This window comes from Defluviicoccus vanus (assembly GCF_014672695.1).
GTDB classification, from domain to species: domain Bacteria; phylum Pseudomonadota; class Alphaproteobacteria; order Rhodospirillales; family Defluviicoccaceae; genus Defluviicoccus; species Defluviicoccus vanus.
The window spans coordinates 2,704,974-2,762,644 of record NZ_CP053923.1; the positions used below are offsets into that span (position 1 = coordinate 2,704,974).

The following is a 57,671-nucleotide window of genomic DNA, read 5'->3' on the forward strand; positions in this document are numbered from 1 at the left end:
GGGCGATTCCAGGCCGGTAAAATGGAACTGCTCCTCTCCGGGACCGGGCCGCATGCCGATATAGACGCCTGACAGCAGCGTCGATAGGCCGGAAACCCCCGCGGCGGAAATGCGGGCGCTCTCGACCCAGAACTGCGTGCCGCTGCGCAACTCGCTGCGGACGCTCTTCTCCATCCGCGCGGTGACAATGACCTTCGTCAGATCATCGCTCAGCGACAGCGATTCCACTGTTCCCAGTTCGACCGAGCGATATTTGATCTTCGTCTTGCCGGCCTCGATACCGGAGGCGGTGGGGAAGGTAATGGTGATCAGCGGGCCGCGGTTGCTGAAGGTGGTGTAGACGAGCCATACGCCGGCGATGGCGGCGATGATGGGGATCAGCCAGACGATGGAGATCCGCCGCCGCTGCTGGAGGCGGGCTTCCGGGACNNCGTCGCAGCACTGCCGGGCAGAGGTGACTTATCGGCGCTCATGGTTGGCTCCTGCGGCGTCCCAGAGGAGGCGGGGATCAAAAGTTAAAGCTGCGGTCATGGTCAGCATCACCACCATGGCGAACGCGACGATGCCAGCACCTGGCACGATGTTGGCGAGCGAGCCCAACTGCACCAAGGCGGCGAGCAGGGTGACGACAAAGACGTCGACCATCGACCATCGGCCAACCAGTTCGTTGAGCCTGTAGATGACGGTCCGATCGCGCAGATGCCAGCGCGAGCCGAAGCGCACGGAGAGGACAAGATAGGTCATGCTGATGAGTTTTAGCATCGGCACCAGGATGCTCGCCACAAAGACGATCAGGGCCAGCGGCCACATCCCGGCCCCGATCAACTCCTCGACGCCGGCAAGGATCGTCGATGGTTCACCGGAGCCGAGAGAAACGAAGGTCATCACCGGATACACGTTTGCCGGAATGTAAAGGAGCACCGCGGTTAACAGCAGCGCCCCGGTTCGGTTGAGGCTGTCATGCTTGCGCCGATGCAGGGACGAGCCGCAACGGGGGCAGCTGGCTTTCGCGTGCGCTGACTCCGCCGGCAGGTGGCAAAGCAACTGGCAGGTATGGCAGCCCACCCACTGCTCCGCCTCTTCGGCAGGCGGCAATGCCTTCGCCCGCGATGGCTGGAGCCGCTCCCAGACGTCGTGGGTGTCGATGGCGGAATCGGCAGCGAGCATCGTCAGAATAAGCGCCATAAATGCGTAGAGTGACGGCCCGATTTCAACCGTGGCCAGGTTGATGATCTTGGTATAGGAGACGAGAACGCCGAGAAAAAAGATCTCGGTCATCGCCCACGGATGTAGTCGCTCGTACAGGCGGTAGAGGGCGTTGGCGCCGACGATCCTGCGGCCAAAGGCTAGGGGGCCGACAACGGCGAGGCCGATGAGGATCTTCGCGAGCGGAAAGCCGATGACGAACAGCACCACGGCGATTCCCACCTCCGGCATGCCGTCGCGAGCGATGTCGATCGCTCCCGACAGCAGGTGCGATGGCTGAACCATCCCTTGCGCTTTGAGCGTGAGGAAGGGAAAGGCGTTGGCAATGATGAGGAAAATCAGCGCGGCGAGATAAAGGATAAAGGCGCGCTCCATGCCGTCCGGCTTATAGGCAAACAGCGTTCCCCGCAGCGAGAACACACGGCAGTGGCACCAGATGGCAACGGCGGCACCGCCTGCAGTTGATCGCATTCGTGGCAGCGGACGACCCACCCCACGGACTCGCGCTCGGCCAGCTTTGTTGCAGCGGCATGCAGTGAAAACACGAACGCAAAAGCCCCTATCCAGTGCGTGGGTACTGGCGCAGCACTAAACCCTGCGAATACGAACACGTGTAATTGGCACTCATGCGGCTGTCTAGACGTTTACGCAGAACAGGCAGGGCTCCGGGACGTTTAATGTCAAACGAACCAGCCGACCATTTCGCGCCAGCGGCGATAGCCGTGCGCTCGCCCACTCANAACCCGAAACGTGTGCCAAATTCCCTTCGACCACATCAGTTCGCTCAATCGCTGATTATCGGAGCGGAACGGGTCATGCTCACCGATGACAATCTTGATGTCGAGGCGGCGGATCGCATCGAGCAAGTTGCCGTCGTGCAGATTGCACAGATAATGATTGGGCATATTGAAATAGACGTTTTCGTCGTAATAGCCGTCGAACAGGTTGCGGAATCCATCGGGGTTGANTGTCAGGTCGTAGCGGCCACTGAAGGCAACAACCCGGTTGAAGCGCTGCGGGTGGCGCAACGCAACATTGACAGCATGATAAGCTCCGAAACTGCATCCAAAGACGATAGAGTATTTATTGCTGTTCATTTGCTGACTTAACGGCATAACTTCGTGCAGGATGTAATCCTCGTACTGCATATGACGTTGAATGCGACTGCGTGGATCGCACCAATTACAATAAAATGTTTCCTGGTCGATGCTGTCGACACAGACCATCTGCAGCCAGCCTTGCTCGAGATGCGGTCGTAGCGAGTCGACGATCCCCATGTTTTCGAAGTCGTAGAACCGGCCGCAGCGGGTAGGGAAGGCCAGGATACGTGCGCCGGCGTGGCCGAAGACTAGAAGCTCCATATCCCGACCAAGGCGCGAAGAATACCAGCGATGATGTTCACGTTTCATTAGAGCAACACACGAGCCAGCGAAATGTTACGAAATAATGACACATGTTGCGGCGCAGCATCGCGCCAACACATAGCTCGTAGCACAAGAATTATCCGTTGAAAAGCCTCTGATAGTATTATTGGCGTGCGCGCTGATAGGATGGTTGTGAATCAGACTTTGCGTTTCGCCTTGATGTGGCGACGGTCTGTGCTTTTTATTGTGAGTAATTGGTCTTCGCATCTGATCGGTGCTGCCGCCCGCCACGCCGCAGCGGCAGCTAAAAGGAAGTGCCATGACGGGAAATGAGACGCGCTGATGCCTTCCTGCTTTGATGCGGAAGTGGACGCGCTGAGATTGCGCTCGGATGCTGCTGCCGAACGAGAAAGCCTCGTTTTATTTTGCGGCAGCTCGTCGTTCACCCTGTGGACGGACATTGAGCGTTATTTCCCGGAGATCGCGGTACTCAACCACGGTTTTGGGGGCTCGACGCTTGAAGATTGCCTGGAATACTTTGATAGGCTGGTCGCGGCGTTCTCACCTCGGGCGATCGTTCTTTATGCCGGTGATAACGATTTGGCCAACGGGGCGACACCCGAGAGGGTGCTTCGGCATCTTGAAGATTTTATTACGCGCAAGCGGCAGACAATTGGCGCGGTGCCGCTCGCTTACGTGTCGATTAAGGTCAGCCCGGCTCGCTTCAACCTCATGCACCGGATCGGCTATACCAACTTGATCATCGAACGCCGGCTGCGGGGCGAAGCCGACCTTGCCTTCGTCGACCTNTACCCGCCGGATGACCGCTCGCGGCTTGCATGCTTTTTACGCTATTACTCCACCGATCCGCTGCACATGAACCGCGAGGGATATCGCCTGCTTGGCAGGTGCATCAGCGAGTATCTGGACACGCTTGCCGCCTCCGGTACTCAGTTCAGCCGTGCGAAAGCATGCACCGTTCCTGCCTGGGCAGAGGAGGATGGCGATCGTTGCGCTATTTCCACTTCGGATGACTGAGATGTCCACTCAGACATAAAACGCTAACCGGTCGGTTACCATCCCGGTTATAGAAAAGGGTGTCGCAGCGAGGCTCGCTTTGTGCCAGGAGATGATCAAGGCTCGCAGCCGCAGATGGGCGAGTGTCGCGCTGCAATCGATCGAACCGGACCTGCAGGGGGGGAACTCTGCCAGGACCGCCGCCGCGAACGCCGACGAAGGTGACGTATGCAAGGACGCTGGCGAAAGTGCTGCTGGGTACCGGTCCTGGGTGCGCTACTGCTCTTCAGTCCTTTGTCACTCCAGGCCGCGCCGCTGGCACTTCCGTCCGACCCTTATCGCCTGTGCGCGGATGCGATTGCCCGGCAGGATCGGACCGGACAGACGCCACGCCACCTCCTGTCGGCGATCGCGCTCGCCGAATCCGGCCGCCGTCACCCGGTGACGGGCGCCGCCGTCGCCTGGCCGTGGGCGGTGATGTCCGAGGGTCGGGGACGTTATCTGGCGACCAAGGCCGATGCCATCGCCGAGGTGCAAGGCTTGCAGGCGCGCGGCATTCGCAACATCGATGTCGGCTGCATGCAGATTAACCTGAGCTACCATCCGGACGCCTTCGCCAGCCTGGAAGAAGCCTTCGATCCGGCGGCAAACATCGCCTACGCGGCGCAATATCTGCGTCAACTCTTCGCCGAGGAGGGCAGTTGGCCCGATGCCGCCGGCCGTTATCACTCGGCGACACCGGCCTACAAAGGTCCCTATCAAGACCGGGTGATGGCACTGTGGGGCAAGCAAGGCCAGCAGCCGCTGAATGGCAACGCCGACGATCCCATGGGTGACCCGGCCATGGCGTCGCTGTCGGCGCCGCCCAGAATCGCCATGCCGCCGCTGCGCCAGCGCCAGCCAACACCGGCGATGATCAACCAGTTCGTCCGCCAGTTGCAGATGCCGACGGCAGCGGCAAGGTCGGGTAGAGCGTTGGCGGCGTCGCGCGATCAACGCGGCCAGGTNACCGCTGATCGCCGACGGCGCACCCAATACCGGACTGCGTGACGCGGCTGCGGCCGCCCGCTTTGCCGAGCGCCGGGCGCAGTATCTGCAGGCTTGGCGCGACCAGGCGCAGGAGGAGAGCGGACCGGTGACCGTGCTGCGCGGCAACGCCCAACAGGTCTACACCTACGACATGCGCTAGCATTGCTATCGCCGAAGCGTGGCTTCGGTGGTTGCTGCCCCCCGGTTTCCAAGCGAAACAGTCCCCGTTGAGACTTTAGCCGCATGTGGCTGCGTGCGGCTTGAGCCGGCTCGCCAACCGGCTATGCTGCGTCCTCGCGGCGGTTCGCCAGGAGTGCGGTGCCATCGCTTGTGGATGACGGCGCTGCCCTCGGGCGAGGGCATGTGCCCGGCCCCCAATCATAAGGGACGTCAATGGATATTTGGCAGCTTCCAGCGGTTGTCACTGGCGCAGCATCCGGTCTGGGAGCCGAGACGGCGAGCCATCTCGCCGAAGCCGGAGCTCGGTTAACGCTCATCGACGTGGATGCCGACGGGCTCGAGCGCATCGTCGCGCGCACCGGCGGGCTGATGTTTCCGTGCGATGTGTCCGATCCGGCCGCGACCGAAGCCGCCCTGGCCAAGGCGCGGGAGGCGCACGGCGCCGCGCGGATTATCGTCCACTGCGTCGGTCACGCTCATCCGCAACGCATCATCGGCGATGACGGGCCTATGTCGATGGAGGACTTTCGCCGCCTCGTCGACGTCAATTTGCTCAGTACATTCAATGTGCTACGCCTGGGCGCCTACCATATGGCGAAGCTGCAGCCGCTCCGCGACGGTGAACGCGGCGTCATTATCTTTACCGCGTCGGTCTCCGCCTACGAGGGGCAAAGCGGCGAGGCCGCCTACGCCGCCTCGAAAGGCGGTGTCGTCAGCATGATCCTGCCCGCAGCGCGTGAACTTGGCGCCTTTGGCATCCGGGTTGTCGGTGTCGCGCCCGGCTTGTTCAGCACGCCGACCCTGTTCCAGATGGAGCGCGATCTCAACGCCCGCCTGGCGTCGACGATTCCCTTTCCGCCTCGCTTTGGCGATCCAGCGGAATTTGCCATGCTGGTGCAGCACGTGATCCAGAATGTGATGATCAACGGCACCGTATTGCGGCTTGACGGTGGATATCACCGCTAGGACGGGGGTGGTCTTGAACGAAACCGGCAGTGCCGAGGCGGACGGCCCGCGCACAATCATCATCTACCTGATCTCGCACGCCTCGGGCGAACTCGTCGAGATGCTGGCGCGGAACACGACGGCGCAGATCGATGGCGTTGAGGTCGAACGCCATCTCTGGAAAATGGTGCGCAATCTGGGGCAGGTGCCGGAGATTCTCGCCCGCATCGGCGAGCGGCGCGGCTTCGTCATTCACAGCGTCGCCGATGCCGAAGTTCGCGCGTCTTTGGAGGAGGGCTGCTACCGGCTGGGAGTTCCCTGCCTGTTCGCGCTTGAGCCCTTCGTCTCGCAGATGGCCGAGTATTTCGATGCCCCCATCCGCTACCGGGCGAGCGCGCGCGAGGTGATGGACGACGAGTATTTTCGCCGGGTCGAGGCGATGAAGTTCACTCTTGCCCATGACGACGGCCTCGCGTCCGATGACCTGGAAGACGCCGACGTGATCCTCGTCGGTGTTTCGCGGGCGACCAAGACCCCCACCTGCATGTACCTCGCCTCGCGCGGGATCAAGGCGGCGAACGTGCCGCTGGTGCCCGATGTGCCGCTGCCGGACGGGGTCTTCCAGGCAAAGGCGCCGCTGGTGGTTGGTCTCACCATCAATCCCGACTTGCTCTCCCGGGTGCGCGACAGCCGGCTGAAGCGCCTGCGCGAGGAGGGGGCATCGGATTATGCCGACATCGAAGCGGTGCGGCGCGAGGTGACCGAGGCACGGCGGCTGTTCGTCCGCCGTGGCTGGCCGCTGATCGACGTCTCGCAGCGCTCGATCGAGCAGACGGCGTCGATGATCATGCAAATGCTGAAAAAGCGCGGCGCGCTGACCGGTAGCGCGCTCGATGGCGAGCAGGCGCCTGACGCGTCCAGCGGCCGCTGATTGCCGCTGAACAGTTACGAATCGGCTCGATCGACCCTGATTAGCGCCTGTCGTGGGCGGAGAAGCGCCGCTGCCGCTGCCATCGGGGGTTTACCTCGCATCGGCTGACGGTTATAAGCCCGCCCGGGCCACGGCCCCCAACGGGCCGCGACCCATCTGCAAGGATGGGAGACACCTCAAATGGCAGAGCCGCTGCGGCCGAATGTCCGGCCCGCTACCCCCTTTTTCCTCAGGACCCTGCGCGAAGCGCCCTGGCTGGTCGATTGACGCGCTGAAGGGTGCCCTTGTCGGTCGCTCGCACCGCTCAAAGCCGGGCAAAGCGCGGCTGAAGGAGGTTCTCGACCGCTCGCGCCGTCTCCTCGGTCTACCCGACGACTACCGCATCGGTATCGTCCCCGCCTCCGACACCGGGGCGATCGAGATGGCGATGTGGTCGCTGCTTGGCCCGCGCGGCATCGACATTCTCGCTTGGGAGAGCTTCGGCAAGCAATGGGTCACCGACGTGACCAAGCAGCTGAAGCTGAAGGACGTCCGCGTCATTGAAGCCGACTATGGCCAGTTGCCCGACCTTAACCAGGTGGACTGCAACCGTGACGTAGTCTTCACCTGGAACGGAACCACCTCGGGTGTCGTCGTCCCCGATGGCGAGTGGATCGCCGCCGATCGCGAGGGATTGACGCTGTGCGACGCCACCTCGGCGGTGTTCGCCTATCCCTTGCCCTGGGACAAGCTCGATGTGGTCACCTACTCCTGGCAGAAGGTGATGGGTGGCGAGGCGCAGCACGGCATGCTGATCCTGAGCCCGCGCGCTGTCGCTCGCCTCGAAAGCTATACTCCCGCGTGGCCGATGCCGAAGCTGTTCCGGATGACCAAGGCCGGCAAGGTGACCGAAGGGCTGTTCGTCGGTGAGACGATCAACACGCCCTCGATGCTGGCGGTGGAGGATGCCCTCGACGCGCTGACCTGGGCCGAAGCGATCGGCGGACCGTTGGCGATCGTTGGGCGCTGCAAGACCAACTTCGCGGCGATCGAAGCGTGGGTGGCGGCAAGCCCGTGGGCCGATTTCCTGGCCAGCGAGGCGGCGACGCGCTCTCGCACTTCGGTTTGCCTCAAGATCGTCGATCCGTGGTTCACTGCCCTCGCGGCGGCCGATCAGGCGGCGGTGGCGAAGGAAATGGTGGCGCTGCTGGAAAAAGAGGCGGCGGCCTTCGATGCCGGTGCCTATCGCGACGCCCCTCCGGGGTTGCGGATCTGGGCCGGTGCCACCGTCGAAACCGCCGATCTCGAAGCGCTGTTTCCTTGGCTCGACTGGGCCTACGCCAGCGTCAAGGCGAAGCGCAGCGCCGCCTGACCTCCCATCNNGCCGCCACTACACTCATTGCCGGCCGGCTTAAACCAAAAAGACGAATGCCGGCCCGAGGAGGAGACGACANNAAGGATGCCCAAGGTACTTATCTCCGACAGCCTGAGTTCACAGGCGGTCGATATCTTTCGCGCACGCGGTGTCGAGGTTGACGTCAAGACCGGCCTCAAGCCGGACGAAATCAAGGCGATCATCGGTGACTACGACGGCCTCGCCATTCGCTCATCGACGAAAGTGACGGCGGATTTGCTCGCTGCCGCCACCAATCTCAAAGTTATCGGCCGCGCCGGCATCGGTGTTGATAACGTCGATGTCCCGGCGGCGACGGCGCGCGGCGTCGTCGTCATGAACACTCCCTTCGGCAATTCGATCACCACCGCCGAGCACGCGCTGGCGCTGATGATGGCACTCGCCCGGCAGATTCCGGAGGCCAACGCCTCCACCCATGCCGGCAAGTGGGAGAAGTCGAAGTTCATGGGCGTCGAACTGGCCGGCAAGACGCTGGGCATCGTCGGCTGCGGCAACATCGGCGGCATTGTCGCCGACCGGGCGCGTGGCTTGAAGATGAAGGTGATCGCCCACGATCCGTACCTGTCGCCGGAGCGCGCCGATGACCTCGGCGTCGAACGGGTCGACCTTGATACTCTTTACGCCCGCGCCGATTTCATCACCCTGCACGTCCCGGCGACGGAGCACACGCGTGGGATGATCAACGCCGGCAACCTCGCCAAGATGAAGCGCGGGGTACGGTTGATCAACTGCGCGCGCGGCGCCCTGGTGGTCGACGCCGATCTGAAGGCGGCTCTNCGACCCGGGCAGGTGGCGGCGGCGGCGCTCGACGTTTTTGCCGTCGAGCCGGCGAAGGATTCGGCCCTGTTCGGGATGCCACAGGTGGTGGCGACGCCGCACCTCGGTGCCTCAACGGTGGAGGCACAAGAAAAGGTGGCGCTGCAGGTTGCGGAGCAGATGGCCGATTTCCTCACCACCGGTGCCGTCGTCAACGCCCTCAACATGCCGTCGGTCAGCGCCGAGGAGATGCCGAAACTGAAGCCCTACATGGGCCTCGCCCGGCAGATCGGCCGCTTCATGGGTCAGATCGTCGAGAGCGCGTTGAAGTCGGTGACGATCGAGTTCGAGGGTCAGGCCGCCCAGCTCAACGCCAAGCCAATCACCGCGCTGGTGCTCGAAGGGCTGCTGTCGCCGCAGCTGGCGTCGATCAACATGGTCAATGCGCCCACCGTCGCCAAGGAGCGGGGGATCGAGGTCAGCGAGGTCAAGCGCGAGCGNTCGGGGGCACTGCAGACGCAGGTGCGGCTGACGGTGGTTACCGAGGCGCGCAGCCGGACGATCGCCGGCACGCTGTTCAATGGCGATCAACCGCGGATCGTCGAGATCACCGAGATCCCGATGGATGCCCGCCTCGGCCCCAACATGCTGTTGGTCTCCAATCACGATCGGCCGGGCCTCATCGGTGGCCTCGGTACCATTCTTGGCAACGCCGGCATCAACATCGCCACCTTCAACCTCGGCCGCAACCGGCCGGGTGGCGATTCGATCGCGCTGCTCGAGGTCGATGAGGCGCCGAGCGAGCCGGTCCTGGAGCAGATCAGCTTGCTGCCGAACGTGGTGCGGGTTAAGGCGCTGAATTTCTAGGTCGGCACAACCGCAAGGCAAAGGCGTTCCCTGCGCTGCCGCGACGGCGCAGGTGATCGCAACGGCACGGGACTGGCTATGCTTGGCACGGCACTGCGCCTTCGGGCGGTGCGGCGTACCGTCCGATATGGACTCCGTTGTTGCGCTCGTCGGAGGACACGGCAGTTGTCTACGCGCATCACGTTGATTGAGCGGGCGGGCGGATACAAAGACGTATGGGCTTCAATTGGCCTATAGTTGAAAATGTACCTACAACAGGCTCATTATATATATCTAGCTCTTTTCGCACCGTACGGATCCCGTTTCGTTGGCCTGCATGGCTTAGGGAGAACGCTTTAATGGATGGCGCACCTTGCGGCGAGCGTTGACGAGCAGCAATGCTATTGGTGACAACCGGTAAGGTTGGCGGTCTACGGTTGAGGAAGATCGATTTGGCTGAACCGATTGGCCAGCGAAGCGTTCAAGGTACGTGGTCACAAAATAGTAACCAGTCGTCCCTAAGATCGGTCCGGGAAGGTGGCCAAGTTGCCCGGCGCAAGCCAGCTGGAAGATTGAGTGGCTATGGTTGGTCCGAAGACGTTGCAAGGGAGAGGCAACTGGATGCCAGATGCTCCCCCAGGCGCTCCCGGAGCAACGCCAGCGGCTAACTCGCTCTTGCGGCATGGTCTTTGATAGAGAATAAGATGGGGTTCACAACTAAGCGTTGATTTTGTCTGTACGAAGAATGGAACCAGCTTGAGCAAAAACATGCTTGATAAAAAGAAAGTCGTCTGGCTCGCGCACGGGTACGGCCATCATGGCGACTTAATGTATTTTTCGCCACTATTACGAGGCTACATTAACAAATTTCCGAATACGCGCGTCTTTGTCGAACCGCATATGATTGAGCGTAACGATAAGGCGTTGCCACTTGACCCATGCCTCCGAGTAAAGACACTTCAGTTGCGCAAGCCATCTGAGAGTGGCGACTATGGTCGGGTCCTGGATCTGCCAAGTCCTTCTCTTTGCTATCATTTGCTAAAGAGCAGCCCCGATCTTCTCGTCCTTTTTGATTTTAGCCGGGTAACGTGGTTGGGCGCATTTACGGCTCGCCTGCTGCCGAACTGCCGGGTTTTACTGCTGGTGGAAAGCGATCCCAAGTTTCGCGGCGTGCACCATCAGGGTATCCAGCTTGCGGTGCGAAAATTGATTGCCCGCCAGGCCGATGCACTTCTGACGAACAACCATCACGGCGAAGCCTACCTGACGCAGACACTCGGTGCCGATCGGGAGCGCATCATCGCCCGTCCTTATCTCACCTCGCAGCCCGGCCGGGCATGGATGCCGGCAGACGATCGGGGATGGGAGGCGCCCACGGCCAGGCCGGTGGAATTCCTCTTTATGAACAGCATCAATCATCGCAAAGGTGTGGACTACATGATCCGCGCCATTGGCGCGCTCGACCCGGAGCGCCGCAAGGCGATGCACCTGCGGATTGTCGGCGACGGACCGCAACGCCCGGAGGTGGAGCGGCTCACCGACGAACTGAATCTTCGAGAGACGATCGAGTTCGTCGGTTCCGTGCCGTATGGCCGGATTGCCGACTATTACCGGACCGCCGATGTTTTTGTGGCACCGACCTTACGCGATTATCGCTCGTTGACCGGCTTTGAAGCGCTGAGTTTTGCGATGCCGATTCTGATGTCCTGCTACGACGGCGCGCATGAAGAAGTCGTGGACATCGAAAAGAACGGCGTCATCTTCGATCCCCGCAACACGCCTGATTTCGCGGCGAAATTTGCTTGGTTCATCGACAACCGGGCGCGGTTGCCGGAGATGCGGCGGGTTAGCATGGAAATCAACCAGAAGTTTACCGTCGAACACGCTGTTGATAACCTTGCCTTCGCGAGTGAGCAGGCGTTGAGCCGGCATCAACGGCATGTCCCGGCCTCCCGAGCCATCGACAATGCGATGTGAGCCAAGGCGTGCGACGGCCCGTCGTGGCTCGTTGCCGGTTGCTGCAGAAACGAGGGATCGATGCGGATAGCGATGATCGGCACCGGGTATGTTGGCTTGGTGTCCGGCGCATGCTTCTCCGAATTCGGGATGTCGGTGACCTGCGTCGACAGCGATGCGAGCAAGATCGAGCGGCTGAAACAGGGCGAGATCCCGATTTACGAACCCGGCCTCAATCAATTGGTGGCGGGTAACGCCAACAGTGGTCGCCTCCGCTTCGCCACCGATCTGAAGGCGGCAGTCGCTGACGCTGACGCCGTATTCCTTGCGGTCGGCACGCCGAGCCGTCGCGGTGATGGCCACGCCGACTTATCGTTCGTCTATGCCGCGGTCCAGGAGATCGCGCACGCTCTGAGCGGCTATGCGGTGGTGATCACCAAGTCGACGGTGCCGGTGGGCACCGGTGACACCATCGACCGGATGATCCGCGAGATCCGTCCCGATGCCGATTATGACGTTGCCTCAAACCCTGAATTCCTGCGCGAAGGCTCGGCAATCAACGACTTCATGCGGCCCGATCGGGTGGTGATCGGCGTCGACAGCGAGCGGGCGAAGGAGGTGATGCGGCGCATCTACCGCGTCCTCTACCTGATCGAGACGCCGATCGTCTTCACCGACCGGGTCACCGCCGAGTTGACCAAATATGCCGCGAATGCCTTTCTCGCCACCAAGATAACCTTCATCAACGAAATCGCCGACCTGTGCGAGGCCGTCGGCGCCGACGTGCACGACGTGGCGCGCGGGATCGGTCTTGATGGTCGCATTGGCCGTAAGTTTCTCCACGCCGGACCCGGTTTCGGCGGTTCGTGCTTCCCCAAGGACACGCTGGCCCTGGTGCAGACCGCCCGCGACGCGGGAGCAGCGCTGAGGATCGTTGAAACCGTCGTCGACATCAACACCGAGCGCAAGCGGCGGATGGCGGCCAAGATCATCGACGCTTGCGGTGGCGCCGTCGCCGGCAAGGCGATCGGGCTACTGGGTGTCACCTTCAAACCCAACACCGACGATATGCGCGACGCCCCCAGCCTGGAGATCGTCCCGGCGTTGCAGGCGGCGGGTGCCATCGTCAGGGCCTTCGATCCGGCCGGGATGGCCGAGGGGAAGAAACTCCTCGCCGACGTGACCTGGTGCAACGACGCCTACACCGCCATTGATGGCGCCGATGCCCTGGTCCTGCTGACCGAATGGAACGAATTTCGCGCCCTCGATCTGACTCGGACCCGGTCCTTGCTGCGCCGGCCGATATTCATCGACCTGCGCAACGTCTACAACCCGGGACAGATGGCCGCGGCCGGCTTCATCTATGAGTCGATTGGGCGGCCGGCTCTGGCGGCGGAAGAGGGATAGCCTGTCGCATGCGCTGCATACTCCTGCCGTCTCGCCGCCAAGTGCTGGTTACCGTCCTGCTCTCCAGGGGCTTGCCGCCTGCTCGCTGCCGCCAGCCGGTTCGACACCCGCTGGCTCGACGTCCGCAGTTCCGGCATCCACCGCCTATGAGGATTGCTTCAATCACCCGCCGCTCTACCGCACCGAGCACGGTTGCTACGAGGGTGATTGAAGCAGGCGTTGCGTTGAGGCCGACGGATCAGGCGGCGCGAAGGCGGTCGCGCGCGGCGGCGCTGCTACGGGCGGCTGTTACCAGACCACCGGCGCTGTCGAGCGCGCCCGGTACGAGTTCGAGGCCGAGCAAGCGCCGCCGGTCCACCGGACCCGGAAGGTCGAGGCGCCAAGTCAATGCGGCACTGAAGCCGAAACGCTGATAGTACGGTTCGTCGCCGACGAGGATCACCGAGACATAGCCAAGCTGCCGGGCGCGGCGCAGGCCGTGGTTGATCATCTGCGTACCGAGGCCGCGGCCCTGCAAGCGGCGATCGATGGCGATGGGGCCGAGGAGTAGCGCNNCCCGTTTTTGTTGGCCGAGGCAAAGCGGCCAGAAACGGAGCGTGCCGACAGGGAGGCCATCCTCCATGGCGAGAAAGGCGAGGCCTTGCGCCGGAGCGTTGCCGTCGCGCAGGCGCTGCGCCGTTTTGAGGTGGCGATGGGGGCCGAAGGCGTGATCGAGCAGGGTTTCGATTGCCTTTTCGGCTCCCGGGACTTCAGGCACGATGAGAAACATGGCTCCGGTCCTTTCATGGATCGGTTGGCAAGACGCAGCGACAGCATGCCGCAATCCTTATAGCACGTTGGATTGCGGCAGCCGGAGTGGTGGCGTTGGTTAGCTGGGCAACGCTGACCGCGGTCTCAGATGCAGTAGCAGCGCATCGGCTCGAAACCGTTGAACGCCACCGATGCATAGGTGCTGGTGTATGCGCCGGCGGAACGAATGTGCAGCTTGTCGCCGATGTTCAGGTCCAGCGGCAATCGGTATTTCGATCGCTCGTAAAGCACGTCGGCTGAATCGCAGGTGGGACCAGCGAGGATTACCCGCTCCGTCCTGCCGCGCCGCTTGCTTTTGATCGGATACTGGATCGCCTCCCCCTCGGTTTCGGCAAGGCCACCGAACCGACCGATGTCGAGGAAGACCCAGCGGCGCTCGTCGGACGCGGCCTTGCGTGAGATGAGCAGGACCTCGGTCTCGATGATGCCGGCTTCGCCCACCATCTGCCGCCCGGGCTCGACGATCAGCTGCGGCAGGCGGTTGCCGAAGTGTTTGCGGATCGAGCGGCGAATGGCAGCGCCATAGGCGCACAGCGTCGGCAGCTTGCGCCGGTAGCGGGCGGGAAAGCCGCCGCCGATATTAAGGACAGTGAGTTCGATCCCCGCCTCTTCCAGGCGACGAAACATCCCGGCGGCGGTGGCGACGGCGGCGTCCCATTGGCGCGGGTCGCGCTGCTGCGAGCCGACGTGGAAGGAAATACCGCAGGGAACGACCCCCATGCCGGCAGCCTGCTGCAGCAGCTCTTCCGCCATCTCGGGCACGCAGCCGAACTTGCGCGACAAGGGCCACTCGGCACCGGTTCCCGAGGTGAGGATGCGGCAGAAGACACGGGCGCCCGGCGCATGGGCGGCGATCTTCGCCAGCTCTTCGCGGCTGTCGAAGGCGAACAGGCTTACCCCCAGGGTAAAAGCGGCGGCAATATCCGATGCACGCTTGATCGTGTTGCCGAAGGAGATCTGCTCTGGCTTGCCGCCGGCGTCAAACACCATCTTGATTTCATTGAGACTGGCGCAATCGAACGATGAACCAAGCCCGGCGAGGAGAGAAAGTATCTCCGGTGCTGGGTTGGCCTTGACCGCGTAGTAAATCTTCGCCTCAGGGATCGCCCGTTCAAGTTTCTTGTACGCCGCAGTAACAACGTCCAGATCCACTACCAGGCAAGGAGTGCTTGGCCGGCGATCGGCGAGAAACTTCTTGATCCTTCTCGTCATCGTTCGTTTCGTCCTTCTCGATCTGCGGCGCTACAAAACGCGGAAGTTTTTGAACTGCCAGGGGCAGCTGGGATCAACGTCTTCGCTGAAGAGGACGCCGCGGTCCTGCAGCGGGGTCCAGTCGGAATAGGCACCGACCATCTCGCCCAGATACGGACGAGCGACCTGCATCACCCGGGCGTGATCCATGTCATCGGCCTCGACCAGACCGGCGCGGGGGTTCTCGATCGCCCAAACCAGACCCGCGAGCACCGCTGCGGTGACCTGCAGGCTGGTGGCGTTGTTGTGCGGCACGAGCGCTCGCGCCTCGGCGATCGATAAGCGCGAACCGTACCAGTAGGCACCCTTCTCATGGCCCATCAGCAGCACGCCAAGCTCGTCGATGCCGTCGGTGATTTCGTCCATCATCAGCCGGCGCGTGTCCTGGATGTTCCAGTTCTTGCCGGCCAGCTCATGCAGCGACAGCACCGCATCGTCGCATGGGTGATAGGCGTAGTGAACGGTCGGCCGGTATTCGACGCCGTGACCGTTGGCGACGGTGAAGTAGTCGGCGATGGAGATCGACTCGTTGTGGGTGACGAGGAAGCCGTGGAAGGAGCCTTCCAGTGGCGTCCAGGTCCGCANCCGGGTGCCGGCGCCGGGCCGGTTGAGGAAGATTGCCGCTCCGCTACCGAAGCTGTGGCGGCTGCCGTCGGCGGGGAAGTGCTGCTCGTGGCTACCCCAGCCGAGCTCCGCCGGCTGGCAACCCTCGCTGACGAAGCCTTCGATCGACCAGGTGTTGACGAACTCGCCCACCTGCTTCGCCTGCGTCGCCACTTGGGTATCGCGTTCGGCGATGTGGATGACCTTGACATCGAGCGTGCGGGCGAGGGCGCCCCATTCGGCCTGGCTCGTTGGTACGGCAACCGACATCCCGAGATCGGCGGCGATGTTGAGCAGCGCCTCCTTGACGAAGTGGGAGACAAGGCCGGGATTGGCACCATGCGTCAGCACCGCAGTGGGGCCGGCGGGAAACTCCTGGCGCATGGCCAGGGCGCCGTGGCGCAGCGCGTAGTTGGTGCGCTCGGATGCGCTCAGGGTCGGATCGGTGTAACCACCCGGCCAGGGCTCGATGCAGGTGTCGAGATAAAGGGCGCCTCGCTCTTGCGCCAAGCGCACCAACGCCACCGAGGAGACGTCCACCGACAGATTGAGCAGGAAGTCGCCGGGGCCGACCAGCGGTTCCAGCACTGCCCGATAGTTTTCACGGGTCAGCGGCGCCTTGACGAAACGGATACCGTATTCGGACGCTACCTCGCGTCCCCGGTCCTCGGCGGTGACGATGGTAATCTGCGTCGGCTTCAGGTCAACGTGCCGAAGAATCAGCGGCAGGACGCCCTGGCCGATACTACCGAAACCGACAATCACCAGACGGCCGGAAAACGCGACGTGTTTCATGCAGGGGGTCCTCCTTAGGACGAGCGGCGGAAACGAGGAGAGCGACGTGCCGTCGCCAGTGACTGATTCAGTGGCTGGTGCAGCGGCAGGTGCCCTGGTGTGGCGATGAGGGGAGGGTCGTTCACATCGACGATGCGGGCGCGATCGAAGCCGTTGAAGGCAGTGCGCAGCGCGGCGCCATAGGCGCCCAGCTGGCCGATCTCGATCCAGTCGCCCTCGCGCACGTCGACGGGCAACTCGAACGGACCATCCATCCGGTCGGCGCTGTCGCAGGTGGGGCCGAAGAAGCGATACGACTGGCACTGTGGCGACGGCAATGGGCCGCCAACCCGCACCAGGCGGACGGGAAACTGGAAGCCGGGCACCCCAGCATCGGACAGGCTACCGTAGATGCCATCGTTGACGTACAGATCGTTGCCACGACGCAGCTGGACCTGGAGCAGGACGGAGACGCCGGCGGCCACCAGTACCCGGCCAGGCTCCGCCCAGAGCCGAACCTTACCGGCGAGTCCGGCGGATTCGAGGCCACGTTCGATGGCGACGAAGTAGTCGCTGAGCGGCGTCGGCACCGTGTTGGCGTAGCTGACGGGGAAGCCACCGCCGACGTCGACGATCTCCACCGGCTCACCGGCCGCGGCGACCACCGAGCCGGTGAGCGCCAGTGCCTCGGTATAGGCTGCGGGCGAGAGGCACTGCGAGCCGACGTGGAAGGACAGGCCAAGACGCTTCGCCCAGGGGCGGGCAGCACGCAACAAGGCCACGGCCTCCGCCGCTGTTGCACCGAACTTACCGCTGAGATCGTAGGCCGCGCCCTTACCGGAGACCGCCAGGCGGACGATCAGGCCCAGCCGGGCCTTGTCGCGCCGGACGCGCGTCTCGTCGATGATCTTGGCCAACTCGTCGGCGCTGTCGATGACGAAATCCCTGACCCCATGGCGGCTGAAGGCTTCGCGGATCGCCGCGCGCGACTTCACCGGATGCATGAAGTGGATCTCGGCCTCGGCGAACATTTGCCGCACCAGTGCCACTTCTGCCGCCGACGCACAGTCGAAATGGCGGACACCGCCCGCCCATACGGCGCGCAGCACTCGCGGTTCCGGATTGCACTTGACGGCGTAGAGGACGTCGCCGGGAAACGCTTGGGTGAACAGGTGCGCCGTCGCGGCGATGGTCATCGGTCGCAGGCAGTGGACCGGCTCCTCCGGGCGTTCCACCTGGACGATCGAATCGACGTTGACCAGTGCGCGGTCGGGATCCACCCGTCGGCGCAGAGGCGAAACTGCCAGCTTGGTAGCTGTCCTTGCCATGACCCAATCCCCTCATTCGGAGGTGTTCGAGGCAAAAGCGCAGCGCTGTGCGCGCAAACAGCAACCCATACAAGCGAAAGCACTGACACTTCACTTGCCTGGATCACGCTCGAACGCGCGAACCAACACTGCCGTGGTTATATTGCCCGCGGGCGGGCAAACACGGTTATCGGACTAGGGTAATCGTGGGGGAATCGGTGTCGCACCGTGCCGCAGCAAGGCGAGCATATCCACCTCCCTTAAGATCGCCGACCCACTGTCGATCGGCTCGACCAAAAAGGACGCGTTACGTCGTTGCTTGGCCCTGACGCGGGCCGAAGGCACGTGCGAATTGCGTCTGACCCTTTATGTACGGATTTTCGGACCGGTTGCAAGGGTTTTTGGTGATGCTCGCAAAAAGGACACGATTTGAGTAGGTTGCGGGCTCGGTGCATAAGGGGCTGCCTACGCGCTGAAGGGAGAATCGACCCCACATGCCGTAGTGATGGCCTCAGCCACTTGGGTCCGGGTTTTACTTCCGCATCTGAGGTAAGCCGGTCGATGGCAAGGCGAGTTTCACCGCTGCTTCTTAAGGCATGACCCTGGCGCCCGCCACATCGACAACGGCCGGCAGGGCGAGGTATTCCCAGATGATCGTCGCTGCCGCCAGCGCGGTCACTTCCGCCACGTCGTAGGGGGCNNAGACCTCGACCACGTCCATGCCGACGAAGGTGAGGGAGCCGAGATGGCGGAGGATGAGCTGCACCTGCCAACTGGCGAGACCACCGATTTCGGNGGTGCCAGTGCCGGGGGCGAATGCCGGATCGAGCGCATCGATATCGAAGGTGAGATAGACGGGATCGCTACCGATGATGTCACAGATGCGTGCGGCGATGGCGGCCGGGCGTTCCTCGTGCACCGCCATTGCCGGAATGATCGTGACCCCCTTGCCCACCGTCCAGTCGTACACTTGGCGCTGCATCGGTGAGCGAATGCCGATCTGCACCGTCCGTCGCGGATCGATCAGTTTTTCGTTAATGGCGTGGAAGAAGGTCGAGCCGTGACCGTAGGTCTGGCCGAAGCTGTCCGGCCAGGTGTCCACATGCGCATCGAAGTGGACGAGGCCGAGGGGGCCGTGGCGGCGAGAGAGCGCCCGCAGCAGGGGGAGGGTGACCGAGTGATCGCCACCAAGACTGATCAGGTGGGGAAGATCCATCGCCTGGCGTTCGATCAGCCGCAGACTTTCGCGCAGATCGCCAAGGGCAATGCGAAAGTCGCCAATGTCGGCCAGATCCAGCTTTGCCGGTTCCGCCCAGTGGTGGTGGTGGTGGTCGCCATCCAGCAGCATGCGGCTGGCGTGGCGGATGGCCAGCGGCGCAAAGCGTGCTCCGGCCCGGTTCGAGGTTCCGAGGTCGAAGGGAATGCCGGCGATGCACAGGGCAGCGTCGGGCGCCCGATTGGGAAGCCCAAAGAAGGCCGGTGGGGTGGCGAAGGTGGGAAGCATCGGTGCCGTTCTCGGTGATGGGTTCAGGTTAGATAGCGGATGGCAATACCGCCGACGGCGGCTGCGGCGAGGGTTGTCAGCAGACCGAGGCGGAACCATAGCATGGCAATCGCCGCGGCGATGGTGAGGGCGAAGGCAAGCGGGTCGAGAGTGGTGAGATCAGGCAGGTAGAGGCGGATCGGCCCGAACCATCGCTCGCCCACCTGCGCAAACAGGACGTGCAACGCAAACCACAGCGCCAGATTGAGGATGACGCCGACAACGGCGGCGGTGATCGCACTCAGGGCACCGGTCAGCCACTGTACGTGCCGCAGCCGCTCCACGTAGGGGGCGCCGAGGAAAATCCACAGAAAGCAGGGGACGAAGGTGGTCCAAAGAGCCACGGTGCCGCCGATGATGCCGCCGGCGAGCGGGCCGAAAGGTCCTGGCGCACGGAAGCCGGCGAGAAAGGCGACAAACTGCAGCACAAGGATCAGCGGCCCGGGCGTGGTTTCCGCCAGACCGAGGCCGGTCAGCATCTCGCCCGGGCCAAGCCAGCCGTAGATCTCCACCGCCTGTTGGGCCACGTAGGCGAGGACAGCATAGGCACCGCCAAAGGTTACCACCGCCAGCTTGGCAAAGAACACACCGATGTCGGTGAAGGTGTTGCCCCAGCCGAGAAGGAGGGCAAACAGCACGATGGGGCTGCCCCAGAGGCAGATTCCCAGCAGCGCCACGCGGACTGATTCCCACAACCTCGGCGCCACGCTCGTCGTGCGGACGAGAGGGGCGGTACTGCGGGCGTTGACGTGGCGGTTGATCCATGCCCCGGCCAGGGCCGCCAGGACGATGATCACGGGAAACGGCATGGCGAGAAAAAAGATCGCGGCGAAGGAGAGCACGGCAATCACCCCGTGAACCGGGCGTTGCAGCGTCCGGCGGCTGATCCGGAGCAGCGCCTCGATAACCACCGCGACGACGGCGCAACGAATGCCATAAAACAGGCCATCCACCAGTGGGGCCTGATGGTAGACAGCATAGAAGATGCTGAGCGCCATCATCACCAGCGAGCCGGGCAGCACGAACAGGATGCCGGCGATCAGCCCGCCACGAGTCCCATGCAGCAGCCAGCCAAGATAGGTTGCCAGTTGCTGCGCTTCCGGCCCCGGCAGCAGCATGCAGAAATTGAGCGCATGCAGGAATCTCGCCTCGTCCACCCAGCGCTTTTCGTCGATGACGAGGCGGTGCATCAGTGCGATTTGACCGGCCGGGCCACCGAAGCCGAGGCAACCGATCTTCAGCCAGAGGCGGGCTGCTTCAGCAAGCGACGGAGGGGGTGGAGTGTCAGCAACGGAAGCGGACGGGTCGACAGAGTCGGATTGGTCGGCGGCGCCATCGGTTGATCCATCGACCATGCTAAACTCCATTGAGAATGGGAGCTGCAGGCATTGCGACGCGAACAGCGGATGCATCCTAGCCGGTTGGCAGCTTAGCGACCACATAGGCAATGCGGTCATAGCGGATGCTGGGCGGCGATATGCTGCTTGGCGATGGGGAGCAGGCGCGGATGCAGCGAGTGATCGTCATCGGCAGCGGCTTTGCCGGTCTGTGGGCAGCAATCAGCGCCGCCCAAACGCGACAGCAGTTGGGTCGCGATACGGATGTAGAAATTCTGCTGCTGACGCGCCAACCTTATCACGGCATCCGCGTTCGCTTTTACGAAGCCGACCTCGCTGGGGTGACGGTTCCGCTTGCGACGCTGCTGACGCCGGTGGGGGTGGTATTTCGGGTGGGCGACGTCCGCCGCATCGACGTGACCGCAAGCAGCGTCGTGTTCGCCGACACTGACGGGCAAACCGCGCTCACCTTCGATGCTCTCGTTCTCGCCAGCGGCAGCGCCTTGCCGGCGCTCTCCCTCGCCGGCAGCGTAGAGCCCTTTAATGTGGATACATTCGAGGCGGCAACGGCCTTGGCGGCACACTTGGTGACCCTGGAGAGGGCGGGCAACAGTAGTGCCGGGCAGTTCACCGCGGTGGTGATTGGCGGTGGGTTCACCGGGATAGAGGTGGCAAGCGAACTCCTCAGTCGTCTGCGGAGGCGTGCGGCGGCGCTGGGCGTAGCTGAGGCAGCGCGGGTGATCCTGGTCGACCACGGCGCGATCGGTGCAACACTCGGTATCGGTCCCCAGCCGGCGATTCAGGCGGCTCTGGCTAGCCTGGGAGTGGAGTGTCGGCCCCACACTAGCGTCGCTGCCATCGATCTCGCAGGAGTGGAACTCGGCGATGGCGAGCGTATTGCCGCCCGCACCGTTGTTGCCACCGCCGGCATGCGCGCCAGTCCGCTCGCCGCGCAGATAAGCACGCCGGTCGATCGNTTCGGTCGGCTGGAGGTCGATGGCTTTCTCCGTGTGTCCGGTGTCCCCGCCTGCTTTGCCGCTGGCGACGTCGCTCGAGCGATGGTCGATGAAAACCATGCTTCGGTCATGTCCTGTCAGCATGCGCGGCCGCAAGGACGGATCGCCGGCCACAATGTGGTTGCCGATCTTTGCGGAGCGCCGATGATTGCCTATCGGCAGGAGGCTTACGTTACCGTCCTCGATCTGGGTGACTGNGGGGCACTCTATATGGAGGGCTGGGAGCGTCGTGTGGTTGCCGAAGGCATGGCGGCGAAAGTGACCAAGCGGGAGATCAACCATCGCCGCATCTATCCGCCGCTCGACGCGGATGCTGCAGTACTTTTTGCTGCTGCGGTACCGGTTATCCAGGCGGTACCGGCAATTGGGGATATATCTGAGGCGGATAAAAAGCCGTGACACCCACTGCGGCAGTTGGGTAGGACTGGATAGGCGAATTGCTTAACAAATAAATGTCCAATCCGGATATCCAGCTGGCAGGGGATAGGGTCGACGGGTGGAACCAGTGAGGAGCCGAGGCGTTGAGTTATCCAGTCGAGGACATCGAGGGGATCGGTGCGAGCTATAGCGAGAAGCTCGCTGCCGTGGGCATCAAGCGAACCGACGACCTGTTGACCCGCTGCGGGTCTGCACGGGGTCGGGCGGAGGTGTCGGACAGGAGCGGCATTTCGGAGAAGCTCCTGCTGACATGGGCAAACATGGCGGACCTGATGCGGATCCACGGTGTTGGCAGCGAATTCTCCGAACTCCTCGAAGCGGCCGGCGTCGATACGGTTCGCGAGTTGCAGCACCGTAACGCCACCAACCTGAGCGAAAAAATGCAGCAGGTGAATGATGTCAAGCACCTGACGCGACGCGTGCCGTCACTGAAGGAGGTGGAAGCATGGATCGAGCAGGCGAAACAGTTGCAGCCGATGATTTCGCGATTAGCGTCGATCCTGGCGCGGTCTTGCAGTGCCGCAACGGGCAATGGCTATTCTGCAACCCACGGATCTCGACTCGGACCATGCGCCCTCAGATCCGGTGGCTGCGGAATGACGAAGCGGCCAAATGAACGGCAGTTCTTTGCAGCAATTGACTGGCAGGAGGAGCAGACATGGGTGTGATTGATTTCATCCGCGATGTGGGCGAGATGCTTGGCATTGGCGGAGGTAGCGGACCGAGCAGCAGTGACTTGAAGGCGTCGCTCGATAAGCTTGGCTTGCCGACCGACGGCTTAAATATCGACCTCAATGGCGACACTGTGAAAGTATCTGGGAAGACACAGTCGCAGGAGCTAAAGGAAAAAATTATCCTTGCTCTTGGCAACAACAAGGGTATTGCCAAAGTCGATGAGGCAATAGAGGTCCCGGCAGGCGAAGCGGCTGATTTCTATACCGTGCAGAAGGGCGATACGCTTTCGGCTATTGCGAAAAATCAGCTTGGGCGCNNCGGAGAATACATGGCCATATTTGAGGCCAATAAGCCGATGCTGAAGGACCCGGATCACATTTATCCGGGCCAGGTTCTCCGCATCCCCAAGTAAGGCCATTTTCCGTCGAGCGGGCGATGGAAGCAGCCGTGCACTGCATCCATCGCCGCCGGCTTGAGACTCTATACTTTACCTGTACGGTTGCACCGATGCGCCCTCTCCCTCCGGGGGCGTCTTCGTCTGGCGATCAGTTGAAAGCCCGCGCGCACAAGCGCATCTCATCGATGCAACGACGCAGGCATCATTGCTGCGGCGGATTGATGGAGGGCTTCGAGCAATCATGTCACGCGGTTTTATTGCGGCCTTGGGTGTTGTTCTCTTGTTGGTGACGGTTGGCGTCGTCGGCTGTCAGGCCCTGTTTGCCGCAACGCCACCGATGGCACCGGCTCCGCAACAGGCAATCAGCAGCGAATAGCCATGCGCAGGGCAAAACCTGCGCAGGGGCGGCGGTCCTTGCGGCTACGGTCGGTCATCCGGCGACAATCGGCCGGTTGGCTGGTGTTCGCCCTATCGATGCCTCTGCTGGTGAAGGCGATCTTTTCGCTTTGGTCAGGGGACGCGGCGCTGCTGGGCGCAACCAGCATCGGCTTCCTGCTGATGATCGTCGCCGGCCTCCTGACCCGTCGGGGAATTCACCAGGAATTGGACCTGAGCGAGCGGCGCTTCAGTGGCCGCCGCCGCTGGCCGTACAGGACGCTGGCGGGGGCCATCCTGGCTTTGGCCACCGGTTTCACCGCTTTTGCCACTGTGGGACAAAGCGCGTTTGTCGCCCTGGCATACGCCATCGGTGCGGCGGCAGGATATTGCATGCTCTACGGCTTGGATCCTGGGGTGCGTCGTCTCGCACGCCTTAATCCTGGTGACTATCCTGCGGCCGGTCATAACGACGAGGCTCGCGGCGTGCTTGCCGCGGCGTATGAGCGAGTGGACTCGCTGGAACAGACGGCGGCGGCCCTAGCGCATCGCGAATTTCGCGATCGACTGACGCGTATCGCCAGTATCGTCCACAAAATTCTGTTGACCATCGAGGAGGACCCAGCCGACCTGCGCCGGGCACGCAAGTTCCTCAATGTCTATTTGCCGGGCACGCAGCAGGTCGCCGCGCAGTACTTGCGGACGGAGCAGCACGCGCCCTCGCTGGATCGTGAGCAGAATTTTCGTACGCTTCTGGTAGACATCGAAAATACCTGTCACGAACAGCAAGAGCGACTGCTGCAACATGATGTCCTCGATCTTGATGTGCAGATTGAGGTACTGGCCGCGCGCCTCCGTCACGAAGGTGTCACTTAGCGGATGAAGTCCGCACATATCGACAAGGATCGAGGCTGATGACACGAAGAACGGTCGACTCCGACCCCGCTGTCACGCGCAGCGCCGCATCGGCGGCAACCGATGGTGCGCGCATGGACGATGAGGCTGCGGTGCGGGCAACGCGGCAGGACATTGAACGCCTGATGGCGGAAATCGATCTGACCGATGCGCACTCGATTTTGTTTTTTGGCTCGAAGGCGCAGCAGGACCTGACCGCCATCTCCGACGAAATGCTGGAGGGGGTGCGCAACAAGGAAATGGGCCCGGCGGGCAACGCTCTCGGCGAGATGCTGACGACGCTGCGCGGCTTCGACGTCAGCGAATTGGATCCCAACAAGGAGCGCGGTCTGCTTGACCGCCTGTTCAGTTCCGGTCGGCCGATCGCCAAAATCCTCCACCGTTACGAAGAGGTGAGGGGGCAGATCGATACCATTGGCGACCGGCTGGAGACGCACAAGGGCGAACTTTTGCGCGATATCACCCTGCTCGACCGGCTGTACGGACGGACGCTCGACTACTTTCACTCACTCGTGGCGTACATTGCCGCTGGGGANCGGAAGCTGGCGCAGATTGATCGTGATCTGATCCCTGCACTCGAGCAAGCGGTTGAAACAACGGGCGATATCCTTAAGGCACAGCAGTTGNNCCGCGACCTGCGGACCGTTCGCGACGATCTCGAACGCCGTGTGCATGACCTGAAGTTAACCCGGCAGGTGACGATGCAAAGCCTGCCGAGCATTCGTCTCGTACAGGAAAATGATAAGAGTCTTGTTACCAAGATCACTTCGGTGATGGCCAACACTGTGCCACTGTGGCGGCAGCAGTTGGCGCAGGCAGTCACCATTCACCGGTCGCGCGAGGCTGGTCGCACGCTTCGCGATGCGAACGATCTTACCAATGAACTGCTGCTTGCCAACGCCGAGAACCTGCGCGCGGCAAACGCCGAGGTGCGGCAGCAGGTGGAGAGGAGCGTGTTCGACATTGAGGCGGTGCAAAAAGCGAATGACCTGCTTGTCGCCACAATAGAAGACAGTCTGCGTATTGCCAGCGAAGGCAAGCAAAAGCGAGCCGCCGCCGAACGCGAGTTACAAGCGTGCGAGACGACGCTTCGTCAGACACTCGCTGCTTTACGGGCGCGACCCCTACCAGCCGATAGCGCAACGGGGGCGCATCGGGGCGCTAGGAACGGAAAAGCCTTGTCTTCCCGGTAAGGTGGGAGGTCTCAGGCGGGAGGATAACAGCCGTGCATGACGTAAAGAGCATCCTATCCCAGCACTTTCTCCTCAAGCATCTGCCGCCGGAGGACCTGGAGCGTTTGGCGCAGCTGTCGACGACGCGCAGGTTGCAGCCCGGTGAATCGGTTTTCATGAAGGGCGATCCCGGCAACTCGATGATGGCAGTGCTCGCCGGCCGGGTGCGGATTTGTGCCTATTCCGCCGGCGGTCGCGAGGTTGTGCTGAATGTCATCAACGCCGGAGAGGTCTTCGGCGAGATTGCGATGATCGATGGCGGCGAACGCACCGCCGACGCCTTTGCAATGGAAGCAACGGAACTGTTGGTGCTCAGCCGGCGGGATTTCATGCCGTTCCTCGAGCGCAATCCCAGTGTTTGCGTCAAGCTGCTCGAAGTGATGTGCCGGCGCCTGCGTTGGGCGAGTGAGCAATTGGAAGACGTCAATTTCCTTGATCTCCGCTCACGCCTGGCGAAACGCCTGCTGCATCTTGCTGACCATCAGCCTGATGGCAGCAAAAATCCCGGAGTGCGGATTTCCCAGCATATGCTGGCGAGCATGATCGGAACCTCGCGCGAGGCGGTGAACAAGCAGCTGCGTTTCTGGGAAGAAGAAGGGGTGATCGATGTCCGCCGCGGCTCGATTACCGTCCTTAGTCGCGAGCGACTGGCCGAGATCGTCGAGGATAGCGCCGCCTGACCCGCGCGCCTCGTGCGTGCACCCTTGTCGCCGTGCTCCCCTACTGCAAGGCATGGACCTCTTCATCGAGGTGCGCCGGCGTCTGCGAATGGCCGGCATGATGGTGCAGCATTTTCCACGTCTTCAGCTCACGCACGAAGATGTTGGTGGCGACGAGAATACCTCCCTGCAGGACCTCGTAGCAGAGCACATAGCCAAGCGCTTCGAAGCTGCGGGCGGTGGCATTGTGGCAGGTGATTCCCGGCGCCGCGGGATTGCCGAGAATCGCTTGCCAGCTTGCCATCACCGCCTCGCGGCCGACCACAGCGACCCAGCCGGGGTGGATGCAACTGATCGGCGCCTGCGATGACCAGATGGCCGCCATGGCATTCAGGTCGCGGGAGGCGAAGGCAGCGTAGAACGCGGCGTTGGCAAAGAGAAGGGCCTGTTGGTCGGACATGAGGCGTTTCCTGGCTGGCGTGGTTGGTAGTGAACACGATCCCGCCGGCGTGACGCAATGATGCCCTTGTTTCGACCGCAGCAAGGATTATGACAACCGGGTGAATGCTACCGCCGCCCGCCGCGCGGTCGGTTCGATGCAAGCGACGGATGCAGTCCGTGCCTGGCCGAGGAGCGTATACGCCACGTGCTGAATTATTACCCGCTGCTTTGGCCGATCCTGCAGCTGATTGATCCTGAGCGTTCGCATCGGTTGGCCATCCGTGCGCTGCAGCGGGGGCTGATCCCGGCGGCGGCCTCTACCGCCGATCCCGCCATGGTCACAACCTTATGGGGACTGCAATTCCCCCATCCGATTGGCTTGGCTGCAGGCTTCGATAAGAACGCCGAAGCGGTTGACAGCCTGCTGGGGCTGGGTTTCAGCTTCGTCGAGGTGGGAACGGTGACGTTGCGGCCACAGGCGGGCAACGCGCCGCCGCGTTTGTTTCGTCTGGCTGAAGACCATGCGGTGATCAATCGCATGGGGTTCAACAACGACGGAGCGGCTGCGGTGAGCCGGCGCTTGGCGCACCGCCGCGATGCGGGCCGTCCCGGCATCGTCGGCGCCAACGTCGGACCCAATCGTGACTGTGTGGACCCCGCGGGCGACTGTGCCGCGGTGATCCTCGCCCTCGCACCGCACGTCGATTACGTGGTGATCAACGTTTCTTCGCCCAACACTCCCGGCCTTCGCGATCTGCAGCGCAGTCGGGCGTTGAACGTTCTGCTCAGCNNCGCGCCACTGGATGCGCGGGCGCGGGCCAATCCCAAGGCGCCGCTGTTGGTTAAGATCGCGCCCGATCTCAATCAGCTGGAGGTGGAGGCGATCGCCGAGGTGGTCCTCGACCTGCAGATCGATGGCGTGATTGCCACCAACACCACCATTGCCAGAGCACCCGGTCTGCGCGGGCGACACCGCAACGAGACGGGTGGCCTGAGTGGACGGCCGCTGTTTGAGCCGTCGACGGAACTGCTTGCGGCGATGTTTCGGGCGACCGGTGGGAGCGTGCCGCTGGTCGGCGTGGGTGGCGTCGGCACGGGCAGCGATGCGTACGCCAAAGTGCGGTCCGGGGCGACGTTGGTGCAGGTGTACACGGCTCTGATCTACGAGGGCCCACAGTTGATCCGCACACTTATTCCTGAGCTGCGGCGGTGTCTGCGCCGGGACGGATTCAAGCAGGTAACTGACGCTGTCGGTGCCGGCTGCCGTGATAATGGCAGGCGGCCGATCCCGGCAGCTTCCTCCGGCAGTCCGACAGGGGCGCCCGCGCCGGGCTGAGACTTCAGAAGCTCCAGCGATCGCCGCTTGCCAGCGGCGGCCGGCCGGTGGGCTCGCCGAAACGGCTGACGCTGCGTTCGTCGTCGTCGGTCCGGCTACCTTTCCAGTCGTCCATGAAGGAATCCGGCACGACGGCAAAAAACGGCAGTGGTTCCACGTCCGATGCGTCGTACCTGGTCATTGACTGAAGCATGATTGTCTCCCTGCTGTTGGCGTCGCCGGATCGCATTAGGGTCGTGTGACCGCAATGCGATGCGGCGGGACGAGCGTCCGGTTTGCCGGACTTACACGTGCTCGTTGCCGGCGGCTTTTTCCACTGCCGGGCGCTTGGCTTTGGTTGAAGATTTGCGCTTGCGCTTGTTGGTGGGGCCGGCCTCGGTGACCGGTTCTGCAGCCGGCGCTGTGGCAATCATCCCGTCGCCAGCATTTGCCTGCGGGCTTACCGTCGCCGCTGCGGGCGGAGGGGTAGGCGGCACTGCTTCCGGCTCACGTTCTTCGACCGTGACGGTATCGATGGCAGTCTCCACCGCCACATCGGCCACGGCTTCGGGCATCGCCACCTTGTCCGCAGCGCTGTCTGCAGGCTTGTCTCCAGGCGTCGTCGTCTCCGCCGTCGGCGATTTCGGTTCCGCGGCGTTGGCTCCGCGCAATGACGCTAGTGCCTGACGCTCGGCGGCAAGCCAGAACTCCATCGCACGGCCATATTGCCGCCCGGTCGCCTCCCACATGGTGTACGCAGATATCCGAATGCGCTCCAGGTAGGCCGCTGGGGGCAGACTGCAGATCTCCTGGACCGATGCGTTGCCATGGTCGTTAGCGGTTGCCCGCACCATCGCCAGCACGTGCTTCTCGGCGGCGAGCCAGAAATCCTGCGACATTTCATATTGTCGGCCGGCGGCGTCCCACATGCACTCGGCGAGGGCGCGGATCTGGGCCACCGGCGCCCCCACCGGGTCTTCGGCGGTTGGCAACGGTGCTTCGCTCAACATTGCCGACTGCAGGCGTGTCGTTACCGACATGGCTTCCAGAACCATTTGTTCGGCCATAAGCCAGAAGTCCATCGCCATGCCGAAGGGGCGAGCGGCCGACTCCCAGAGTGGTCGGGCAAGCGCGCGAACTTGTTCCTCAAGTGTTTGATGCATCGTTTCTCCCCGCATATCCTACCTTTTCTCGAGCCTACATAAATCCAACAAAATTTTCACGGGTAAAGCGCCTGCGGGGCCGAGCAGCAATCATGAACGGGGCAAGATTAGGCTTCCAATCCTCGGAAAGGGCGCTGGCTCCGCTCATCCTCGCACTTGCGGGTCACGCAGCGTAACCGTGCTGCATGAGCTGCGGTTGATAATTAATTTCGAGCAGAGGCAAGAAATGCGCCGCGCAAATCGGACAGGCGCTCCGGTGTCAGCGTGCAGGCGAGTTGGTCGGGCCGGACGCGATCGAAGGAGAGGATGGCGAGAGGAACGGCTTGGCGGCAGAGGCAGGCGTATCAGCTGGCTTTTTGTTGGCGGTCCCGTTCCACGACTGACCGAGGCCAACGAAGCCGATCCTGACTGCCGGGCGGCTTTATCGGGGGTAAGGGGCGACGCTGTAGAGATCTGCCGGGGAAGAGACCAATTCGAACAGCACCTTGATGCCGACGACGATCACCAAAATCGCTAGCAGGATGCGGATTTGCTCGTTCGCCAATTTAGCGCCGACGCGTACGCCCAGCTGTGCGCCTACCACTCCGCCGACAAGCAGGATCATGACCAGGACGATGTCAATCGACTGGGTGGTGATCGCCTGCAGGAAGGTGACGTTGGCGGTGACGAAGACGGTTTGGAACAGCGAGGTGCCGATCACCACGTCCGTAGACATGCCGATCAGGTAGATCATCGCCGGCACCATGACGAAGCCGCCGCCAACGCCCATGACCGCGGACAAGACCCCCACCATGAAGCCGACGCCTGCCGGCAGCAGCGGACTGATGTAAAGCCGCGATTTGCGAAACCGCATCTTGAACGGCAGCGCATTCAGCCAAGTATAGCGTCGCGGGCCGCGCGAGGGGCGAGTGCGCACGCTGCGTCGCCGGCGCAGCATTGCGGCGATGCTTTCGATCAGCATCAGGATGCCGATGGTGCCCAACAGGGCGACGTAGGACAGGGAAATGACCAGATCGATATGGCCGAGCGTCTTCAGCAGCTTGAACAGCCAGACGCCGACGGAGGAGCCGACGAGACCTCCTGCCACCAGGACGAGGCCCATGCGCACATCGACGCCGCCGCGGCGCCAGTGGCCGATGGCGCCGGATATGGACGCACCCATGACCTGATTGGCCGAACTGGCAACCGCGATCGGCGCCGGGATGCCGAGAANAATCAGCAGCGGCGTCAGCAGGAAGCCACCGCCGACGCCAAAGATGCCGGAGAGCATGCCAACCAGCCCACCCACGGCAAACAGCACGAAGGCGTTCTGACTAAGTTCGGCGATCGGCAGATAAATGTTCACCGGCGACGCTGCGTGACTGTCCGGATAGCCCTCGGAAGACGTGTGGAGTTTTCTTTTAGCACGAGACGACAGGTGGGGTGGTTTGAAATCCGACCGACTCCACATTATCGGTGCGACCTCCATCGCTTCCCTCAAGCGCTTGTGGCCGTGAGAAGTAAAAAATGGCTCGCGCCCGGCGCAAGGCTTGCATACAGTCTGCGCCGGCGTGGCCATGCTGAACCAATTTCAGAATCAAGGAGTAACCGGCATTTCCGACGCGCAAGTCGGATGCTGGCAGGATGTCAATGAGCTATCTGGTGCACGGCGATACGAGGGAGTGGGAGGTCGTCATCGGCCTCGAAGTCCACGCCCAGGTCATATCCAAGGCGAAGCTGTTTTCCGGCGCGGCGACCGACTTTGGCGCCGAGCCGAACACGCAAGTTTCGCTGGTGGATGCCGCATTTCCTGGCATGCTGCCTGTGCTGAACGGCGTCTGCATCGAGCAGGCGGTTCGTACCGGCATCGGGCTCAATGGCCGGATCAACCTGGAGAGCGTCTTCGAGCGCAAGAACTACTTCTACCCCGACCTGCCGCCCGGTTATCAGATCTCCCAGTATCAGCGCCCGCTGGTGGGCGAAGGGGCGGTGAGCATCGATTTGCCGGACGGCTCGGTGAAGGACATCGGCATTGAGCGCCTGCACGTGGAGCAGGACGCCGGCAAGTCGTTGCATGACCAGCATGCGCGCTCGACACTGATCGATCTCAACCGCGCCGGCGTGGCGCTGATGGAGATCGTCTCCAAGCCGGATATCCGCAGCCCGGAGGAGGCGGGGGCCTACCTGCGCAAGCTTCGCTCGATCGTCCGTTATCTCGGCACCTGCGACGGCAATATGGAGCAGGGCTCGATGCGCTGCGACGTCAACGTTTCGGTGCGGCCGCGCGGCGAAAACCAGCTGCGCACCCGCGCCGAGGTGAAGAACGTCAATTCGGTGCGCTTCGTCATGCAGGCGATCGAGCACGAGGCGGTGCGTCAGGTGGCACTCTACGAGTCCGGCGGCAAGGTGGTGCAGGAGACGCGGCTGTTTGACTCCGCCAAGGGCGAAACCCGCTCGATGCGGGCGAAGGAGTTCGCGCACGACTATCGTTACTTTCCGGATCCGGATCTGCTGCCACTCCGACTCGACCCTGAGTGGGTGGACGCGATCCGGCGCTCGCTGCCGGAACTGCCGGACCAGCGCAAGCAGCGTTTCATCGAGACCTATGGGCTGAACGTCTACGATGCGAGCGTGCTGACGGCGGAGAAGGAAGCGTCGGAGTATTACGAGCGGGTTGCCGTTGGTCGCGACGGCAAGCAGGCGGCCAACTGGGTGATCACCAATCTCTTTGCCGTGCTGCATCGCCAGGGGAAGTCGATCACCGACTCACCGGTTTCAGCGGCGCACCTGGGCAAGCTCCTTGATTTGATGCACGACGGTACGATCTCGGGTCGGTTGGCCAAGAAAGTGTTCGAGATCATGGCCGAGACCGGCGATGATCCGGCGCACATCGTCGAAGCGCGCGGCCTGCGCCAGATCAGCGATACGGGCGCTATCGATGCCGCGGTGGCCACGGTGGTAGCGGCCAATCCGAAGCAGGTGGAGCAGTTCCGCGGCGGCAACGAGAAGGTTCTCGGCTGGCTCGTCGGCCAAGTGATGAAGGCCACCCAGGGCAAGGCGAACCCGCAGACGGTGAACGAAATTCTGCGACGCGCGCTGTCCGTAAACTAGGGCCTGTTGAGATTCAGGATTCCATCCTTGGCTTGATTGTGATTCAAGCTATGGATGGAACGTTTTGTACTGACAGACGCCCAATGGGCGAGAATGGAACCGCACTGCCTGGGCAAGCCAACGGACGCGGGTCGCAGCGGCAGAGACAATCGGCTCTTTGTCGAGGCGGTTCTGTGGGTGGTTCGCACGGGCAGTCCCTGGCGTGATTTGCCGGCCTTTTTCGGCAACTGGAACACCGTCTTCAAGCGCTACCGAGACTGGGTCAAAGCCGATGTTTTCATTCGGCTTTTCGAGGCTTGCTCGGATGATCCCGATATGGAGTACGCCATGGTCGACGCCACCATCGTCAAGGTTCACCGCCATGGCCAGGGCGCNAAAAGGGGGACTCAGAGCCAGGCCATAGGGCGCTCCAAAGGCGGCATGACGACCAAGATCCTGGCCCTGACCGATGCCCTGGGCAATCTCGTGCGCTTCGCACTCCTGCCGGGCCACCGCTTCGATACCGTCGGCGTTGCCCCGCTCATCGACGGCCTCCAATTCGACGCTTTCATCGCCGACAAAGCCTTCGACAGCAACGACATCGTCGCTGAGCTCAACGAGCGCGGCGCCAAGATCGTCATCTCCCAGCATCCGCGCCGGAGCAAGCCTCTCCCATTCGATGCCGAGATGTACAAATGGCGCCATCTCATCGAAAACTTCTTCTGTAAGCTCAAAGAGTTCAAGCGCATCGCCATGCGTGCCGACAAAACAGACCAAAGCTTCAGCGCCAATATCTATCTCGTCGCCGCCGTCATAAACTCACGGTGAATCTCAACAGGCCCTAGTCGCAGTCTGATGACGGCAGCCCGCTCGCCGCGGCGATGGCGCCTGTTCGCCAGCGCCGCCGGTCAGGCGGTGGATGTAAGAGCTTCAGCGTGAAATACGGCCTGCACCGCTTCCACATCCGCGAGCCGGGTGATCAACGCCTGGACGCAATGGCTGTCGAACTGATGGCCGCTGCCCTCGCGCAGGTAGGTGAAGGCATCGGCGTTGGACATGGGCGATCGGTAAGGGCGGTCGCCGGTCAGGGCATCGAAGACGTCGGCGACACTGATGATGCGTGCTTCAATCGGGATCGCCTCGCCGGTCATCCCATCGAGATAGCCCGTACCGTCGTAGCGCTCGTGATGAAAACGGACGATGTTCCGCAGCGTTTGCGCCAGTTGGCCGGAGCCGATGCGAAAGGCATCAATCATTGTNNTTTCGATGATGGCAACACCTTCGGAGACATGGCGCTGCATATGCCTGCGCTCGGCTGAGGTCAGGCGGCCACGCTTTAGCAGGATCTCGTCGGGGATGGCGATCTTGCCGATGTCATGCAGCGGTGCGAACAGAAAGACGCACTCGACAAAGTCTTCGCCCAGCTGACAGGCGTCGGAAATGCCATGGGCGATGATCCGGGAATACTCGGCCATCCGATCCAGATGCGCGCCGGTATATTTGTCGCGTCGCGTGCCGAAATCGCGGGCGATGGCGATGGCCGAGCGCAGAACACTCGTCTGGCGGACGAAGTCTATGACGAAAAGAGTCAGCAAATGACTGTAAAGAGCAATCCGATTGATGACGCTGGCGGAAAAGTAGTTCGGCTGCAATGAATCAAAGAAAATAAAACCGAGAAGCGAGCCATGTTCATAAAATGGCGTGGTATAGCTTGACAGATATCCCTGGTTGGCCAGCGANNCCTGCGCCAAGTGCCCGGCGTTCCCTCTGCCAGTCGTCATCGCCGANNCGAGATTGGTGATGATGCGGTCCATCTGGCGGTCCGCCAGCTCGGCCAGGGCAGGCTGGAGGCTGAGCTTGTCGACGATGCGGCCGAACGGTGGTGTCCCATCCGTGCTGTGGACGAAGGTCCGCAGCGTGTCGGTTGGATGTTCATAGAGGGCAACCGCAACGCGGGCGATGGCTGGGAACTCGCATCGCAACTGCATATGGATGGCGGCGAGCCGGTCCTGAACCGTCGATACGTTGCCGTAAAAGTCGATCACGTCCGGCTCCCAGCCACACACGCCATCCCGAGTAAACTATCGCTTCCGAAGGCTCTTCTCCAGCACTGTATTGGTAACCAGAATCACTAAAAGAAGAGGGCGGCCGCGCACTATACCCCGCATCGTTGATGCGGAGCGAGGCGAACGTCAGCTGGATCACATACGACCTCCATGGCGTCGGTGTAGCTTATAACCCGTTCGTTTGGGGCATGTGTGAAACGTCAAATGGATCAACTCGGCAGCGAATGGTTGCAGCAGATCGGTGCGTGGGCAGAAGATCACCGCTTTGCGCTGATCAATGCCGCCCTGCTGCTGGCGATCGGCTGGCTTCTCGCCCGATGGGTCGGTAAGCGAGTGCAGAGGATCAAGAGCCGCCCGGGCCGGGTTTCGCCCTATCGGATCGTCATCGCCGGTCTTGTCCGCTACACCATTGTGGCGCTGGTGCTGGTGACGGCATTGTCGGCCCTGGGCGTACCGACGGCAGGCGGGGCCGTCGTCTTCGTGGCGATCACCCTGGGGATGGCGGTGGCGGCTCAGGGTACCCTGCACAACGTCATCGCCGGTGCGCTGGTGCAGGCATTGCGGCCGCTGCGCGTGGGCGACGCCATCGAAACGGATGGCGCTGCCGGGTTGGTGACCGAAATTGGCTTGCTCACCATCAGTCTGCGCAGCGATGACGGCGTGTTTATCTCGATCCCGAACTGCCAGTTATGGTCGGGAGTGGTGCGCAATTATTCCCGCCTTGGTACCCGGCGGTTCGAAGTGACCGTCTCCATCGGCTATGATCAGGATATCGACGAGGTGGTGAGTCTTTGCCGTGAGCTGATGGCGTCGAACGGACGCGTGCTGCGCGAGCCGCCGCCTGATGTTGTCGTCGCGGCCCTGGGTGATACCGCCGTTGCGATCAGCGTCCGTGGCTGGACCTGCAGCCCTTCCTACGCCGACGTGCGCTGCCAACTCAATCGCGAGATCAAGAAGGCCTTGGACGCTGCCGGCATTCATATGGCGCCCATGGCACCGCGGTTGCCGGTACAGGTCGCCGCCGAACCGCCGACCTATCTTGCCTCGGCGTTGCGCGCCCGCGGACGCTCGCGCGCCATCGAACCGTAGCTCCCTGCGGGGTAGGGGGAAGCGTGCCTGCGTGGCCATGCTCCGCAGCATCCAGGCGTTCTTCTCGCACAGCTGCATTCGTTGGGTGAGGTGATCGGCGGGGGCCTGCTCGTTGGCCTGATCGTGGTGCACCGCGGCTGCGAAGAAAAATGTCATTCCCGTTGTCGCGGCGGATGAAGACTGGCGCTTGCCGCCGCGATCGGGCAGGGCGATATAAACGGAAACGACGATCGAATTTGTAAATGACAGTTCTGCCCACCCTGCGCCAGCTTCGCTACCTCGTCGCCGTCGCCGAAACACGCCATTTCGGCCGCGCCGCCGAGGACTGTAATGTTACCCAGTCGACGTTGAGCGCCGGCATTCAGGAGCTGGAGGCCGTCCTCGGCGTCACCCTGATCGACCGCAGCAACCGGCAGATGGCGCTCACCGTCCTCGCCGAGGATCTCGTCCTGCGCGCCCGGGCCCTGTTACAGGCGGCGGAGGAACTGGTGGAGGCGGCCAAAATCGGTAAACAGCCGCTCAGCGGCTTGCTGCGTCTGGGCGTCATCCCCACCATCGGTCCATACATGCTGCCGCCGCTGCTGCGGCCATTGCGCATTGCCTTTCCGCAGCTGCGCCTCTATCTGCGCGAGGACCAGACGGCACGGCTGCTCGACCTGCTCGGCCGCGCCAAGCTCGATGCCGCGATCATCGCTTTGCCCTATGAGACGGGTGGTCTCAGCCGCATGGTCCTTGGTGAGGATCGGTTGTTCATTGCCTGCCCGGCCGGGCATCGCTTTGCGGCGCGGGCATCGATCGACGTTGACGAACTCATTGGTGAACGCTTGCTGCTACTGGAAGACGGCCATTGTCTGCGCAATCATGCGGTGACCGCCTGCCGGCTGGTTCCCGGGAAAGCCAACGAGGATCTGCAGGGCACCAGTCTCGGCACGCTGGTGCAGATGGTGGCGAGCGGGCTTGGCCTGACTTTCCTGCCGGAGATGGCGCTGGCGGTGGAGGCGCGAGCCGAGTCGGACGTGGTTGCGGTTGCGATCGACAATGGCGAACCGCGGCGGCAGATTGCCCTGGTCTGGCGCCCCGGTAGTACCCGCGTGCGCGACATGCAATTGCTGGGAGAGGCGCTCCGCCTGCGCAAGGCGGCGACGGACGGCGGCGGCGAAGGGGGAGGCGATTTGCCTGGGGCGCGCGTTGACAGTGCGCCAAGTTTATCGATACAAGGTTAAGGCGAGACGCGGCCCCACGCTTGGGGCGGAGGATGGGTGGCCGAGTGGCTTAAGGCACTCGCCTGCTAAGCGAGTATAGGTCTAAAAGCCTATCGAGGGTTCGAATCCCTCCCCATCCGCCATTTCAGTCCCATAGTGAGCACGCGGGCGCCGATGGTGCTGCCGGATGGGCCGAACCAGCGCTGGAGCCTCGACTTCGTATCCGCCACCTTCGCCTGCTCCCGGCGCTTCCGCATCCTGTGCATAGTCGACGACTATACACGCGAGTGCTTGGCGCTGTCGGGCCTGCGGATCGCCCGGGAGTTAACACGACTGATCGGGAGCCGCGGCAAGCCGCACACGGTGGTCAGCGACAAATAACAATCAGGGGCGCACGTCACACCGTAAATAGATGGGTTGACGCAGTTTCCACGCTGGCTCTTAAATGTAGCAAAATGAAAATAAAGCATAGAACAGGGCCACGTCGGAAAGCTGACCTCCACGAGAAGCGCTTCATCCTCTGCGGCTGACAAGAGCGGCCCCTTTGCCGCTTCGTCGCCTGCTCTGTCGCTGCCATACACACGCATCACCGTCCCGATATTAACTGTCGCTACCCGCATGTCGCCAAGGCGCATTGTCTGCGCACGTGTGCGCAGCCGAATCGGAACATTGTCTTTGCTCTGACGTTGATCCACCTCTAATAGCGGTGGGATCGGTGCCGTTTGCGTTGACGTAAAGAGAGGCGGTTGCCAGCTGCTTGCGGCGCACCGCATAGCGCAGGGGACGGGAAATGGCTGATATCAGTTATCGGACGCATCTCCTTCCGACCGCCGGCATGACGCCGCGGATGGCACTGCATCAGGCCTATTTGGCAACGCGACAGACGACGGAATCGCTCGCTGCACCGCTGACGCCGGAGGATCAGACAGTGCAGGCGATGCCTGATGCCAGCCCGACCAAGTGGCACCTCGCGCATACCAGCTGGTTTTTCGAAACCTTCCTGCTGCAACCTTTTCTGCCGGGCTACACCTCCTTTAATCCCACCTATGGTTACCTGTTCAACTCCTACTATGACGCCATCGGCGAGCGCCATCCCCGGTCGCAGCGCGGGCTGTTGTCGCGACCGACGGTAGCGGAGGTGCTGTACTACCGGGCGGAGGTGGATACGGCGATGGCGGATCTGCTGGCGGCGGTGGAGGAGGATGGCAACGGCCCGGTGGCGTCGCTGCTGCGGCTCGGCATTCACCACGAACAACAACACCAGGAATTGATTCTGACAGATATTCTTAATCTGTTTGCGCGCAACCCGCTGCACCCCGCCTACCGTCCTAACCGTGAGGTCGTGGGCTCGCGCGGCGCCTCGCATAGGTCTCTGACATGGATCGGCTTTCCTGGCGGCGTTGTCCAGATCGGCCATCCGTCGCCGGCGGCGAGCAGCCAGACCAGCGCGTTCGCCTACGACAATGAGTCGCCACGGCATGATGTGTTGTTGCGGCCATTCCGGCTCGCCTCGCGGCTGGTGACCAACGGCGAATGGCAGGCGTTCATCGATGCTGGCGGCTATCGCCGCGCCGATCTCTGGCTTGCCGACGGTTGGGCAGCGGTCGACAGCGAACAATGGGAGGCGCCTCTCTATTGGCTGGGCACGAGCGACGGCGGCAGGCGGCAGATGACCCTGCATGGCCTGCAGGAACTGGAAGCCGAAGCACCGGTCTGCAATGTCAGCTTCTACGAGGCCGACGCTTTTGCCCGCTGGTCCGGCAAGCGGTTGCCGAGCGAAGCGGAATGGGAAGTGGCGGCGATGTCGGCGTCGCCGGCGGGGAACATGCTGCGCTCGGGGGCGTTGCAGCCGCTGCCGGCGCCAGAACCCGAGCCTGGACGTCCGCCGTTGATGCAAATGTTCGGCGACGTCTGGGAATGGACAGCCAGTCCCTATCTCCCGTACCCGGGCTACACGCCGGCCAGCGGCGCCGTCGGCGAATACAACGGCAAATTCATGTGCAATCAGATGGTGCTGCGTGGAGGATCATGCCTGACCCCGGATGAACATATTCGTGCCAGCTATCGCAACTTCTTTTACCCGTATCAGCGCTGGCAGATGAGCGGCGTACGCCTCGCCGAGGATGTAGAATGATGCCGGACGCGNGGGGAGAAGCTCACGGCGCAAGATCTGGCCCCGGCTGGCAGCGAATTCCTTCGCGCGGTGCTGCACGGCTTGGCACAGACACCGAAGACCTTGCCATGTACGTACTTTTACGATGCGACAGGAGCGCGCCTGTTCACCCGTATCTGTCGACTGCCCGAGTATTATCTAACCCGCAGTGAAATGGCGCTGCTGCAGCAGCATGGTGGCGAGATTGCCCGGCGGGTGCCGGCGCATGTGGGCGTGGTCGAATTCGGCAGCGGCAGCAGTCGCAAGATTGATCTGCTACTCGAACATCTCGATCGTCCCGCGGCATACGTTCCAGTAGACGTTTCGCTCAGCTGCCTGCAATCAGCGGCACGCGCGCTGCGTCGCCGTTATCCCGGGCTCCTTATCGCCCCGGTGCATGCCGATTTCACCACCCACCTCGAATTGGCGCAGCAACTGCCTGCGGGGCCGAAGCTTGGCTTTTTCCCCGGTTCGACCCTTGGTAACTTCGACCCCGCCGACGCGACGGCGCTGTTGCGGCGCTTTGCCACCACTCTCGGCGAGGGGTGTCAGTTGATTGTCGGCGTCGATACCAAGAAGGATGTCTGCCGGCTGCACGCTGCTTACAACGATGCCGCGGGGGTTACCGCTGCGTTCAACCTCAATCTGCTGCGACGGATCAACCGGGAGTTGGGTGGCACCTTCGACCTGCGACAATTCGTGCATCGGGCGCCCTATAATCGCGCCGCCGGGCGCATTGAAATGCATCTGATCAGCCTGCGAGCACAGACGGTGCGGATAGGTAACGCCCAAGTCACCTTCCGGGCCGGCGAATCAATTCACACCGAGAATTCGTATAAATATAGTCTTGCGGATTTTACTGCTATTGCCAGCAATGCTGGCCTTGCTGTGCGCGGAACCTGGATCGACCGACAGCGTTCTTTCAGTGTTTACCTGTGCGGCGGATGACCGTTCTGCGGGCGGGGTAATGACGTCGAGCCGGCTAAAGGAATGACGGATGCCGCTGGACCCTGCTGCTGACGACGACTAAATTAGTCAATGTAACTATAATCCTGGGCCAGATGGTCCATAACGATAAACGTAACTGATCAGCATTGTGGAAATCACCGCACTGCTCGAGGAGAAGTAAGCGATGAACGGCAAGGACGATACAATGACGCAGGACATCCAGGCATTGCGCAATGAGCTCGGGCAATTGCGCAACGATCTCTCGTCAATGGCGGGGTCAGTAAAGAATTTGGCCGGTAACGTTGGCTCGGATGCGTTTGACCGTGTCCGCGCCACGGCTGACAAGGTGCGCGCCCGCGCCGAGACCGCAGCCGATGACGTATCCGAGTCCATCGAGAAGCGACCGCTGCTCAGCATCGTCATCGCCTTCGTGATCGGCTTGCTGCTGGGGGCGTTATTTGGTCGGCAGCGCTAGTCGCGCGCGCCCTTGGGAGCGGACCGTGGGAGCGATAGAAGATCGGCTGTCGAAGCTGGCAGTGACAGTGGTGTGCATGATCGTGGCTGCCTTGCTCACCTTGGGCGGGGTGGCATTACTGGGGGCCGCCCTCTATCAGGCGTTGTTGCCGTTGCTCTCGCCGCCGCTTGCCGCGGTGCTCACCGGCGTCGCTGCCTTCTGTCTAGCGCTTATCGTGGTTTTGATCGGTCGGAGCGTGGCACGGCGGCCGGCGTCGCCGCCAATCGCTCGGATGAGCTCGAACCTGGGCATGCCCGGCAAGGCAGGTCTCGCCGCTTCATTCGGCCAGGAGATGGGGCTGAACGCCAACGAGCTGGTGCGCGCGCACGCAAGCAAGGTCGTCATCGCTGCCCTTGCGGCTGGCTTCGCCATGGGCGTCAGCCCACGACTGCGCCGATCGCTATGGCAGTTGCTGCAGTAGAGATCGAAGCGAAGTCCGGGCCGGCAAGTCGCTTGCCAGCGGGTTACGGCCCGGACCAGCGCGGGACCAGGTCGTGGTCAATGCCGAGCAGATCGAGGCTGCGGGCGATCGTTTGGTGGACGATATCCATCACCGTTTGCGGGCGGGTATAGAAGGCGGGCATCGGCGGTTGGACAATGGCGCCGCATTCGGTGACCTGCGTCATCAACCGCAGATGTCCCAGGTGCAGCGGTGTCTCGCGAAAGACCAGGATTAGCGGCCGGCGCTCCTTCATCGTCACGTCGGCGGCACGCAGCAGCAGGTTTTGCGAGAAGCCATTGGCGATCGCCGACAATGTCTTCACCGAGCAGGGGGCCACCACCATGCCACGACAGCGGAATGAGCCGCTGGCAATGGGTGCCGCCAAGTCACGGCAGCTGTGCACGGTGTGGGCAAGGGCGCGGACGTCCTCCAAGGCGTAGTCGGTTTCCAGTTTCAGCGTCCGTATCGCCATCTCGGTCAGGATGAGATGTGCAGGCTGCTGCAGCTGCTGCAGTGCCCGTAGCAGCTCGACACCGTAGGCGATGCCGGTGGCGCCGCTGATGCCGACGATAACGGGAAGAACCACGCGCCCACTCCTGCTGTTGTCGGCTCATCCTGCCCGGGGTGACAGTGCAGGACAAGGTCAAGGGCCGGCAGTGCCGGTCCACGAGAGCGGCGGTCAGGCAGTGGCCGGTGCTTCGAGGCGAGTGGCGGCCGCGTCCAACGTCTGCGCGGCCGTTTCTACGACGGTAATACCGTCCTCGCCGGCNGCGGCGGCGGGCAATCAATTGCAGGTTGTCGCGTGTTGTCCGCAGCATCCAGGCCTCGCGCTGGCGCTGGCCAAGCATGATGACGCGCGACAGACACCTCTTCGCCAACACATAATCGCGATTGAGGCAGGCGAGTTCCAGGACCGTTGCCACCGTCCAGTAGTCATCGGATTTATCACCACCCTTGCGCACAGCGGCGAATGTCACCAGCGGTGCCAGGCGGGAAATGTCCGCCTCGCTGCCGTCCTTCTGCAGCATCAGGGTGAGCGCATTGATCCCAGGGTAGAAATCGAGTGGCTCCGCTTGGAAGCCACGCTCATAGGCGGCAATCGCCTCGTCGAGCCAGCCTTCGGCGGCGATGGGATCGGTCGGCGCGCCGTCTGCACCCGCAGCCATCGCCGCTCGGTAGCAGTCCTTATAGACGCGGCCGAGGATGCCGAGCGTCTCGGCGCTGTCGCCATAGCTGGCGAGAATATCGTTGAGCACGCGGATCGCCCGTTCGCGATCACCCGGGGCATTGCGGCGATTGAGGGCAAGCGCCAGCTGCTGGCGGGTCATCACCGCATCCTTCACGTCGCCCGGCATGGCGTCGTAAAGGGCAATCATCGCTGGCCAGTCCTCGATCGCCCGATAGGACAGCAGAAGATCGATCAACGCTCCGCGTTCGGCGGCGACGAGATTGCCGAGCGAGGCCTGCACATTGCGGATGGCCGCCTGCGCCGCATCTCGCGGCGTTTGCGCCCGGGCGGCAGCGAGCTGATCCTTGAGCTGCTGCGAATAGGCGACGCGATCGCGGAAAACATCGGTGAGCTCGTGGCTCATCTCGATGCCGGGAAACTTGCTGAACAGCTGGAACAGTGGGCTGTCCTTGGTCACTGGCCCGGTCAGCGCGTGGCGGATACGTTCGGCGAGCGCGGTGCGTAGCTTTGCCGCCGCTTCATCGGAGAGAATACCGCTCTTGTCGAGGTCATAGGGAATGGCGCGGACCATGTTGACGTCGAAAGGCGGCGCCGACAGCGTCGCGAAAATGGGGATGGTCGTATAGGGCTTGGCGGCGTGGCGGACGCCGAGCTCGTAGAAAACGTTCGGATTGGCCGCGGTCATGTCGGCGACGACGAACTCGGCGAGCAACAGCCGGGCGAACATGGCGGTGTGGATGATACCGCCCGTCTCTTCGCGGTCGCCGCGGATGCACTCGAGGCCGGCGTCTTCCACCGCCGGCTTGATGCCGGCTTCGTAGATGCGGTCGAAATCGATCTCCACCGCTGCTTTAGGATCGGTTTTCTTGCCGAAGGGCATGTCGATGAAGCAGATCTGGGGCATGGGTCGCCCTCCGACTGGTCTCGGGTTAGGTCAGCACGATCTTTCTGGCGCTGACGTCGGCGATGATGGAAGAAATCCAGTAGCCTTCGTTGGCCGGGTAAGTCCCCGCCTTGCCGTTCAGCTTTGGCATGTTCGTGCCGCCGGCATGGTGCAAGGCAATCGTGTTCCATCCGTCATCGAACACCGGACTGCCGGAGGACCCGGGCTCCGTCGGCGCATGATAGTGCACACGGCAGCGCGTCGGGGTGGGAGGCGTGCCGCCTGGCGGCCCCTCGTGATCGAGCAGCGCATTATCTTGCAGCGAGATCGACATCGCGTTGCCGCCGGCGTGGCCGATGACGTAGACGAGCGACGTGGAGCGATGGGCGGCAAGGCTGGNCGCCAGCGGCAGCGGTTGAACGTCGGCCGGGACGCTCTCAAGCCAAAGCAGTGCGAAGTCAAGCCCGCCTGTCGTTGGCGAATCGGCGATAAGTTGGCGAATAGGGATGCCAACCGGCGTTACGTTCGTCGACGACGGGACCTCGAAAATGACATCAGCGCCGCTCGGAGGCGGGGCACCGTAGAAGCCGGTCGTGTTGACCACGTGGTAGTTGGTCAGGATGAGGACAGCGTCTGTCGGCGTGATGCCGAAGTCGCCGGCGCGGACGGCGAAGCCGGTTCCGTTGCGGTAGCCCTTCTTTGGGCCGCTGGTAAAGCGGATTGCCGCCACCGACGTCGCCCGTTCGAGCCCGGTGCGGTACCACGGGATTGAGACGGCGCCGATCTGGCCCAGTTTTGCTTCGAGCTCTTCCGGCAGCTTGGTATCCAGCGCTTCACGGATGCGTGCCGGTGGCATGGTCAGGCTGGGGTAGGGTCGTGACTGCAGGCTGCCGCCTGCCTCCAGCAGCTTGGCTTCTAGGAGTTTGACGATGGCTTCGCCAATTTGGCTGTCCTTTTGGACCTCCCAGACATCGCGGAACTGGCGCAGTGTGCTGGCGAGGTGAAACGGCTTGACCGCCGGATGCTTGACGTAAACGCCGAGGGCGTTGAGAGCGTCCTCCAAGTCGCCCAAAGCCACCTGGGTCTCGGCCAAGCTGGCGCTCCACCACGGATCGGACGCCTGCTTTTCGGCGGACTGTTCATGCAGCGTCTTTTGCACCGCGCTGGCTATGGTCGGCATATCCAGTTCGGGAAACACCCGCATCCNCCGCTTGCGCGCCGCATGCAGCACCGCGCAGAGATTGACCCCCTGCCAATAATTCTCTGGCTTGCGCTCGTAGGCGGCGCGATAGGCCTCGACCGAGAGCCGCAAGGCATCGGCGGCGCCGGAACTGGAGGGGTCGGCTGCGTCAAGGAAGATCTGCTTATTGGCACGACCGAGTAACCCGACCAGCTCGTCTCGCTCTTCTTCGGCCTTTGCATCGGTGAAGGGACCTGAGAGCGCTGTGCTGATCACGTCGGCAGCAATGGTCGCCATGCCGCGATCGACCAGACTTTGCGCTAGTAATTTCCTGACGCGGGGATTGTCGCGACGGTGCCGGCTCACCGCCTCCGCCAATGTTCCGAGTAACTCGAACTCCCGCTCGCTGCGCAGCACGTCGAGCATCGCGAGGGCATCGGTTATGACCGGTTCGCTTGGCCGCGAATACAGCTTCTCGACAAGTCCCTGGGCTTGTTTGCGCAAGGCCGCCCTTGCGGCATCAACGTCCTCGCTCGGCGTGGTATCCATGGCACCCCCTCCAGGTTTACGCGTGAATACAGAGTATGGTCCCGAGAACACTCGATCGCAGCACACACGGCAGGATGCGGAAATACTACCCCGTTTGGCATCGTGGCTCAATGCCGGCCAGCAGCTAAGGAATTAGAACCCCAGGATTGGCGATGGCGGCATCGGCGGCGACGAGGCGTTGGGCCAGCCGAATGCGGCAAATCCGCTCTGCCGAAACAACGCTGCTCGCTACGCCCGAGGGACGCTGTTCTGGGTGCCGCATCGACGCTGGTGGGTCGCCGATCTGCACCTGGAAAAAGGAGAGCGCCTTTGCCTGCCGGGGCGTGTTGCTGCCGCCTTACGACAGCCGGGCGCCGGACCCTCGCTATTGCCGGTTACCGCCGGGCGGGTTGCGGCCGAAAATCACCGCGTTGGGGTTGCGATCGAGCGTGTTGGCAAGGGCGCTGATTGAGCGCGCGGCACTGCCCAGGTCCTTCAGCGCGGTGACCAATTCGTAGTTGAGCTGCGAGCCAGGCTGGATCATCGAGTTGGCGCTGGCGAGCAGTTGCTGCATCGTGTCGAGAGCCTTGACGGCGTCGGCCATTGCCTGGTCGCCCTTGGTGATAAGGCCGCGGGCGTCGCCGGCGCGAGCATCAATGGTGGCAAAAGCGGAGCGCGCAGTAATGACGGCATCGCTCGCCTGAGCAAGCAACGGTCCTAGCTGGGTGTCGAGCGTGCCGGCCACCTTGTCAATCTTGCCGAGGGCGGCGGTTGCATTGTCCAGCGCCGCCTCAACCTTTGGGCTGTTGACGAGGCGATTGGCGCCCTGCAACAGCTGGCGGACGTCGTTGATCATGTCCTCCAGCGGCAGCTGCGAGACTTTGCGGTAGACCTCCTGCAGCGTCGCCTGCACCGCTTCCAGCGTTGACGGCAGCGTTGGAATTTCGAGGCGATCGGGGAACGTTTCCTTCTCTTCGCTGATTTCGGCGTAGGGATAGAAATCGAGGTTTATCGCCAGTTGACCGGTGACCAGACTGGACACCGACAGTTGCGCGCGCAAACCGCGATTCTGGATGTAATCGCGTAAGACGGTGCCATGATGCACCGAATGACTGGGATCGTCCGACCCGGTGAGGTCGACGATGCTGTCCGGGTAAATGTCGGCGAATACGGTGATCAATACGTCCCGCGTTGAGGACTGATAGCCGATGAAGATGTTGGTGACTTCGCCCAGCTTGACGCCACGGAAGGTGACCGGCGCCCCGACGTTGAGACCGGCGACCGAGCGGGGAAAGAACATCACCACCGGGATCGACTTGCGCCACAGCTTGCCGCCACCGACGGCGATGATGCCAACGATAAGCAGCGCGATCGCGCCGAGAACGAAGATTCCGATCAGCTTGGGGTTGCTCTTGATCGCCATTGTCGTCGTCTCGTCCTCTACGGCTTAGCTGGGGTGCGGCGCCGGCGCTTGCCGACGCAGGAAATTCTGCACCTTCGGATCGGCGCATTCCTTGAGGAGATGGTTGGGGTCTCCTCCGGCGATCATCGTTTTCGACTCGGCGTCCAGGAACACCGAGTTGTTGCCAATCGCGAAGATGCTCGCGATCTCGTGGGTAACGATGACGATGGTGGCACCCAGGCTGTCGCGCAGTTCGAGGATCAGATCGTCCAGCAGGCGCGAGGTGATCGGATCAAGGCCGGCGCTGGGTTCGTCGAAGAACAGGATCTCGGGGTCGAGGGCAATCGCCCGCGCCAGCGCCGCGCGCTTCTGCATCCCGCCGGAGATTTCCGCCGGATAGTACGCCTCGAAGCCTGCAAGCCCCACCAGCGCCAGTTTCAGCGAGGTGATGCGGGCGATCTCCTTTGGCGGCAGCGTCGTGCGCTCCTGCAACGGGAAGGCAACGTTCTCCGCCAGCGTCATTGAGCTCCACAACGCCCCCTTCTGGAAGAGGACGCCTGTGCGCGCCAGAATGCGTTGCTGGTCGGCAGCTGAAGCTTCCCATAGGCTCTCTTCGCCGTAGCGAACGGTCCCTGCAGCCGGCGCATTGAAGCCGATCATGTGCCGCAGCAGCGTGCTCTTGCCACAGCCGCTGCCGCCCATAATGATGAAGATATCGCGGCGGTTGACCGCGAAGGTCAGGTCACGCTGCACCACATATTTGCCGTAGGCCATGGTCAGCCCATCGACCCGAATCACCGCCTCTTGTTGGTTCATCGTCTGCCGGCTCCGGTCAGATGCGCAGCACGTTGGTCACCACTGCAAAGATGCCGTCGGCGACGATGATCCAGACGATGGCGGTGACCACGGCGTGGGTGGTAGCTTCACCAACGGCGGCGGCGCTCCGGCCGCTCTGGATGCCAGCGTAGCAGCCGCAACTGGCGATGATGACGCCGAAGATCACACTCTTGCCGATGCCGAGCATCAGGTCCTTGAACTTCAGCCAGCGTAGGGTCTGCTCGATGTATTGCGCCGGCGACAGGTCCAGCATGCCGGTACCCACCAAGAAGCCGCCGAAGATACCAAGAAAGTCGGCGTAGATGCACAGCAGCGGCATCATCAGGATCAGCGCCAGCATCCGGGGCATCACCAGGTAATCCATCGGGACAACGCCGAAGGTGCGCAGCGCGTCCACCTCCTCGTTGACCTGCATCGTCCCCAGTTGGGCGGCGAAGGCGGCACCTGTCCGTCCGGCCATGATGATCGCCGTCATCATCGCGCCCATCTCGCGCAGCATGGCGATGCCCACCAGGTTGGCGACATATGCCTGGGCGCCGAACAGACGCAGTTGCACCGCGCCGACGAAGGCGAGAATCATGCCGATCAGGATGGCGATCAGCGAGACGATCGGCAGCGCCTGGGCGCCGGACTGCTGGATGAACAGACCAAGATCGGAACGCCGGAAGCGGCAGCGCCCGCGTAGTAGTCGCCCGAAGCTGTAGGTGCATTCGCCAAGAAAGGTGAGCGCCTCGCCGGTGTAACGCCACATGGCAAGCGACAGGATGCCGAGGCGATCAAAGAATGGTGGCGCTTCCGCCTGCCGCTTGACGTCGTCCCGTTCCGGCACCGTGGTTGCTAGCACCAGGAGCCGCCGCACGCCCTCCGGCAGCGCGGCAAAATCGCAGGGAACCATGCGATCGGAGCAGGCTTCGTGGACGTCGAGAAGGAAGGTCAGCAGGCTCGAATCCCAGCCGGCAAGCCCTTTGGCGCTGACGATGAGTCTGGCAGGCGGTGCTTCATCGAGCGCGTTGACCACAGGGTCAGCCGAGGGCAGGCCATGGGCGATGCGCCATTCGCCGGCTAATCGCAACGACAACACGCCAGCGGCCAGCCGCTGCACTTCAATGGAATGTGTCGCCGCGCGGGTGTCAGTCTGTTGCAAAATCGATGATCCCACCGCCCAAGCAGAGCAGCCTTAGGCTCTTTGCCGCCGTCGGTCAATCAACCGGGCTGCAAAAGCGTCTTAGCGTTTGGCGGAGCCGGCCGACGATCGCAAACGCTTGCACCGGTGTTGGCGGCCGCGCTTTATTGCTCGCGTGCCCGCTTGCCACCGCCTGCCGACGGGGAGCAGGCTCGGTCGGGTTCGAGATCTCTGAGCAAGGGTGATCCATCCGGTAAACGGACCGTGGACGCCTACCAGCAAGAGTTAACAATCAACGGGACATAGGGGGTAAGCCATGCCAACCGTGACCTTTAAGCATTCGGGCATCAGCGTCGAGGCCGAGGAAGGGGAATGGCTCTACGACGTTTGCGACCGTTCCGATGCTGGCATTCCGTTCGCGTGCAAGGCGGGTGCATGTGGGACCTGTGCAACCCCGGTGGTCTCCGGAATCGAACATCTGGCCGACATTACTGCCCGCGAAGCCCGGACGCTCAACAACATGCGGCTAGATCTCGACACGCATCGGCTGCCGTGTCTGAAGGACGTGGGCGCTGGTGATGTGGTCTGGGGCCAACCGGTCAATGTTGCCGAGACGGCCACCACACTTGGCAGCCATACCGTCCTCGTCGAGTCGTTCCGGCCGCTCAATCTCAGCGTCGCCGAGGTCCGCTTCTACGTGGGCAGCGAGGGCTTCGCCTACCGGCCCGGCCAGTACATGATTTTCATGGTCCCCAACCTGCCGCATCCCATCCGCCGTTCCTATTCCATCTCCACGCCACCGTCGGACGTCCGTCACTTCGAGGTCTGTGTGCGCTCAGTTGCTGGAGGTGCCGGTTCGAACTTTGTGCACCGGCTGCGTCCCGGCCAGACCCTGCAGGTCGAGGGACCGTTCGGCGATTTCGTCCTCGATGAGGACTCGCCGCGCGACATCATTATGATCGCCACCGGCACCGGCATGGCACCGATCAAGTCGATGCTGATGCATCTGCTGGAACGACGCAGCCGCCGGCGGGTGCGCTTGTTCTTCGGCCTGCGGCACGAGTCGGACTTGTTCTACACCGACCTGCTGCGTGGGCTGCGGGCGCATTATCCTGGGTTCGAATACAAAGTCATCCTTTCCTGCGCCGATCCAGAGACCTGGTCCGGGCCACGCGGCCGGGTCACCGACCTGATCGAACGTTATGTGACGCGCAAGGACGCGGAGCACAGCGAAGCCTACATCTGCGGCGGCCGGCCGATGATCGAAGCCTGTGTCGATCGGCTGGCGGATCTCGGATTCCCTGCCGAGGCCATCAACTACGAGCGCTTTTTCTGACGCCGGCGGTTCTGCATCCAGTGGAAGTTTCAATCTACGTTGACGCCGATGCCTGCCCGGTGAAGCGCGAAGTCTATCGCGTCGCCGAGCGGCACCGGACAACCGTTTACGTCGTCGCCAACAGCATCATCGCCTTGCCGCGCGATCCATGGATTCAGCGGGTGGTGGTCGGTTCCGGACTCGATGCCGCCGATGACTGGATCGCCGAACGTGCTGCCTGCGGTGCCATCGTCGTTACCGCCGACATCCCACTGGCGGCGCGCTGCGTTAAGGCGGGGGCGGTGGTGCTGGCGCCGAACGGCCGCGCGTTGAATGACGATTCCGTGGGCATGGCACTGGCGACGCGGAACCTGATGACCGACCTCCGCGCTGCGGGGGCGATGACACGCGGGCCGAAGCCGTTGACCGATGCCGACCGATCGAAGTTCCTGGCGGCCCTGCACGAGGCCATTGTTCGCCTGCAACGTTCTTCCTGACTGCGCCGTTCTCGCTGAATTGAAACCGCAGCCGTTCCGCCCCAGGTGTTGAGGGGTTGTCCGCAGATAGTTCCGCGTCGGACATGGAACGACGGAATTGCTCACAGAGGTGCAGGAGGCAACAGGTGCCAACCTTGATCACCAAGGATGGGACGGAAATCTACTATAAGGATTGGGGCTCCGGACCGACGGTGGCCTTCAGTCATGGCTGGCCGCTCAGCGCCGATGCCTGGGACTCCCAGATGTTTTTTCTGGCCTCCCATGGCTATCGCTGCATCGCTCACGATCGGCGGGGACACGGTCGCTCCAGCCAGCCGTGGCACGGCAACGAGATGGATACCTATGCCGACGATCTAGCGGAGCTGTTCGTCGCCCTTGATCTCAAGGATATAGCGATGATCGGCCACTCAACCGGCGGCGGTGAGGTGGCGCGCTACATCGGCCGTCATGGCACCGGCCGTGTGGCGAAGGCGGTGCTGATGGGGGCGGTGCCACCACTGATGCTGCAGACGCCGGCTAACCCGGGCGGCCTGCCCATGGCGGTATTCGACGGCTTCCGCAGCGCCTATCTGGCAGATCGGGCGCAGTTCTTCCTCGACGTGGCGAGCGGCCCCTTTTTCGGCTTCAACCGGCCGGGAGTGAAGGTATCGCAAGGCCTGATCCAGGCTTGGTGGCTGCAGGGGATGATGTCCGGCCACAAGAACGCCTATGACTGCATCAAGGCCTTTTCGGAAACGGATTTCACCGCGGATCTGCAGAAGTTCGATGTGCCGACGCTGATCATTCATGGCGATGACGATCAGATCGTGCCCATAGGCGCTGCGGCGCTGCGCTCGGCAGAACTCGTCAAGGGCTCGACGCTGAAGATCTATCCCGGCGGCCCGCACAGCCTGGGGAATATGAGAAAAGAGCAGCTGAACGCCGATTTGCTGGCGTTCCTTCGCTCTTAAGCTTCGGTTGCCGTCCGTTCGCTGCCTGTAGAAGCGGTTAGCGCATCTGCAATGTGAGCGTGACGCGGCAGTTCGCGGCGGTCGTCCGGCGGCGGTGCTTCGCCGTTCTGATCGCCGCGAACTGGACGTGTTAGATGTCGCGGGCGGGGGTGAAGGACTTGCCACAGACACAGGTGGATTCTGCGCCCGGGTTTTGAAAGACGAAGCCGCCGCCTTCGAGATTTTCCACGTAATCGACGCGCGTACCCTTGATCAGCGGCCCGGCTTCGCGATCGATGAAGAGGCTGAAACCGTCGTAATCGAAGATCTCGTCGCCGGGCTTGGCGTCGGCCTCGAGATCGAGCTTGAATTTCAATTCGGCGCAACTGCCGGCTACGAGTGCGAGCCGCACCCCTTNCGCTTCGCCCTGGCTGCGGCCGACCGCGCGTTGGATGGCGCCGACCGCGGTGTCTGTCATCTCCAGCATTGGGTTCTCCCACCAGTAAGGTTAGGCGGCAGACTCAGCAAATAGCGAGCCAGAAGCGTCCAGAGAGATGAAGGTTTGTTTAATCGTGTGCGAGGTCGGGCGTTGCCGATCTGACGTTGGCAACCACGCGGGGCAGGCCCAGCACGTTCAAATAAGCCGAATTTGTTCGGCAGTTCTGCGGCTTGATAGTCTCAAGATAGTCGTTGAGTGCCTTGGTGACGACGGACCTCGGTGGGCGATGAGATGGGACGCGATCGATCGTCGCTATCGGATCGCGCCGCAGCCAAACGCATCGAACACGCCTGGGACGGCTTTCAGGGATGGTCACTCTACTTTCGGCCTGGATCTAAGGTACGTTTCGTTACCCATGTCGCCAGGCCGAACTCCTGAGGAATGGTGCCGGTGAAGGGACTCGAACCCCCACTCCCTTGCGAGAAACGGATTTTGAGTCCGTCGCGTCTACCATTCCGCCACACCGGCACGGCATGATCGTTAACATACATGGGTGTGGCGCGCCAGAGGGGCTGTGCGCGGCGACCCCCTTGAGTCGATCGTCGCCGGTCAGTGGCCATCTTCTCGGAACCGCCGAAGTGAGGCTCCGCTGTATTGAGGATCAGCGCGACATCTGGCCGGTGCGGGTGCTGTGCGATGCGCTGGAGGTCTCGGCCAGCGGCGACGACGCGTGGCCGGCAGTGCGAGCACAGCGCTGCCGATATTGGTCTGCAGCCGGACTCCTCGCCCGTAGCGGACTTACGGCGTGCCGGCCTGCGCAGCAGTGCCGGCGAAGAACTGCTCGGCGGCCGGATGCCAGGGGATACCGACGCCGGTGGTGGCGGTCGCCCGGCTGATCTGCGAGCCGGCGGCGCTGCCGGCAGCGAAGAAATCGATGCCGTCGAAGATCTCGTGCAGCAGCATCCGCACCTGTGCGTCGGGCAGATCGGCGCGCGCCGCCAGCAGGGCGGCGACGGCTACGGTGCGCACCGGTTGCGTCTGGCCATGATAGGTGCCGGCCGGCAGGGTAGCGGCGACGAAGCCGGTCTCGGGATTTACCAGCCGTGCTTGTACGGCCTCGCTCAATGACAACAACCGCAGTCCGCCGCCGGTAACCCGCTCCTGGTAGAGGCGCGCCGGCGCACTGATGGTGGCGATCACCGCATCCAGTTCGCCGCGCTGCAGCAAGTCGAGGCCGTCCGCCAGCCCCCGGCCGCTCGCCTCGCCGAGGTCGGCGAAGGTCAGCCCGGCGACGGCGAGCAGTGCTTCCGCATCAAGACGGCTGCCCGAGTCGGGTAGGCCGACCTCGACGCGCTTGCCCTTGAGATCCTCCAGGGTTTTTATCGGGGAATCATGGCCGAGAATGACGTGCAGTTGCTCAGGGAACAGACTGGCCAGCGCCCGCAAGTTCGGCACCGCGGCGCAGGCCAGCGGTCCACGGCCCGCCTTCGCCTGCATGGCGACGTTGTTCTGCACCAGGGCCGCATCACACCAGCCGGCTGGCGAGCAGACTGACGTTTTCGACGCTGCCTTCGGTGCTGACCGCCTGGCCTTTTGCCTTGGTGTTGTTGACGGCGGCGGCGATCAGCGTCGCCACCTGCTGATACTCTCCCGCTTCCGGTCCGCCGGCGATGACGAAAACACCGCCGAGCCGGTCGAGACGCGCCTGAATCCGCGAATAGGCCCGGCTGAGTTCGTTGGTGATGATGCTACGGCGGTCGACCTCCGGGCCGGCGTCGGCAAACAGGGTGCGGATCGTATCGACGATCTGCAGCGCCTGCGCCGGCGGACCTGTGTTACCTTCCGGCGGCGCCTCGGCCACCGGCTTGCGATCGACGTCGATCGGCTGCCAGTGGCCATGGTCGTCCACATAGGCGACGGTGCCGTGGACGTAAAGGGTGTCGCCCTTTTGGTTGCCGCCCTTCTTCAGCCCGGTGATGCCCTTTTCGGTCGCGCCGAGAATGTCGCTAACGGCGGCGAGGTTTAGGCTCTGCCAGGACGACAGGTCGATGTCGCGGTCCAGGGTGAGCGCGGCGTTGTAATAGACGATGCGGCGATCGCGGCCTTGCGCATCGTCGGTCATCGGACTGCTGCCGGCACGGCGGATGGTGTCGAGGTGGGCGGTGCCGTCGCCAAAGGCCTGCGCCACCCGCACTTGTACGTCTTTTTCAACCTCTGCCTCGCCAGGACCGCCGCCGCAGGCGACGAGGAGAAGGCAGAGGACGAAGATGGCGAAGAGGCCGAGGCGATGGGCTGCACGGTGCATTGGCATCATCCTCTTCAAAAGCCGAACCACGGAAGCGTGAGGACCCCCTGCAGCAGCAGCGCATTGGCGATGTCGATCAGGAAGGCGCCGGTGATCGGCACCAGGAGGAAGGCCAATGGCGAGTGGCCATAACGGCTGGTGATCGCCTGCATGCTGGCGATCGCCGTCGAGGTGGCGCCGAGCGCAAAGCCGATGTGTCCCGCCGCCAGCACAGCTGCGTCATNGTTGCGGCCCATCACCACGAAGGTGACGAGGACGGCATAGAGCACCACCGCCACCGTCTGGACCAGAAGAATGACCAGCATCGGCCCGGCGAGATTGACCAGTTCCCACAGCCGCAGCGCCATCAGCGCCATGGCCAGGAACAGCGACAGACTGACCGTCCCCAGCAGCTCCAGCGTGTTCGCATCGATGGTGTAGATGCGGGTAAAGCCGATGATGTTGCGGATGATGATGCCGATGAACAGGCACCAGACGAACGTCGGCAAGGTAATGCCGGGAATCTTGATCACGGTCGACAGTACGCTGCCGCCGGCGACGCAGGCCATGATCAGCAACACGGTTTCAAGAAAGGATCCCGGACTGAGCGGTCGCCGGTCGTCCGGCCCGATTTCGCCGGGCACGGCCATCTCCGCCGTGTCGGGTGCACCCCGCAGCTTGAAGCGCGCAATCAGCAGGTGTGCCACCGGCCCGGCGAGGGTGCCACCCATGACCAGCCCGAAGGTCGCGGCGGCCATCGCCACCTCCATCGCGCCTTGCAGGTTGTTCACTTCACCGAAAAGCTTGCCATAGGCCACTCCGGTGCCATGCCCGCCGGAAAGCGTCGTCGAGCCGGCGAGCAGGCCGAGCAAGGGGCTCAGGTCCAGGCTCAGCGCCGCAGCGATGCCGACCGCGTTCTGGATGACGAGAAAGAGCATGACGAGGAGGGCGAACACCACCAGCTTGCGGCCGCCGACCAACAGCATCCTTGCGTCGGCGGCGAGACCGATAGTGGAGAAGAACGCCAGCTGAAACGGCGTCTGCAGCGCCATGTCGAAGGTGATCCGCACGTCGAACAGGGCGCGCGCGGCGGTCAGTAGCCCGGCGACGATCAGACCACCGATCACCGGCTCGGGAATGCTGAAGGTGCGGAGGAACTTGATGCGGGAGATGAGCAGCCGGCCAACGATCAACACAAGGATGGCTATGACCAGGGTCAGCGCAACGTCGACGTCGATCTGCATGCAGGACTCCGGCCAGCAGTTTAAAGCGCTCTACCACGTTCGGAGGGCGTTCGCCAGCCCACGCGCAGTCGGCGTGGGCGGCATAGCCTATGCATTTCCCGGCCCAGCGGCAGGCGCCGTTAGGCTTTACAGCCAGCCGCGATGCTTGAAATAGCGGAAGGGTAGGATTGCCGACAGCAACATCAGCAGCAGGGCCAGCGGATAGCCCAGATGCCACCCCAATTCAGGCATCTCATTGAAGTTCATGCCGTAGATGCTGGCAACCAGCGTCGGTGGCAGGAAAACGACGGCGATAACGGAAAATATCTTGATGATATTATTCTGCTGAATGCTGACCATGCCGAGGGTTGCATCCAATAGCAGAACAAGTTTCTCCGACATTCTCTCAACATAACCTTCAAGTGAAAGAATATCTCGCTGCAGATCCTTGATCCGTGTCCTGATTTCTTTGTTGTTCATCTGGCGCATGTTGGTATCGAGGAAGGTCAACAGCCGCTGTAGGCCGATCAGACTTTCGTCCGCTTTTGAGCAGCGGATGGCGTTCAGTCCGATGTTCTTGATCGTCGGCCCGAAGTCGGTGGCCTTGGTGTTGTTGGTGTCGGCCGGGGAAAAGATGTCCTTGGACAGGGTGCTGACGTGGGAGTCCACGGCCTCCAGCGTATCGGCGATGCGATCGACGATCGCGTCCAGCAGTTCGACCAGTGCCACCTCCGGCGTGCGGCAGAGGCGCGGCTGCGACTGGATCCGATTGCGGAAGGTTTCGAACGGCATCGGCTCGCAGTAGCGCAGCGTCGTCAGCATGCCTTCCGACAGGACGAAGGTGATCGCGCGCGTCTCCGGCTCGGGCGTATCGGTGTTGTTCAGCACACTCGCAGTCAAGAACAGGGATAGTCCCTCACGGTACAGACGGCTGGAGGGCTCGATCTCGCGCATTTCCTCCGGTGTTGGCACGTCGATGTCGGCCAGCGCCTTGATGGCGGCGTTTTCTTCGGCGGTGGGATTGAGCAGATCGGCCCAGATCAGGCCATCCGGAACCGGCTGGCCGTTCTGCAACCGGTCGGCGACGATGCGACCAGAGCGCAGGCAGTAGAGCGTCAGCATCTTTCCGGGTCCTTTTGTGGTGCGACGACGGCGGCAACGGCGGACAGAAGCAAGGGATGGCGCCGCAGGGCGGCAGGACGCGGGGTGAAGGTTGGTGGTGGCGGGGCATGGCAATACCCTGGCGGAGGAGCCGGCCGGACCTTGGGGTCTTGCCTCGTCTGACGCCAGCGTTTCGCTTGACGACGACGGTAAACTTCGCAGACTGCAGCTGGCGCCTCGGTTAGCACATCGGCCGCCCAGACGCAAATCACATGGAATAACAAATCGTTGCGGAGAGAACCGGAGATGCTCCGACCCGCTGCCGCGCCGGCTTCGCTCACTACCGTTATCTTCGATGTGGGCGGGGTGCTGCTCGATTGGAACCCGCGGTATCTCTACCGCCAACTGATCGCTGACGCGGCGGTGATGGAGGATTTCCTCGCCCGCGTCTGTACGCCGGACTGGAACCATCGTCAGGACGAAGGGCGTTCCTTCGCCGACGCGGTGGCCGAGCGCACCGCCTTGTTCCCGGAACATGCCGCACTCATCGCCGCCTATGATCAGCGTTGGGACGAGATGGTCCAGGGTGCAATCGAACACACCGTCCAGCTGCTTTACCAACTCAAGGAACGTGGGGTGCGGTTGCTGGCGCTCACCAACTTCTCGACGGAGAAGCTGCCGCAGATGCTGCAGCGCTATCCGTTCTTTGCCTGCTTCGAGGCGATGGTGGTGTCGGGCGAAGTGGGGATCGCCAAGCCCGACCCACGGATTTTCGCTCACCTCATCGCCGTCTGCGGACTGCAGCCGGGCGACTGTCTGTTCATCGACGATGTGCCGGCAAACGTTGCCGCGGCGCAAGACGCCGGCTTGCATGCCATCCGCTTTACCACTGCTGCGGCGCTGACAGTCTCCCTGCGCGAATATGGAATTCTGGAGTCTTGATTTCACGAAGTGTGAGATACTTTTCGGGCGGCTCTGCGTTCGGGCGTTGATTGCACTCTATAGCCACGCTACGTGATCGTCGGAGCGCTGTGCGAACCTCAAAGGGAGGGGCGAGCCGCTTGCCGGGTCCAGGCGCAGACGGCCCGATGCGAGATCGTTCCTCCGGCCAAGCGCGCAGCCTCATGACAGAAGCGTCGTCGGCACTTGTTGATGAAATGGATACCAGGACCTTGGACNCAGGCGGCTTCCGGTATGCCGGACGCAACGGTGAGGCACGTACGGCCGATGCTCTGTCGCGTGGTGGCGATTGAGGAAGCCACGGTTCACATTCGCATCGTGCGGCTGGAGGTTGTCGGCGGCGGACCATTCCGCTTTACCGCCGGCCAATATGCGCGCGTGACGTTCGGCGAACAGCGTCCGCGCGAATACTCGATGGCCAACTGCCCCGACGACGACATCATCGAGTTTCATGTTCGCCACGCTAGCACCAGCGGCGCCAGTGCCTATGTTGCACAGCGACTGCGGGTGGGCGACGAGGTAAGGGTCGAGGGCCCCTTCGGCCATGCTTGGCTGCGGCAGGATCACCGCGGGCCGCTTCTCGCCATCGCCGGCGGCTCGGGGCTGGCGCCGATGAAGTCTATTGTCGAGACCGCGGTCCGCCACCACGTCTGCGACGATATCTATTTTTATGTGGGGGCCCGCGACGAAGCCGACCTGTATCTGGAGCAGCGGTTCTGCACCCTGGCTGCTGCGTTTCCAGGTTTGCGCCTGGTCTCAGCCCTCTCCGAGCCGGTGGCGTCAACGCTTCGGCGGCTGGGCACGGTGATCGAGGCGGTCGACGCCGACATCAAGAGCTGTGTCGGGATGAAGGCCTACGTCGCCGGTCCGCCGGCGATGGTGAATGCGGCGGTGCAGCTCCTTCTGGCGCGCGGACTGAATCCTGAGGATCTGCATTCGGACCTGTTCGATCCGACCCTCATCACCGGCCGGGAGATGGGCAAGGCAGGCCAGAGCGACGGACTCTAAGCGACGGCCT

The 57,671-nt window shown here is 62.7% G+C and carries 52 protein-coding genes, 2 tRNA genes and 2 pseudogenes (1 of these 56 only partly in view); 30 read left to right on the forward strand and 26 right to left on the reverse strand.

Annotated elements, in window-relative coordinates:
* From HQ394_RS12200 to HQ394_RS12215, 3 genes are all read right to left on the reverse strand, one after another.
* Window positions 1-396, reverse strand: the beginning of a protein-coding gene (locus HQ394_RS12200; RefSeq protein ID WP_317629040.1) for a PqiB family protein. It extends 1,197 nt beyond the left edge of the window; only the first 396 of its 1,593 coding nucleotides appear in the window; its start codon is at window positions 394-396; its stop codon lies off the left edge, out of view.
* Window positions 397-459: 63 nt separating this feature from the next.
* Window positions 460-1,677 (reverse strand): paraquat-inducible protein A, encoded by a 1,218-nt coding sequence (locus tag HQ394_RS12210; protein WP_190260487.1) that lies wholly within the window; start codon window positions 1,675-1,677, stop codon window positions 460-462.
* A gap of 209 nt (window positions 1,678-1,886) precedes the next feature.
* The gene (locus tag HQ394_RS12215; RefSeq protein ID WP_190260488.1) at window positions 1,887-2,615 is read right to left on the reverse strand and encodes an esterase family protein; all 729 of its coding nucleotides are present in this window, start codon (window positions 2,613-2,615) and stop codon (window positions 1,887-1,889) included.
* A 297-nt stretch (window positions 2,616-2,912) separates the two neighbouring features.
* Here HQ394_RS12215 and HQ394_RS12220 point away from each other — a divergent pair, with 297 nt between their 5' ends.
* The 8 genes from HQ394_RS12220 to HQ394_RS12255 all read left to right on the forward strand — a co-directional run bounded on the left by HQ394_RS12220 (window position 2,913) and on the right by HQ394_RS12255 (window position 13,030).
* The gene (locus tag HQ394_RS12220; RefSeq protein WP_190260489.1) at window positions 2,913-3,608 is read left to right on the forward strand and encodes a GDSL-type esterase/lipase family protein; all 696 of its coding nucleotides are present in this window, start codon (window positions 2,913-2,915) and stop codon (window positions 3,606-3,608) included.
* Window positions 3,609-3,815: 207 nt separating this feature from the next.
* A complete protein-coding gene (locus HQ394_RS12225; RefSeq protein ID WP_190260490.1) occupies window positions 3,816-4,637 on the forward strand; it encodes a lytic transglycosylase domain-containing protein in 822 nt (273 codons plus the stop codon).
* Between the two features lie 372 nt (window positions 4,638-5,009).
* A complete protein-coding gene (locus tag HQ394_RS12230; RefSeq protein ID WP_190260491.1) occupies window positions 5,010-5,762 on the forward strand; it encodes an SDR family oxidoreductase in 753 nt (250 codons plus the stop codon).
* Between the two features lie 13 nt (window positions 5,763-5,775).
* Window positions 5,776-6,672: a pyruvate, water dikinase regulatory protein gene (locus HQ394_RS12235; RefSeq protein WP_223291553.1), complete on the forward strand. Its 897-nt coding sequence runs from the start codon at window positions 5,776-5,778 to the stop codon at window positions 6,670-6,672.
* A gap of 202 nt (window positions 6,673-6,874) precedes the next feature.
* Window positions 6,875-8,023, forward strand: a complete 1,149-nt coding sequence (locus HQ394_RS12240) for a phosphoserine transaminase (protein ID WP_190260493.1) — start codon at window positions 6,875-6,877, stop codon at window positions 8,021-8,023.
* A gap of 87 nt (window positions 8,024-8,110) precedes the next feature.
* The gene (gene serA, locus HQ394_RS12245) at window positions 8,111-9,688 is read left to right on the forward strand and encodes a phosphoglycerate dehydrogenase (protein ID WP_190260494.1); all 1,578 of its coding nucleotides are present in this window, start codon (window positions 8,111-8,113) and stop codon (window positions 9,686-9,688) included.
* A gap of 735 nt (window positions 9,689-10,423) precedes the next feature.
* Window positions 10,424-11,644, forward strand: coding sequence for a glycosyltransferase family 4 protein (locus tag HQ394_RS12250; protein ID WP_190260495.1), 1,221 nt, complete (start codon window positions 10,424-10,426; stop codon window positions 11,642-11,644).
* A gap of 60 nt (window positions 11,645-11,704) precedes the next feature.
* A complete protein-coding gene (locus HQ394_RS12255) occupies window positions 11,705-13,030 on the forward strand; it encodes a UDP-glucose dehydrogenase family protein (protein WP_190260496.1) in 1,326 nt (441 codons plus the stop codon).
* Window positions 13,031-13,268: 238 nt separating this feature from the next.
* Here the strand turns inward: HQ394_RS12255 and HQ394_RS12260 are convergent, their stop codons facing one another.
* The 6 genes from HQ394_RS12260 to chrA form a co-directional block, all read right to left on the reverse strand.
* Window positions 13,269-13,799 carry a GNAT family N-acetyltransferase gene (locus HQ394_RS12260; protein ID WP_190260497.1) on the reverse strand — a complete coding sequence of 177 codons (531 nt, stop codon included), beginning with the start codon at window positions 13,797-13,799 and terminating at the stop codon, window positions 13,269-13,271.
* A 125-nt stretch (window positions 13,800-13,924) separates the two neighbouring features.
* Window positions 13,925-15,052: a type III PLP-dependent enzyme gene (locus HQ394_RS12265; RefSeq protein ID WP_190260498.1), complete on the reverse strand. Its 1,128-nt coding sequence runs from the start codon at window positions 15,050-15,052 to the stop codon at window positions 13,925-13,927.
* Between the two features lie 30 nt (window positions 15,053-15,082).
* Window positions 15,083-16,489, reverse strand: a complete 1,407-nt coding sequence (locus tag HQ394_RS12270; RefSeq protein ID WP_190260499.1) for a homospermidine synthase — start codon at window positions 16,487-16,489, stop codon at window positions 15,083-15,085.
* Window positions 16,490-16,503: 14 nt separating this feature from the next.
* On the reverse strand, window positions 16,504-17,796 hold the full coding sequence (locus HQ394_RS12275; RefSeq protein ID WP_190260500.1) for a type III PLP-dependent enzyme: 1,293 nt from the start codon (window positions 17,794-17,796) through the stop codon (window positions 16,504-16,506).
* 568 nt (window positions 17,797-18,364) lie between these two features.
* Window positions 18,365-19,378 carry an agmatinase gene (gene speB / locus HQ394_RS12280; RefSeq protein WP_456151421.1) on the reverse strand — a complete coding sequence of 338 codons (1,014 nt, stop codon included), beginning with the start codon at window positions 19,376-19,378 and terminating at the stop codon, window positions 18,365-18,367.
* Window positions 19,303-20,673 (reverse strand): chromate efflux transporter, encoded by a 1,371-nt coding sequence (chrA, locus tag HQ394_RS12285; RefSeq protein ID WP_190260502.1) that lies wholly within the window; start codon window positions 20,671-20,673, stop codon window positions 19,303-19,305. The genes speB and chrA overlap by 76 nt, the downstream gene beginning before the upstream one ends.
* A 152-nt stretch (window positions 20,674-20,825) precedes the next feature.
* Here chrA and HQ394_RS12290 point away from each other — a divergent pair, with 152 nt between their 5' ends.
* The 6 genes from HQ394_RS12290 (at window position 20,826) to HQ394_RS12315 (ending at window position 26,383) form a co-directional block, all read left to right on the forward strand.
* Window positions 20,826-22,070 carry an NAD(P)/FAD-dependent oxidoreductase gene (locus HQ394_RS12290; RefSeq protein WP_190263287.1) on the forward strand — a complete coding sequence of 415 codons (1,245 nt, stop codon included), beginning with the start codon at window positions 20,826-20,828 and terminating at the stop codon, window positions 22,068-22,070.
* Window positions 22,071-22,192: 122 nt separating this feature from the next.
* Window positions 22,193-22,777, forward strand: coding sequence for a DUF4332 domain-containing protein (locus HQ394_RS12295; RefSeq protein ID WP_190260503.1), 585 nt, complete (start codon window positions 22,193-22,195; stop codon window positions 22,775-22,777).
* Between the two features lie 26 nt (window positions 22,778-22,803).
* Window positions 22,804-23,196, forward strand: a complete 393-nt coding sequence (gene lysM, locus HQ394_RS12300; RefSeq protein ID WP_456151601.1) for a peptidoglycan-binding protein LysM — start codon at window positions 22,804-22,806, stop codon at window positions 23,194-23,196.
* A gap of 399 nt (window positions 23,197-23,595) precedes the next feature.
* Window positions 23,596-24,432 (forward strand): 5-bromo-4-chloroindolyl phosphate hydrolysis family protein, encoded by an 837-nt coding sequence (locus HQ394_RS12305; protein ID WP_223291555.1) that lies wholly within the window; start codon window positions 23,596-23,598, stop codon window positions 24,430-24,432.
* A 164-nt stretch (window positions 24,433-24,596) separates the two neighbouring features.
* Window positions 24,597-25,664 (forward strand): toxic anion resistance protein, encoded by a 1,068-nt coding sequence (locus tag HQ394_RS12310; protein ID WP_456151602.1) that lies wholly within the window; start codon window positions 24,597-24,599, stop codon window positions 25,662-25,664.
* A gap of 32 nt (window positions 25,665-25,696) precedes the next feature.
* On the forward strand, window positions 25,697-26,383 hold the full coding sequence (locus tag HQ394_RS12315; RefSeq protein ID WP_190260507.1) for a Crp/Fnr family transcriptional regulator: 687 nt from the start codon (window positions 25,697-25,699) through the stop codon (window positions 26,381-26,383).
* Between the two features lie 40 nt (window positions 26,384-26,423).
* Here the strand turns inward: HQ394_RS12315 and HQ394_RS12320 are convergent, their stop codons facing one another.
* A complete protein-coding gene (locus tag HQ394_RS12320) occupies window positions 26,424-26,822 on the reverse strand; it encodes a nuclear transport factor 2 family protein (protein ID WP_190260508.1) in 399 nt (132 codons plus the stop codon).
* Window positions 26,823-27,008: 186 nt separating this feature from the next.
* Here HQ394_RS12320 and HQ394_RS12325 point away from each other — a divergent pair, with 186 nt between their 5' ends.
* Entirely contained in the window at window positions 27,009-28,139 is a 1,131-nt protein-coding gene (locus tag HQ394_RS12325) for a quinone-dependent dihydroorotate dehydrogenase (RefSeq protein ID WP_190260509.1), read from the forward strand.
* A 4-nt stretch (window positions 28,140-28,143) separates the two neighbouring features.
* On the opposite strand, the gene HQ394_RS12330 is transcribed toward HQ394_RS12325, so the two are convergent.
* The 3 genes from HQ394_RS12330 to HQ394_RS12340 form a co-directional block, all read right to left on the reverse strand.
* Window positions 28,144-28,332 carry a hypothetical protein gene (locus HQ394_RS12330; protein WP_190260510.1) on the reverse strand — a complete coding sequence of 63 codons (189 nt, stop codon included), beginning with the start codon at window positions 28,330-28,332 and terminating at the stop codon, window positions 28,144-28,146.
* Between the two features lie 91 nt (window positions 28,333-28,423).
* Window positions 28,424-29,281 (reverse strand): DUF2934 domain-containing protein, encoded by an 858-nt coding sequence (locus tag HQ394_RS12335; RefSeq protein WP_190263288.1) that lies wholly within the window; start codon window positions 29,279-29,281, stop codon window positions 28,424-28,426.
* Window positions 29,282-29,702: 421 nt separating this feature from the next.
* Window positions 29,703-30,839 carry a sulfite exporter TauE/SafE family protein gene (locus HQ394_RS12340; protein ID WP_456151422.1) on the reverse strand — a complete coding sequence of 379 codons (1,137 nt, stop codon included), beginning with the start codon at window positions 30,837-30,839 and terminating at the stop codon, window positions 29,703-29,705.
* Window positions 30,840-30,910: 71 nt separating this feature from the next.
* Here HQ394_RS12340 and gatB point away from each other — a divergent pair, with 71 nt between their 5' ends.
* Both gatB and HQ394_RS12350 read left to right on the forward strand, forming a co-directional pair.
* Window positions 30,911-32,371, forward strand: coding sequence for an Asp-tRNA(Asn)/Glu-tRNA(Gln) amidotransferase subunit GatB (gene gatB, locus HQ394_RS12345; protein WP_190260512.1), 1,461 nt, complete (start codon window positions 30,911-30,913; stop codon window positions 32,369-32,371).
* Window positions 32,372-32,425: 54 nt separating this feature from the next.
* The gene (locus HQ394_RS12350; RefSeq protein ID WP_190260513.1) at window positions 32,426-33,178 is read left to right on the forward strand and encodes an IS5 family transposase; all 753 of its coding nucleotides are present in this window, start codon (window positions 32,426-32,428) and stop codon (window positions 33,176-33,178) included.
* A gap of 80 nt (window positions 33,179-33,258) precedes the next feature.
* On the opposite strand, the gene HQ394_RS12355 is transcribed toward HQ394_RS12350, so the two are convergent.
* Window positions 33,259-34,338 carry an HD-GYP domain-containing protein gene (locus HQ394_RS12355; protein WP_456151603.1) on the reverse strand — a complete coding sequence of 360 codons (1,080 nt, stop codon included), beginning with the start codon at window positions 34,336-34,338 and terminating at the stop codon, window positions 33,259-33,261.
* A 282-nt stretch (window positions 34,339-34,620) separates the two neighbouring features.
* Between HQ394_RS12355 and HQ394_RS12360 the strand changes: the two genes are divergently transcribed.
* From HQ394_RS12360 to HQ394_RS12395, 8 genes and pseudogenes are all read left to right on the forward strand, one after another.
* The gene (locus HQ394_RS12360; RefSeq protein ID WP_190260515.1) at window positions 34,621-35,505 is read left to right on the forward strand and encodes a mechanosensitive ion channel family protein; all 885 of its coding nucleotides are present in this window, start codon (window positions 34,621-34,623) and stop codon (window positions 35,503-35,505) included.
* Window positions 35,506-35,747: 242 nt separating this feature from the next.
* Window positions 35,748-36,728, forward strand: coding sequence for a hydrogen peroxide-inducible genes activator (locus HQ394_RS12365; RefSeq protein WP_190260516.1), 981 nt, complete (start codon window positions 35,748-35,750; stop codon window positions 36,726-36,728).
* Window positions 36,729-36,758: 30 nt separating this feature from the next.
* Window positions 36,759-36,850: transfer RNA gene (locus HQ394_RS12370), tRNA-Ser, on the forward strand.
* Window positions 36,851-36,863: 13 nt separating this feature from the next.
* Window positions 36,864-37,082, forward strand: a pseudogene (locus HQ394_RS12375) (hypothetical protein); the annotation flags it as partial.
* Between the two features lie 415 nt (window positions 37,083-37,497).
* Window positions 37,498-38,841 (forward strand): ergothioneine biosynthesis protein EgtB, encoded by a 1,344-nt coding sequence (egtB, locus tag HQ394_RS12380; RefSeq protein WP_190260518.1) that lies wholly within the window; start codon window positions 37,498-37,500, stop codon window positions 38,839-38,841.
* Between the two features lie 36 nt (window positions 38,842-38,877).
* Window positions 38,878-39,807, forward strand: a complete 930-nt coding sequence (gene egtD / locus HQ394_RS12385; RefSeq protein WP_407644745.1) for an L-histidine N(alpha)-methyltransferase — start codon at window positions 38,878-38,880, stop codon at window positions 39,805-39,807.
* 184 nt (window positions 39,808-39,991) lie between these two features.
* A complete protein-coding gene (locus tag HQ394_RS12390; RefSeq protein ID WP_190260520.1) occupies window positions 39,992-40,282 on the forward strand; it encodes a DUF883 family protein in 291 nt (96 codons plus the stop codon).
* 25 nt (window positions 40,283-40,307) lie between these two features.
* A complete protein-coding gene (locus HQ394_RS12395; protein WP_190260521.1) occupies window positions 40,308-40,742 on the forward strand; it encodes a hypothetical protein in 435 nt (144 codons plus the stop codon).
* 43 nt (window positions 40,743-40,785) lie between these two features.
* Here HQ394_RS12395 and HQ394_RS12400 read toward each other — a convergent pair whose 3' ends face one another.
* The 6 genes and pseudogenes from HQ394_RS12400 to HQ394_RS12420 all read right to left on the reverse strand — a co-directional run bounded on the left by HQ394_RS12400 (window position 40,786) and on the right by HQ394_RS12420 (window position 47,926).
* Window positions 40,786-41,349, reverse strand: coding sequence for a UbiX family flavin prenyltransferase (locus HQ394_RS12400; protein ID WP_190260522.1), 564 nt, complete (start codon window positions 41,347-41,349; stop codon window positions 40,786-40,788).
* A gap of 184 nt (window positions 41,350-41,533) precedes the next feature.
* A pseudogene (locus tag HQ394_RS19975) lies at window positions 41,534-42,856 on the reverse strand (TRAFs-binding domain-containing protein); the annotation flags it as partial.
* A gap of 25 nt (window positions 42,857-42,881) precedes the next feature.
* Entirely contained in the window at window positions 42,882-44,564 is a 1,683-nt protein-coding gene (locus tag HQ394_RS12405) for a serine protease (RefSeq protein ID WP_190260523.1), read from the reverse strand.
* 364 nt (window positions 44,565-44,928) lie between these two features.
* The gene (locus tag HQ394_RS12410) at window positions 44,929-45,966 is read right to left on the reverse strand and encodes an MlaD family protein (RefSeq protein ID WP_190260524.1); all 1,038 of its coding nucleotides are present in this window, start codon (window positions 45,964-45,966) and stop codon (window positions 44,929-44,931) included.
* Window positions 45,967-45,990: 24 nt separating this feature from the next.
* Window positions 45,991-46,761 (reverse strand): ABC transporter ATP-binding protein, encoded by a 771-nt coding sequence (locus tag HQ394_RS12415; RefSeq protein WP_190260525.1) that lies wholly within the window; start codon window positions 46,759-46,761, stop codon window positions 45,991-45,993.
* Window positions 46,762-46,777: 16 nt separating this feature from the next.
* On the reverse strand, window positions 46,778-47,926 hold the full coding sequence (locus HQ394_RS12420; protein ID WP_190260526.1) for an ABC transporter permease: 1,149 nt from the start codon (window positions 47,924-47,926) through the stop codon (window positions 46,778-46,780).
* Between the two features lie 295 nt (window positions 47,927-48,221).
* On the opposite strand from HQ394_RS12420, the gene HQ394_RS12425 reads away from it, so the two are divergent.
* The 3 genes from HQ394_RS12425 to HQ394_RS12435 all read left to right on the forward strand — a co-directional run bounded on the left by HQ394_RS12425 (window position 48,222) and on the right by HQ394_RS12435 (window position 50,667).
* Window positions 48,222-49,241, forward strand: a complete 1,020-nt coding sequence (locus HQ394_RS12425) for an FAD-binding oxidoreductase (protein WP_190260527.1) — start codon at window positions 48,222-48,224, stop codon at window positions 49,239-49,241.
* Window positions 49,242-49,261: 20 nt separating this feature from the next.
* Entirely contained in the window at window positions 49,262-49,717 is a 456-nt protein-coding gene (locus HQ394_RS12430; protein ID WP_223291556.1) for a YaiI/YqxD family protein, read from the forward strand.
* Between the two features lie 125 nt (window positions 49,718-49,842).
* Window positions 49,843-50,667 carry an alpha/beta fold hydrolase gene (locus HQ394_RS12435; protein ID WP_190260528.1) on the forward strand — a complete coding sequence of 275 codons (825 nt, stop codon included), beginning with the start codon at window positions 49,843-49,845 and terminating at the stop codon, window positions 50,665-50,667.
* Between the two features lie 130 nt (window positions 50,668-50,797).
* Here the strand turns inward: HQ394_RS12435 and HQ394_RS12440 are convergent, their stop codons facing one another.
* From HQ394_RS12440 to HQ394_RS12465, 6 genes are all read right to left on the reverse strand, one after another.
* Window positions 50,798-51,133, reverse strand: a complete 336-nt coding sequence (locus HQ394_RS12440; protein ID WP_190260529.1) for a HesB/IscA family protein — start codon at window positions 51,131-51,133, stop codon at window positions 50,798-50,800.
* Between the two features lie 394 nt (window positions 51,134-51,527).
* Window positions 51,528-51,613, reverse strand: a tRNA-Leu gene (locus tag HQ394_RS12445).
* Between the two features lie 270 nt (window positions 51,614-51,883).
* Window positions 51,884-52,600, reverse strand: coding sequence for a TAXI family TRAP transporter solute-binding subunit (locus HQ394_RS12450; RefSeq protein WP_263053723.1), 717 nt, complete (start codon window positions 52,598-52,600; stop codon window positions 51,884-51,886).
* Between the two features lie 10 nt (window positions 52,601-52,610).
* On the reverse strand, window positions 52,611-53,390 hold the full coding sequence (locus tag HQ394_RS12455) for a hypothetical protein (RefSeq protein WP_190260531.1): 780 nt from the start codon (window positions 53,388-53,390) through the stop codon (window positions 52,611-52,613).
* A 14-nt stretch (window positions 53,391-53,404) separates the two neighbouring features.
* Entirely contained in the window at window positions 53,405-54,613 is a 1,209-nt protein-coding gene (gene gltS, locus HQ394_RS12460; RefSeq protein ID WP_190260532.1) for a sodium/glutamate symporter, read from the reverse strand.
* A gap of 126 nt (window positions 54,614-54,739) precedes the next feature.
* Window positions 54,740-55,714 carry a magnesium transporter CorA family protein gene (locus HQ394_RS12465; RefSeq protein ID WP_190260533.1) on the reverse strand — a complete coding sequence of 325 codons (975 nt, stop codon included), beginning with the start codon at window positions 55,712-55,714 and terminating at the stop codon, window positions 54,740-54,742.
* A 285-nt stretch (window positions 55,715-55,999) separates the two neighbouring features.
* Here HQ394_RS12465 and HQ394_RS12470 point away from each other — a divergent pair, with 285 nt between their 5' ends.
* Both HQ394_RS12470 and HQ394_RS12475 read left to right on the forward strand, forming a co-directional pair.
* Window positions 56,000-56,635 (forward strand): HAD family hydrolase, encoded by a 636-nt coding sequence (locus tag HQ394_RS12470; protein WP_190260534.1) that lies wholly within the window; start codon window positions 56,000-56,002, stop codon window positions 56,633-56,635.
* 252 nt (window positions 56,636-56,887) lie between these two features.
* Window positions 56,888-57,661 (forward strand): FAD-binding oxidoreductase, encoded by a 774-nt coding sequence (locus HQ394_RS12475; RefSeq protein WP_190260535.1) that lies wholly within the window; start codon window positions 56,888-56,890, stop codon window positions 57,659-57,661.
* Window positions 57,662-57,671 lie beyond the last annotated feature (10 nt).

Bases quoted from the DNA above. Each gene is read 5' to 3' on its own strand.
- HQ394_RS12470 (WP_190260534.1), top strand. From the start codon at position 56,000: ATGCTCCGACCCGCTGCCGCGCCGGCTTCGCTCACTACCGTTATCTTC.
- HQ394_RS12455 (WP_190260531.1), bottom strand. From the start codon at position 53,390: ATGCACCGTGCAGCCCATCGCCTCGGCCTCTTCGCCATCTTCGTCCTC.
- HQ394_RS12335 (WP_190263288.1), bottom strand. From the start codon at position 29,281: ATGCATCAAACACTTGAGGAACAAGTTCGCGCGCTTGCCCGACCACTC.
- HQ394_RS12390 (WP_190260520.1), top strand. From the start codon at position 39,992: ATGAACGGCAAGGACGATACAATGACGCAGGACATCCAGGCATTGCGC.
- HQ394_RS12410 (WP_190260524.1), bottom strand. From the start codon at position 45,966: ATGGCGATCAAGAGCAACCCCAAGCTGATCGGAATCTTCGTTCTCGGC.
- HQ394_RS12265 (WP_190260498.1), bottom strand. From the start codon at position 15,052: ATGACGAGAAGGATCAAGAAGTTTCTCGCCGATCGCCGGCCAAGCACT.
- HQ394_RS12330 (WP_190260510.1), bottom strand. From the start codon at position 28,332: ATGCTTCAGTCAATGACCAGGTACGACGCATCGGACGTGGAACCACTG.
- HQ394_RS12360 (WP_190260515.1), top strand. From the start codon at position 34,621: ATGGATCAACTCGGCAGCGAATGGTTGCAGCAGATCGGTGCGTGGGCA.
- HQ394_RS12210 (WP_190260487.1), bottom strand. From the start codon at position 1,677: ATGCGATCAACTGCAGGCGGTGCCGCCGTTGCCATCTGGTGCCACTGC.
- egtB (WP_190260518.1), top strand. From the start codon at position 37,498: ATGGCTGATATCAGTTATCGGACGCATCTCCTTCCGACCGCCGGCATG.
- HQ394_RS12230 (WP_190260491.1), top strand. From the start codon at position 5,010: ATGGATATTTGGCAGCTTCCAGCGGTTGTCACTGGCGCAGCATCCGGT.
- HQ394_RS12275 (WP_190260500.1), bottom strand. From the start codon at position 17,796: ATGGCAAGGACAGCTACCAAGCTGGCAGTTTCGCCTCTGCGCCGACGG.
- HQ394_RS12475 (WP_190260535.1), top strand. From the start codon at position 56,888: ATGCCGGACGCAACGGTGAGGCACGTACGGCCGATGCTCTGTCGCGTG.
- HQ394_RS12425 (WP_190260527.1), top strand. From the start codon at position 48,222: ATGCCAACCGTGACCTTTAAGCATTCGGGCATCAGCGTCGAGGCCGAG.
- HQ394_RS12320 (WP_190260508.1), bottom strand. From the start codon at position 26,822: ATGTCCGACCAACAGGCCCTTCTCTTTGCCAACGCCGCGTTCTACGCT.
- chrA (WP_190260502.1), bottom strand. From the start codon at position 20,673: ATGGTCGATGGATCAACCGATGGCGCCGCCGACCAATCCGACTCTGTC.
- HQ394_RS12240 (WP_190260493.1), top strand. From the start codon at position 6,875: ATGTCCGGCCCGCTACCCCCTTTTTCCTCAGGACCCTGCGCGAAGCGC.
- HQ394_RS12465 (WP_190260533.1), bottom strand. From the start codon at position 55,714: ATGCTGACGCTCTACTGCCTGCGCTCTGGTCGCATCGTCGCCGACCGG.
- HQ394_RS12365 (WP_190260516.1), top strand. From the start codon at position 35,748: ATGACAGTTCTGCCCACCCTGCGCCAGCTTCGCTACCTCGTCGCCGTC.
- gatB (WP_190260512.1), top strand. From the start codon at position 30,911: ATGAGCTATCTGGTGCACGGCGATACGAGGGAGTGGGAGGTCGTCATC.
- HQ394_RS12255 (WP_190260496.1), top strand. From the start codon at position 11,705: ATGCGGATAGCGATGATCGGCACCGGGTATGTTGGCTTGGTGTCCGGC.
- HQ394_RS12415 (WP_190260525.1), bottom strand. From the start codon at position 46,761: ATGAACCAACAAGAGGCGGTGATTCGGGTCGATGGGCTGACCATGGCC.